Annotated in this window: 50 protein-coding genes and 1 pseudogene (2 of these 51 only partly in view); 26 read left to right on the top strand and 25 right to left on the bottom strand. The window is 59.0% G+C overall.

All coding sequences use genetic code 11. The annotated features are described in order from the left end of the window. The 4 genes in view from WJU23_RS11945 to ntrB are tightly spaced (at most 38 nt apart) and all read right to left on the bottom strand, a layout consistent with a single transcriptional unit that may run on beyond the window. Positions 1-35, bottom strand: partial view of an alginate export family protein gene (locus WJU23_RS11945; protein WP_346332802.1) — the start only. Its footprint begins 1,345 nt before the window's first position; only the first 35 of its 1,380 coding nucleotides appear in the window; the start codon lies at positions 33-35; its stop codon lies beyond the left edge, outside the window. A 38-nt stretch (positions 36-73) separates the two neighbouring features. After that, positions 74-961: an ABC transporter ATP-binding protein gene (locus WJU23_RS11940; protein WP_346332801.1), complete on the bottom strand. Its 888-nt coding sequence runs from the start codon at positions 959-961 to the stop codon at positions 74-76. Beyond that, the gene (locus WJU23_RS11935) at positions 958-1,878 is read right to left on the bottom strand and encodes an ABC transporter ATP-binding protein (RefSeq protein ID WP_346332800.1); all 921 of its coding nucleotides are present in this window, start codon (positions 1,876-1,878) and stop codon (positions 958-960) included. Before WJU23_RS11935 ends, WJU23_RS11940 begins: the two co-directional genes overlap by 4 nt. Before the next feature lie 20 nt (positions 1,879-1,898). After that, positions 1,899-2,783, bottom strand: a complete 885-nt coding sequence (ntrB, locus tag WJU23_RS11930) for a nitrate ABC transporter permease (protein ID WP_346332799.1) — start codon at positions 2,781-2,783, stop codon at positions 1,899-1,901. Between the two features lie 48 nt (positions 2,784-2,831). Here ntrB and WJU23_RS11925 point away from each other — a divergent pair, with 48 nt between their 5' ends. Continuing rightward, entirely contained in the window at positions 2,832-3,203 is a 372-nt protein-coding gene (locus WJU23_RS11925; protein ID WP_346332798.1) for a four helix bundle protein, read from the top strand. Between the two features lie 19 nt (positions 3,204-3,222). Here the strand turns inward: WJU23_RS11925 and WJU23_RS11920 are convergent, their stop codons facing one another. Together WJU23_RS11920 and WJU23_RS11915 are read right to left on the bottom strand one after the other, a co-directional pair. Beyond that, entirely contained in the window at positions 3,223-4,509 is a 1,287-nt protein-coding gene (locus tag WJU23_RS11920) for a CmpA/NrtA family ABC transporter substrate-binding protein (protein WP_346332797.1), read from the bottom strand. Then, on the bottom strand, positions 4,506-5,615 hold the full coding sequence (locus tag WJU23_RS11915) for a CmpA/NrtA family ABC transporter substrate-binding protein (RefSeq protein ID WP_346332796.1): 1,110 nt from the start codon (positions 5,613-5,615) through the stop codon (positions 4,506-4,508). Before WJU23_RS11915 ends, WJU23_RS11920 begins: the two co-directional genes overlap by 4 nt. 94 nt (positions 5,616-5,709) lie before the next feature. Here WJU23_RS11915 and WJU23_RS11910 point away from each other — a divergent pair, with 94 nt between their 5' ends. Genes WJU23_RS11910 through WJU23_RS11900 form a run of 3 tightly spaced genes read left to right on the top strand, consistent with a single transcriptional unit; the run spans position 5,710 to position 7,954 of the window. Beyond that, positions 5,710-6,612 carry a LysR family transcriptional regulator gene (locus WJU23_RS11910; protein WP_346332795.1) on the top strand — a complete coding sequence of 301 codons (903 nt, stop codon included), beginning with the start codon at positions 5,710-5,712 and terminating at the stop codon, positions 6,610-6,612. Positions 6,613-6,637: 25 nt separating this feature from the next. Next, entirely contained in the window at positions 6,638-7,177 is a 540-nt protein-coding gene (locus WJU23_RS11905) for an NUDIX domain-containing protein (RefSeq protein ID WP_346332794.1), read from the top strand. A 6-nt stretch (positions 7,178-7,183) separates the two neighbouring features. Next, complete coding sequence (locus WJU23_RS11900) at positions 7,184-7,954, top strand: SDR family oxidoreductase (protein ID WP_346332793.1); 771 nt, start codon at positions 7,184-7,186, stop codon at positions 7,952-7,954. 12 nt (positions 7,955-7,966) lie between these two features. On the opposite strand, the gene WJU23_RS11895 is transcribed toward WJU23_RS11900, so the two are convergent. The 7 genes from WJU23_RS11895 to argB all read right to left on the bottom strand — a co-directional run bounded on the left by WJU23_RS11895 (position 7,967) and on the right by argB (position 14,327). Then, positions 7,967-9,277 (bottom strand): CCA tRNA nucleotidyltransferase, encoded by a 1,311-nt coding sequence (locus WJU23_RS11895; RefSeq protein WP_346332792.1) that lies wholly within the window; start codon positions 9,275-9,277, stop codon positions 7,967-7,969. Between the two features lie 4 nt (positions 9,278-9,281). After that, the gene (locus WJU23_RS11890; RefSeq protein WP_346332791.1) at positions 9,282-9,830 is read right to left on the bottom strand and encodes a hypothetical protein; all 549 of its coding nucleotides are present in this window, start codon (positions 9,828-9,830) and stop codon (positions 9,282-9,284) included. Between the two features lie 108 nt (positions 9,831-9,938). Beyond that, the gene (locus WJU23_RS11885) at positions 9,939-10,562 is read right to left on the bottom strand and encodes a GYF domain-containing protein (protein ID WP_346332790.1); all 624 of its coding nucleotides are present in this window, start codon (positions 10,560-10,562) and stop codon (positions 9,939-9,941) included. Between the two features lie 127 nt (positions 10,563-10,689). Further along, positions 10,690-11,151: a thioesterase family protein gene (locus WJU23_RS11880; RefSeq protein ID WP_346332789.1), complete on the bottom strand. Its 462-nt coding sequence runs from the start codon at positions 11,149-11,151 to the stop codon at positions 10,690-10,692. A 36-nt stretch (positions 11,152-11,187) separates the two neighbouring features. Then, a complete protein-coding gene (argF, locus tag WJU23_RS11875; protein WP_346332788.1) occupies positions 11,188-12,087 on the bottom strand; it encodes an ornithine carbamoyltransferase in 900 nt (299 codons plus the stop codon). Between the two features lie 9 nt (positions 12,088-12,096). After that, entirely contained in the window at positions 12,097-13,389 is a 1,293-nt protein-coding gene (locus WJU23_RS11870; RefSeq protein WP_346332787.1) for an acetylornithine transaminase, read from the bottom strand. Positions 13,390-13,475: 86 nt separating this feature from the next. After that, on the bottom strand, positions 13,476-14,327 hold the full coding sequence (gene argB / locus WJU23_RS11865; protein ID WP_346332786.1) for an acetylglutamate kinase: 852 nt from the start codon (positions 14,325-14,327) through the stop codon (positions 13,476-13,478). Positions 14,328-14,535: 208 nt separating this feature from the next. Here argB and WJU23_RS11860 point away from each other — a divergent pair, with 208 nt between their 5' ends. Further along, positions 14,536-16,881, top strand: coding sequence for an FAD-dependent oxidoreductase (locus tag WJU23_RS11860; protein WP_346332785.1), 2,346 nt, complete (start codon positions 14,536-14,538; stop codon positions 16,879-16,881). 53 nt (positions 16,882-16,934) lie between these two features. Here the strand turns inward: WJU23_RS11860 and WJU23_RS11855 are convergent, their stop codons facing one another. Next, positions 16,935-17,675, bottom strand: coding sequence for a hypothetical protein (locus WJU23_RS11855; protein ID WP_346332784.1), 741 nt, complete (start codon positions 17,673-17,675; stop codon positions 16,935-16,937). A gap of 149 nt (positions 17,676-17,824) precedes the next feature. Beyond that, positions 17,825-19,876 carry a sodium-translocating pyrophosphatase gene (locus WJU23_RS11850; protein WP_346332783.1) on the bottom strand — a complete coding sequence of 684 codons (2,052 nt, stop codon included), beginning with the start codon at positions 19,874-19,876 and terminating at the stop codon, positions 17,825-17,827. A 186-nt stretch (positions 19,877-20,062) separates the two neighbouring features. Between WJU23_RS11850 and WJU23_RS11845 the strand changes: the two genes are divergently transcribed. Together WJU23_RS11845 and WJU23_RS11840 are read left to right on the top strand one after the other, a co-directional pair. Then, a complete protein-coding gene (locus WJU23_RS11845; RefSeq protein ID WP_346332782.1) occupies positions 20,063-22,078 on the top strand; it encodes an ATP-dependent helicase in 2,016 nt (671 codons plus the stop codon). A 103-nt stretch (positions 22,079-22,181) separates the two neighbouring features. Next, positions 22,182-22,334 (top strand): annotated as a pseudogene (locus tag WJU23_RS11840) (IS630 family transposase); the annotation flags it as partial. A gap of 55 nt (positions 22,335-22,389) precedes the next feature. Here the strand turns inward: WJU23_RS11840 and WJU23_RS11835 are convergent. The 4 genes from WJU23_RS11835 to WJU23_RS11820 form a co-directional block, all read right to left on the bottom strand. After that, complete coding sequence (locus WJU23_RS11835; protein WP_346332781.1) at positions 22,390-22,698, bottom strand: Dabb family protein; 309 nt, start codon at positions 22,696-22,698, stop codon at positions 22,390-22,392. An 83-nt stretch (positions 22,699-22,781) separates the two neighbouring features. Then, positions 22,782-22,949: a hypothetical protein gene (locus WJU23_RS11830; RefSeq protein WP_346332780.1), complete on the bottom strand. Its 168-nt coding sequence runs from the start codon at positions 22,947-22,949 to the stop codon at positions 22,782-22,784. Between the two features lie 165 nt (positions 22,950-23,114). Next, positions 23,115-24,806, bottom strand: coding sequence for an iron ABC transporter permease (locus WJU23_RS11825; protein ID WP_346332779.1), 1,692 nt, complete (start codon positions 24,804-24,806; stop codon positions 23,115-23,117). Between the two features lie 77 nt (positions 24,807-24,883). Continuing rightward, a complete protein-coding gene (locus tag WJU23_RS11820; protein ID WP_346332778.1) occupies positions 24,884-26,548 on the bottom strand; it encodes an extracellular solute-binding protein in 1,665 nt (554 codons plus the stop codon). A gap of 137 nt (positions 26,549-26,685) precedes the next feature. On the opposite strand from WJU23_RS11820, the gene WJU23_RS11815 reads away from it, so the two are divergent. From WJU23_RS11815 to WJU23_RS11800, 4 genes are all read left to right on the top strand, one after another. Continuing rightward, positions 26,686-27,066, top strand: a complete 381-nt coding sequence (locus WJU23_RS11815; protein WP_346332777.1) for a YkvA family protein — start codon at positions 26,686-26,688, stop codon at positions 27,064-27,066. A 116-nt stretch (positions 27,067-27,182) separates the two neighbouring features. Beyond that, positions 27,183-28,598, top strand: a complete 1,416-nt coding sequence (locus WJU23_RS11810) for a DUF1501 domain-containing protein (RefSeq protein ID WP_346332776.1) — start codon at positions 27,183-27,185, stop codon at positions 28,596-28,598. A 39-nt stretch (positions 28,599-28,637) separates the two neighbouring features. Then, positions 28,638-29,423, top strand: coding sequence for a hypothetical protein (locus tag WJU23_RS11805; protein ID WP_346332775.1), 786 nt, complete (start codon positions 28,638-28,640; stop codon positions 29,421-29,423). A gap of 49 nt (positions 29,424-29,472) precedes the next feature. Further along, a complete protein-coding gene (locus WJU23_RS11800; protein WP_346332774.1) occupies positions 29,473-30,558 on the top strand; it encodes a GNAT family N-acetyltransferase in 1,086 nt (361 codons plus the stop codon). Positions 30,559-30,708: 150 nt separating this feature from the next. Here WJU23_RS11800 and WJU23_RS11795 read toward each other — a convergent pair whose 3' ends face one another. After that, entirely contained in the window at positions 30,709-33,366 is a 2,658-nt protein-coding gene (locus tag WJU23_RS11795) for a DUF6797 domain-containing protein (RefSeq protein ID WP_346332773.1), read from the bottom strand. 165 nt (positions 33,367-33,531) lie between these two features. On the opposite strand from WJU23_RS11795, the gene WJU23_RS11790 reads away from it, so the two are divergent. Then, on the top strand, positions 33,532-34,917 hold the full coding sequence (locus tag WJU23_RS11790) for an N-acetylmuramoyl-L-alanine amidase (protein WP_346332772.1): 1,386 nt from the start codon (positions 33,532-33,534) through the stop codon (positions 34,915-34,917). A gap of 30 nt (positions 34,918-34,947) precedes the next feature. On the opposite strand, the gene WJU23_RS11785 is transcribed toward WJU23_RS11790, so the two are convergent. Together WJU23_RS11785 and WJU23_RS11780 are read right to left on the bottom strand one after the other, a co-directional pair. Then, positions 34,948-41,229, bottom strand: a complete 6,282-nt coding sequence (locus WJU23_RS11785) for an MG2 domain-containing protein (protein WP_346332771.1) — start codon at positions 41,227-41,229, stop codon at positions 34,948-34,950. Positions 41,230-41,403: 174 nt separating this feature from the next. Next, on the bottom strand, positions 41,404-41,790 hold the full coding sequence (locus WJU23_RS11780) for an ApaG domain (protein ID WP_346332770.1): 387 nt from the start codon (positions 41,788-41,790) through the stop codon (positions 41,404-41,406). Positions 41,791-41,922: 132 nt separating this feature from the next. Between WJU23_RS11780 and thiD the strand changes: the two genes are divergently transcribed. The 9 genes from thiD (at position 41,923) to WJU23_RS11735 (ending at position 48,818) form a co-directional block, all read left to right on the top strand. Next, positions 41,923-42,729 carry a bifunctional hydroxymethylpyrimidine kinase/phosphomethylpyrimidine kinase gene (thiD, locus tag WJU23_RS11775; RefSeq protein ID WP_346332769.1) on the top strand — a complete coding sequence of 269 codons (807 nt, stop codon included), beginning with the start codon at positions 41,923-41,925 and terminating at the stop codon, positions 42,727-42,729. After that, positions 42,726-43,856 carry a S41 family peptidase gene (locus WJU23_RS11770; protein ID WP_346332768.1) on the top strand — a complete coding sequence of 377 codons (1,131 nt, stop codon included), beginning with the start codon at positions 42,726-42,728 and terminating at the stop codon, positions 43,854-43,856. The genes thiD and WJU23_RS11770 overlap by 4 nt, the downstream gene beginning before the upstream one ends. Continuing rightward, complete coding sequence (locus WJU23_RS11765) at positions 43,853-44,053, top strand: hypothetical protein (protein ID WP_346332767.1); 201 nt, start codon at positions 43,853-43,855, stop codon at positions 44,051-44,053. The genes WJU23_RS11770 and WJU23_RS11765 overlap by 4 nt, the downstream gene beginning before the upstream one ends. Before the next feature lie 69 nt (positions 44,054-44,122). Next, entirely contained in the window at positions 44,123-45,079 is a 957-nt protein-coding gene (locus tag WJU23_RS11760) for a phosphoglycerate dehydrogenase (RefSeq protein ID WP_346332766.1), read from the top strand. A 99-nt stretch (positions 45,080-45,178) separates the two neighbouring features. Then, the gene (locus WJU23_RS11755) at positions 45,179-45,766 is read left to right on the top strand and encodes a type 1 glutamine amidotransferase domain-containing protein (protein WP_346332765.1); all 588 of its coding nucleotides are present in this window, start codon (positions 45,179-45,181) and stop codon (positions 45,764-45,766) included. A 100-nt stretch (positions 45,767-45,866) separates the two neighbouring features. Continuing rightward, positions 45,867-46,310 carry a response regulator transcription factor gene (locus WJU23_RS11750; RefSeq protein ID WP_346332764.1) on the top strand — a complete coding sequence of 148 codons (444 nt, stop codon included), beginning with the start codon at positions 45,867-45,869 and terminating at the stop codon, positions 46,308-46,310. A gap of 49 nt (positions 46,311-46,359) precedes the next feature. Beyond that, a complete protein-coding gene (locus WJU23_RS11745) occupies positions 46,360-46,773 on the top strand; it encodes a PGPGW domain-containing protein (RefSeq protein ID WP_346332763.1) in 414 nt (137 codons plus the stop codon). Positions 46,774-46,849: 76 nt separating this feature from the next. Beyond that, a complete protein-coding gene (locus tag WJU23_RS11740) occupies positions 46,850-47,722 on the top strand; it encodes an SDR family oxidoreductase (RefSeq protein ID WP_346332762.1) in 873 nt (290 codons plus the stop codon). After that, the gene (locus WJU23_RS11735; RefSeq protein WP_346332761.1) at positions 47,697-48,818 is read left to right on the top strand and encodes a DNA topoisomerase IB; all 1,122 of its coding nucleotides are present in this window, start codon (positions 47,697-47,699) and stop codon (positions 48,816-48,818) included. Before WJU23_RS11740 ends, WJU23_RS11735 begins: the two co-directional genes overlap by 26 nt. Positions 48,819-48,834: 16 nt before the next feature. Here the strand turns inward: WJU23_RS11735 and WJU23_RS11730 are convergent, their stop codons facing one another. Beyond that, positions 48,835-50,493, bottom strand: coding sequence for an AarF/UbiB family protein (locus WJU23_RS11730; RefSeq protein WP_346332760.1), 1,659 nt, complete (start codon positions 50,491-50,493; stop codon positions 48,835-48,837). 105 nt (positions 50,494-50,598) lie between these two features. On the opposite strand from WJU23_RS11730, the gene WJU23_RS11725 reads away from it, so the two are divergent. Together WJU23_RS11725 and WJU23_RS11720 are read left to right on the top strand one after the other, a co-directional pair. Further along, positions 50,599-50,925, top strand: coding sequence for a cupin domain-containing protein (locus tag WJU23_RS11725; RefSeq protein ID WP_346332758.1), 327 nt, complete (start codon positions 50,599-50,601; stop codon positions 50,923-50,925). Beyond that, entirely contained in the window at positions 50,888-52,240 is a 1,353-nt protein-coding gene (locus WJU23_RS11720) for a phospholipase D-like domain-containing protein (protein WP_346332757.1), read from the top strand. Before WJU23_RS11725 ends, WJU23_RS11720 begins: the two co-directional genes overlap by 38 nt. Positions 52,241-52,242: 2 nt before the next feature. On the opposite strand, the gene WJU23_RS11715 is transcribed toward WJU23_RS11720, so the two are convergent. Both WJU23_RS11715 and WJU23_RS11710 read right to left on the bottom strand, forming a co-directional pair. Next, positions 52,243-52,992 (bottom strand): endonuclease/exonuclease/phosphatase family protein, encoded by a 750-nt coding sequence (locus tag WJU23_RS11715; protein WP_346332756.1) that lies wholly within the window; start codon positions 52,990-52,992, stop codon positions 52,243-52,245. A 29-nt stretch (positions 52,993-53,021) separates the two neighbouring features. Next, on the bottom strand, positions 53,022-53,216 hold the full coding sequence (locus WJU23_RS11710; protein WP_346332755.1) for a hypothetical protein: 195 nt from the start codon (positions 53,214-53,216) through the stop codon (positions 53,022-53,024). 168 nt (positions 53,217-53,384) lie between these two features. Here WJU23_RS11710 and WJU23_RS11705 point away from each other — a divergent pair, with 168 nt between their 5' ends. The 3 genes from WJU23_RS11705 to WJU23_RS11695 all read left to right on the top strand — a co-directional run. Beyond that, complete coding sequence (locus WJU23_RS11705) at positions 53,385-53,921, top strand: DUF4142 domain-containing protein (protein ID WP_346332754.1); 537 nt, start codon at positions 53,385-53,387, stop codon at positions 53,919-53,921. 125 nt (positions 53,922-54,046) lie between these two features. Then, positions 54,047-55,753: a 4-alpha-glucanotransferase gene (locus WJU23_RS11700; RefSeq protein ID WP_346332753.1), complete on the top strand. Its 1,707-nt coding sequence runs from the start codon at positions 54,047-54,049 to the stop codon at positions 55,751-55,753. A gap of 231 nt (positions 55,754-55,984) precedes the next feature. Then, positions 55,985-56,838, top strand: partial view of a response regulator gene (locus WJU23_RS11695; protein ID WP_346332752.1) — the 5' portion only. Its footprint extends 403 nt past the window's final position; 854 of the gene's 1,257 nt are visible here — the first part of the coding sequence; its start codon is at positions 55,985-55,987; its stop codon lies off the right edge, out of view.

Raw genomic sequence — 56,838 nt, 5'->3', positions numbered from 1 at the left:
GAGACCGTTGCCAGGAGGAGTGCTAGCCTTTTCATTCAGTGTATGGGAGTATGGATGCGTTGTTTTTTCTCGGCTAAGCGGCGGCTGTCGGGAAAGGGTAGGTGTGGGCATGGGCGGCCATTTCGGCAGCCATGTCCGGGGATGGCTGGAACTCCGGCTCACGGCTGGGGCGGATGTGTGAGCGGTCGTTGAGGAAGGTGATGAGACGCTCGCGCAGCTCGTAGTAGCGCGGGTCTTCCATGATCTCCTTGCGGTTGCGTGGACGCTCGAAGGGGATGTTTAAAATGTCCCCCACTTCGGCCTCGGGGCCGTCGGTCATCATGACGACACGGTCCGAAAGGAAGATGGCCTCATCCACATCATGGGTGACCATGAGCGTGGTGATGCTGTTGCGCCGCCACAGGTCCAGGAGCACCTCTTGAAGCTCGTAACGGGTGAGGGAATCCAGCATGCCGAAGGGCTCGTCCAGCAGCAGCATCTTGGGCTGCAGGGCAAAGGCGCGGGCAATGCCGACGCGCTGTCTCATGCCCTGGGAAAGCTCAGACGGAAGCTTGTGCATGGCCTCGGCGAGACCGACGATGCTGAGATAATACTCGGCCACCTGGCGGCGCTCGGCCTTGCTGGCGGTGAAATACACCTGGTTCACGCCAAGCATGACGTTTTCAAAGGCGGTCATCCAGGGAAGCAGGCAAGGGGACTGGAAAACGATGCCTCGATCCGGGCCAGGGCCGACGGCTTCTTTGCCTGCGAGAATCATGTTGCCTTTGCTGACGTCACTGAGACCGGCGACCATCATGAGTACGGTGCTTTTACCGCAGCCGCTATGCCCGATGAGGGTGGCGAAATCGCCTTCCTTGAGCTTCAGATTGAAGTTCTTGACGATGGTGGCCGGACCTTTGGGGGTGTCGTAGATCTTCCACAGACGGTCCAGTTCCAGCATTTTTGGGTTCATCACACTCATGCGGTCACCTCCACTTCTTCGTGTTTGATTTCGTTGCGGCGCTTCGGTCCCCGGCGATTCAGGAATTGGAAGCTGTTTGCCTGGGTCAGGTCTTCGGGCAGGATGTCCGGCAGGGTCAGCTTGCGGCTGGACTTCACTTTGTTTTTTCCTTTGGCATCCAGCAGGGTGGTGATCAGATGGGCGCGCAATTTCTTGAATTTTGGGTCGTGATTGATGGCCTTGCGGTCGCGTGGCCGCTCGATGTCCACGGTGATGGATTCACCCAGCGTGGCAGGGGAGGTAGGCAGGAGGGGGATGACGCGGTCGGCCACCAGGATGGCTTCATCGGGGTCATTGGTGATCCAGATGACGGTGGTCTTGTTGTTCAGCCAGATCTCAGCGATCTCGTCCTGAAGCTGGGCGCGGGTAAGTGCATCCAGGGCGCTCAGGGGTTCGTCCATGAGCAGCACTTTGGGGTTCATGGCCAGGGTGCGGGCGACGGAAACGCGCTGCCTCATGCCACCGGAGAGCTCCTTGGGCAGCTTGTGGGCTGCAGGGGTGAGCTTCACCATGCCGATGTATTTGGCGACGTGGGCAGCACGCTGTTCTTTGCTCCAGTCCTTGAAGACTTCATCCACGGCGAGGGAGATGTTTTCCGCCACGGTCAGCCAGGGAAGAAGGGAGTAGTTTTGGAACACCAGACCACGGTCGGGTCCGGGCTCGGTGATGGGCTTGCCTTCAATCATGGCCACGCCGGTGTCCGGTTTGACCAGGCCTGAGATGAGGTTGATCAAGGTGCTTTTTCCTGACCCGGAATAACCAACAATGACGACAAACTCGCCTTCCTCGACGGACAGGTTGATGTCCTTGAGGACCTCGCTGCGGTCCCCTGGGGAACCGAAGCCTTTGGAAGCGTTTTTAATTTCGATGAGCGGCATATCGAATGAAGTTCCTCCGGTTAAGCGGTTTTGAAGCGGCCCTCGATCATGCTCATGAGGCGGTCCAGCACGTAGCCGATGACGCCGATGGTGAGGATGCAGAGGATGATGTGGGCGAAGCTGTTGGCATTGTATTGCTGCCAAAGGAAGCCGCCGATGCCGGGGCGCCCGGTGAGCATTTCCACAGCAACGATGACCAGCCAGGCGATGCCGAGGCTGAGCCGGAAGCCGGTAAACATGTAGGGCAGGGTGGATGGCACGAGGACCTTCCAGAGTGTCTTGTTTTTGGAGAGCTTCAGCACCTTGGCCACATTCAGATAATCCTGCGGCACAGCACGCACGCCAACGGCGGTGTTCATGACCGTGGGCCACATGGCGCAGATGGCGATGGTGAAGAGCGCGGCGGCATCCGAGGCTCCGAACGTGGTGCGGCCACCTGCGTCCACGATCTGTACCCCGCTGAAGAGGATCATTCCCAATGGCAGCCAGGCCAGCGGCGAGACGGGTCGCAAGACCTGAATGATCGGGTCAAACGCGATGGTGAACTTCTTGGACAGACCCAGGAAGAACCCAATGGGCGTGCCAATGATGAGCGCCAGGAAGTAACCCTGGGCGACCAGTTTGAGCGACAGCCAGGTGAACCTCAAGATGCCCTGATCCAGCTCGCCACGCTTGGCGAAGGGCTCCACGACATAAAGCTTGCTGGCGGTCCAGGTCTCCGCCGGAGTGGGCAGATCTTTGGAGACGCCGAAGCGTTTGGTTTCTTTGACCATGTCACCCCAGTCATCTTTCTTGACGGTGGTGACCGATTTGCCTGCAATGCTGTACCAAAGGAGGCAGCAGACCAGGATGGCTGCCAGAGGCAGGAGCACGGTGTCGAGTTTGTAGCGAGTTATAAAGTGCATGAATTTATGATTTACGATTTATGACTTATGATTTGAAATCAGTGTCCTATGACGAACCAAGAGATGAAGGATCGGACGATGGAATTTGCGGTGCGAATTTTGAAACTGGTGGACTCGTTACCGCAGACCACGGCGGGCAAGACGGTGGGAGGCCAGATCGCCAGAAGCGGAACTTCAGTGGCTGCGAACTACAGATCGGCTCTTCGAGCAAAGTCCGATGCGGACTTCATCAACAAGATCACGATCGTTCTTGAAGAGGCTGACGAAAGCGGGTTCTGGATAGAACTGGCTGAGCGGGCTAAACTGCTTCCTGGCAAGCGTTTGAAAGCTTTGCAGCAAGAAGCGGAAGAACTCACGAAGATCTTCAATGCCACCCGCAGCACGACCAAGCGCCGTGCACGGCCAAATCATAAATCGTAAATCATCAATCATAAATGACTCAGGCTTTGAGGCTTTTGATGGCGAAGCTGGCGGCGTAGGCTTCCATGTCGCCTTTGGGGTCGAAGACGCTGCCGTCGAAGAGGGATTCGGGCTTGTCATCAGCACCGCCGTGGGCGTAGCCGATCTCCTTCATGGCCTCTTCGTAGATGTCAGCACGCATGACTTTTTTGGTCACTGCTTCGTAGTCAGGTGCGCCTTCGGTAAAGCCCCAGCGACGGAGCTGCGTGAGCCACCACTGGCAGTATTTGGCCTGCGGGTAGTTGCAGTTGCGATCACTGAAGATCATGTAATCCGGGTCGCGGAAGCGGCGTCCGTCGCCCATGTCATACTTGCCCTGCAGACGGCCGAGGATGGTCTCGGGGGGGCAGTTGATGTAAGTTGGTGCGCTGACGATGTTGGCCTGCTCTTCGCGGTTTTCCATTTTGTCCAGCCAGATGCTGGACTCATGCAGGGCCTTGAGCACGGCCTTGACGGTCTTCGGGTTTTTATCGGCAAACTCCTCGGTAAAGGCGCAGACTTTTTCAGGGTGATCCTTCCACATGGCCTGGGTGGTGATGGAGGTGAAACCGATGTCGTCTGTGATGGAGCGGGCGTTCCAGGGCTCGCCCACGCAGAAGCCGTCCATCTGGCCCACCTTCATGTTGGCCACCATCTGTGGAGGCGGGATGGTGATGAGGGAGATATCGGCATCGGCTCCATTGGCATCTCCTGGATGGATGCCGCCAGCGGCCAGGTAATAACGCATCCACATGGCATGCGTGCCGGGCGGGAAGGTCATGGCGAAGGTCATCGGTCTGCCGGCAGCTTTGGCTTCGTCCACAAAGGGCTTCAGCGCTTTAGGATCATCGGCTACTTTGCCTTTGAGTTCCTTTTTCAGTGTAATGGCCTGACCATTGCGGTTGATCAGCCAAGGGATGACCATCGGTTTTTTCGGAGCGCCTCCCAGGCCCATGGTGCTGGCGATGGGCATGCCGATGAGCATGTGCGTGGCCTGGAGGTCGTTGTTGCTCAGGGAGTCGCGAATGGCAGCCCAGCTGGCACCTTTGGTGACGGTGGACTTGATGCCATACTTGTTAAATAGACCCTTCTCATGAGCGATTACGATGCTGGAACAATCGGTCAGGGCGATCATGCCAAAGTTGAGGTCGGACCGTTCCGGAGAATCATCGGCGTAGGCACTGCCGACCCAGCCCTGGGGCAGGCCGGAGAGAAGTGTGCCGAGACCGGCAGCGGTGGAACGTTGAAGAAGGCTGCGGCGTGAGATGGTGGAGGTGTGGGATTTCATGCTTGGACGGGGGTGGCGCGTTTGCTGGATTTGCGTGGTTTTGGGGAGATGGTTTGAGGGGCGGTAAAAAGGAGGGAATCGGAGGTCCAGCAGGCACGCATGGCCTCCGAGGCTTCGGCGCGCTGGGATGGCAGGAGGAGGCCGTGGGTGATGAACTCCTCCAGCAGCCAGCGGCCACGTTCGCTGGTGGGAATGTTGGCTTCGCGGCGGTGAAAAATGTGGAAGCTGGCGGCATCCGCCGACTTGCCGGTGCCCAGGTCAAAGGGGCCGACGAGGGATTTGCGCATGATTGCTTCGCCATTGCTGAAGAAGCCGCTGTCGGCCAGGATGCGGGCCACCTCCGGACGGTTGTCCATTTCGTCGCAGAACTTGCAGGCTTCCTGTAGGGCGGCGGTGATGGCCTGCGCCTGGTCCAGGTGCTGCTCAATGAAGGTCTCGTTCATCAGCAGTACTTTCTCTGGATGATTGGGAGCGAGGTCTTCGCTGGTGGCTGCGACCCAGCCGATGCCTTTTTCAACGGCGACGGAGTTCCATGGTTCGCCGACGCAATAGCCGTCAATGAGCCCGGCGGCCATGTTGGCGGCCATCTGGGTGGGAGGCAGGGCCACGATGCGGACGTCCTGGTCAGGATTGATGCCGCCTGTTGCCAGCCAGCGACGGAGCAGGAAGTGATGAGAGGCATAGCGAGAGACCATGCCAAAGGTGAGGCGGCGAGAGGTGGTGCTGCGGATCAGCTTCTTCAAGGTGAATGCATCACGCACACCACGGTTCCAAAGATCGCGGCTGAGGGTGATGGCATCGCCGTGCAGATTGAAGACGAATGGGGCCACCATCCTTGACGGGGGAGTGCTCAGTCCCAGACGCATCGCAAGCGCCAGCCCGGCGATGGCGTGTGCGGCGTCCACCTGGCCATAGAGCAGCTTTTCCCGGATGGTGGCCCACCCGACCTCACAACTGAGTTCGACCCTGACTCCTTGTTTGCGAAACAGCTCCTTCTCCCGTGCCACCAGCAGCGGGGCGCAGTCCGCCAGCGGAATAAATCCGATGCGGACCGGCTGGATAACACCGGTGAGGGTGGGGGTGGAGATGAGTGCTGACTTCGGCATGGCAGCCATTCACATCAGCAGCCGTGGTGCCAGCGTGCCAGGTTCATGCAGAAACCACGCGCAATCCTTTTCACATGTTGTATGAATGGAATTCATGGACCAACCGCTCGATACCCGGCAGCTTCGCGCCTTCCTTTCACTTGCCCGCAGCGGCAGCTTTACCCAGGCAGGGCGGGAGCTGCATCTCACGCAGTCTGCGATCAGCCACGGCATCAAGGCCCTGGAGACGGATCTCGCCTGCCAGCTTTTCCATCGCCAGGGAAAGAGCGTACACCTCACGCACCATGGCCGTGAGCTGCTGCCTCATGCGGAAACGATCATGCAGGCGATGAACCAGGCGCGTGCGTCATTAGGTGCCCTGGACAAGACGCCACGGGGGCGCCTAACCATAGGTTGTACACCGGCTGCCTCGCAGTTTATCCTGCCGACCGTGTTCCGCGAGTTTAAGGAAAGCTTTCCGCAATATGAAATCCGTGTGCTGCCGGGGGAGACGCCGCAGACCATCGAGCGGCTGCTGAACAATGAAGTGGATCTGGCGGTGACGCTGCGCCCACCGGATGTGACACGGCTGGAGTGTCACGGCATCTTTGAAGATGAGCTGGAGTTTCTCGTATCGCCCCTGCACGCCTGGGCCACCAAGGCACCGAAGGTCAAAGATGCCACGGCGGAGACGTTCATTGTCTCCAGCCGCAGCAGCCTTAACTTTTCCATGATCCAGGAGTTCTTCTTGAAGCAGGGCGTGCGGCTCAATCACTTCATCGAACTGGGCAGCAGCGAGGCGATCAAGGAGCTGGCCAAGCTGGGACTGGGCATTGCCATTGCGGCACGCTGGATCGCCCGTGCGGAGATTGAGGCCGGCCAGCTTGTGCCGGTCCCCCTGCCCAAGGCGAAACTGAAGAGGCGATGGGTAACATCATCTTTAAAAGGGCGTCCCTTAAATCTGGCAGAAAGAACCTTTGTGGGCTTATGTGAGGAAGTGGGACGGCGGATGAACTGAACTCAATCCCTGTCCTGTTCAATTCATGATCACCGGTTCCCCTTATCAATACTGTTCCCGTTGCGGCAGCGAATCCATGGTGCCTGCCAGCGGGCGGGAGTTTGTTTGCGATGAGTGCGGCTACCGTCATTTTGTGACCCCCTTTCCCGCAGCCTGTGCCTTGATCATGGATTCGCAAAAGCGTCTCCTGGTGACACGGCGCGCGCATGAGCCAGGGCTGGGCAAGCTGGGATTGCCGGGCGGTGTGATTGAGCCGGGTGAGACTGGTGAAGAGGCTGCTGCCCGTGAAACACATGAGGAGGTGGGGCTGAGCATCCCGGTGGCCGATTTCAAATATTTCGCCTCTTTGCCTAACCTGTACCTGTTTCAGGATTATCTGTGGCCGACGATTGACCTTTTTTATATCGTCAAGGTTCCCGACTTTTCAGCGGTTGAGGTCAGCCTTGATGAGGTGTCAGAGACCTTCACGCTATCCCTGAACGACATCAATTTGGATGAATTTGCCTTCGAATCGAATGTGGAAGCTGTGCGGAGGTTGCAAGAAGTGCAGGCCCGGCTTGGTTGAGGTCTCATGATGCATCCACTTTTTGATCTCACCGGCAAATCAGCACTCGTCACAGGCGGCAGCAAAGGATTGGGCAAGGCAATGGCGCGCGGCTTTGCTGAAGCCGGAGCCAATGTCATGATTTCCAGCCGGAGCGAAGCTGAACTCAAAGCCGCCGCTGCTGAAATCGGCGAAGGTTTAAATGTCAAAGTGGAGTGGATGGTGGCGGACATGATTGACCGTGCGCAGGTGAAGACACTGGCGGATGAAGCGGTGAAACGCCTGGGAAAGGTGGACATCCTCATTAACAATGCCGGGTCCAACCAGCCGCAGGCCATTGACGAGATCACGGATGAAGCCTGGGACCGCATCGTGGAGCTGGACCTGACCTCCTGCATGGCGATGACGCGCTATCTGGTGCCAGGGATGAAGGAGCGGCAATGGGGTCGGGTGATCCACATTTCCTCCGTGCTGGGTGTGGGTTCGAAGGAAAAGCGCAATGTTTATTCCGCCTGCAAAGCGGGCCTGATCGGCATGGCCAAGGCCAGCGCCATTGACCTGGGCACTTACAACATCACCGTCAATTGCCTGTGCCCGGGACCTTTCCTGACGGACCTGCCAATGAGCCTGCTGAGTGATCCTGAAAAGGAAGCCTTTGCCAACCGCACCGCCTTGAAGCGCTGGGGGCTGCCGCGTGAGCTGGTGGGCCCGGCCCTCATGCTTGCGAGCGAAGCCGGCAGCTACATCACCGGCGAGGCTCTGCTGGTGGATGGCGGCGCGTATGCACGGGCGCTGTGATACGATCAGTCGTTAGGCCTGGCAGTTCACCCGCACCCATTCCAGGGCTTCTTCGCGGGTGCTGACCAGGCCTTCGAGCTGCGCGTTCTGCACTGCTGTCAGCGCTGCGCCCATCTGTTTGCCAGGCTCCCAGCCCAGCTCCATCAAGTCCCGGCCATTGATCAGCGGCTGGGGGATCAGCGGAGTGTGGGAAAACTCCTCCGCCTTTTCCTTCATAAATTCATAGTTGTCCAGCAGCCCGTTGGAGCCCAGGCAGTCCACGCGATGAAGTGCCAGTTCATCGTCCCAGGTGGGGCGTGCCATCATGCGCTTCAGCGTGCTGTTGCGCATTTTTTTCACATCCTTAAAAACCATGTGATGCTCCACGGCCACCTGGGTCGGCTCAATGACATCGTTGGGGAATTTCAACCTGCGCAAAATGTCGCCGGTCATCTCCGCGCCGAGCTTGTCGTGGCCGTTGAAACGGATGCGGCCCGTGTCCTCATCCACGGTGAATGTGGCCGGTTTGGCGATGTCATGCAGCAGCACACTCAGCACCAGGGGCAGGGAAACCTGCTCCGGCAGCAGACTAAGCATGAGGCGTGTGTGAACGAATACATCACCCTCCGGGTGCCACTGTGGCGGTTGCTCCACACCTTTTAGCACGAGGATTTCCGGCAGCACCTGGGCCATGAGGCCGCTGTCCACCAGCAGGTCAAATCCGCGCAGGCGGTTGGGATGCAGAAAGATTTTGATCAGTTCATCACGGATGCGCTCCGCACTCACCGTGCTGATGGCATCTGCATGCTCGCACAGGGCGGCCCAGGTCCCGATTTCGATCTCAAAGTCCAGCACGGTGGCAAAGCGCACCGCACGCAGCATGCGCAGGCGGTCCTCGGCAAACCTTTGAGAGGCATCGCCAATGGCCCGCAGAATTTTGGCTTCCAGGTCCTGCTGGCCGTTCACATAGTCAATGATGCGATCTTCCACCGGATCGCGAAACAGACCGTTCACGGTGAAATCACGACGTTGGGCATCTTCCTCAGCGGTGGCAAAAGTCACGCTTTCAGGCCGTCGGCCATCCTTGTAACTGCCGTCAGTGCGGAAGGTGGCCACTTCAATGTGATGGCCGTTCAGTCTGACGATCACCACGCCGAAATGCGCACCCACGGTTTGTGCGCCGGGGAACAGGGCCACGACCTGGGCCGGGGTGGCATTGGTGGCCACATCATAGTCCTTTGGCTCCTTGCCCAGCACATAGTCACGCACACAGCCGCCGGCCAGCAGCGCCTGATGACCCTGCTCACGCAGCGTCAGGATGACCTGGGTGGCGGCATGGAGCATCCGTTCAGTGCTTGGCGGCCACACCTGCCGGCTTGGCCGCAGGCCGGTTGGTCGGGGCAAACTTGGCCACCATGAAGGCCCCGCAGGCGGCCAGCACAATGCCGACGACAAACTGCCACGGCAGCGACTTCACCCCGCCCGCTGGCGGATGCAGCAGCATGGCCACCACGGTATTTACCACCGGAGCACCGGCGAAAACGATGGGCATCACAGCCGCCGGTGCCGCCCCTTTATAAATGGCCGCCGCAGCGCCGAGCGCCAGTACCAGGGTGAAGGCACCCAGGGCACCCGCCACGCCAGCGATGAAGCTCCAGGTCATGCCGCTGCCGGTGAAGCTCCAGTTCGTGCCCCGCTGCCAGAGCACCAGAACCGGACCCAGCACGGCCACGACAAAGTAGGCGATGCCGACAAACAGGAAGGCTTTCAGACTGGCATTGGCCGTCTCAGGTCCCGGCAGGGTGCCGTCCGGCATCAGCCCGCGGCCCTTGTGAAGAATGATGCCATAAACGCCCCAGGAGAGCACGGTGAGCAGGGCAAAGGTGAGCCAGGTCATGTTGGATTTTTGGGTTGGAGGATTCACGCCGTAGAAAAACGTTGGAAACCCCTTATGTGGATCAAAAACCTGCCAGGACAAAGCTTTTGTTCGTTTTCGCTGCCTGGATCATTTGGCCGCCACCAGAGTGACACCGATGGCGAATACCATCAGCAGGAGCAGAAGCCCAAAGATCCAGGCGATGATTTTCCCCGCAGTGTCCAGCCGTCCGATATTCGCATATCCCTCCTGGCAGGCCAGGCAGCGGAATCCGATAAAAAGGTTGGCGATGGGTATAAACATCAGCAGACACCACCAGGGATTCATGCCTATGTTTTTGAGGCGTTGAAAAACGGTCACCACTGAGGCTACAACGACTAAAATGAGAATCACAAATCCCGCCATGGCATCTTGATTCTGAGTCATGGTGGCCAGAAATGCATTCGCAATGCCGAGCACGAAACTGATGCCAAAATAGGCCAGCCTGCCGATGCCTCCATAATAATTACGCACTCCACGCGAAGCCGCCGTCTCCCAGGGGCTCGTTGGCGGTGCATAGGGATTGAGGGGATCGGAATTGGCAGTGACCAGCAAAGAGGGAATGGCTGTGGAAATGCTCTGCCAGTCTCTCATGCCTTCACGCCAGCACAGGTCAGAATCTTTGATGTGGCCGGACCGCATCATGTCCTCGAGCTGCTTCAAACTGTAAGGCCCTTGCTGCTGGCCATTGGGAGCGACGAAGTATGGATTCATGAGACAGATTCAGGAGACGGAAAAGACAGCGGTTAAAAAGAACGCGCCCATCCAAATGAACAAGGTACGATGCTTGTCAATGCCTAGTCGAAAATCCAAGGAAGTTCGCTGCTTCGATTGCCCCCTGCTATCCAATCTGTGGCAGTGCCAGCAGCTCCGCAGGAGCCACCGTGATGCGGTCGCGGATTCTCTCCGGGATGTTGACCGCCTTCATTTTTCCAGTCACGGGATCTCTCCGCACACTCGCGGCCACTAGTTTTCCTTCGGCACAAAGCTCCCCATTGTTTTTCCAAAAGCGGATCACATAACGGATGGTTTTGGCGCGGATCTCCTCCACCAGCAGTTCCATGGTGAATTCCTCCTCAAACACCAGCGGTGCCTTGAAATCGCAGGAAATGTGGACCCGTGGCCAGCCCACCCGTTCCTCAACCGGAATCTCATTCGACTTGTCCCAAATGGACATACCCAGTGCCCGGAAGAAATCATGCTCCACCCGTTCCATATAGCGGAAAAAATTGGAGAAGTGGACGATGCCCGCCATGTCCGTATCGGCAAACTGGACGCGGTCGGAGAGGGTGTGGCGGTACATGGCGGGGAAAGGGAAGGAGTGCTCAGTTCGCAGTGCTCAGTTTTTGACCAGTTCGACGAGCACGGCTTTTTGGGCGTGGAGGCGGTTTTCTGCCTGGTCAAAGATGACGTCAGCCTGGGCTTCGAGAACTTCTTCGGTGATTTCCTTGCCACGATAGGCGGGCAGGCAGTGCATGATAATGGCCTCGGGCTTGGCGTGCTTGAGGAGGGCGGCATTGATCTGCCAGGGGCGCAGGGTTTCGATGCGACCGGTAGCCTCTTCTTCCTTGCCCATGCTCACCCAGACATCCGTGTAAATGGCATCAATGCCTTCGACGGCGGACTTGGGGTCATCGGTGACGGTGACGGTTTTGCCGGGAATCTGCGCCATGAAGTCCGCTGCGGGCTGAAATTCCTTCGGTGCACCGATGACCAGTTCAAAACCGAGCCGCGCACTCGCCCAGATCCAGGAGCGGGCAACGTTGCAATCGCCATCGCCGAGGAAGGCGACGCGGCGGCCTTTCCAGCTGCCGAAGCGCTCATTGATGGTTTGCAGGTCCGCCAGGATCTGGCAGGGATGCTCGTCATCGGTGAGGGCATTGATGGTGGGGATGCCGCTGTATTCGGCAAAGTCCACCACATCCTGCTGGGCAAAGGTGCGGATGATGGCACCGTCAATCATGCGGCCCATGACGCGGGCGGTGTCCTTGATGGGTTCGCCCCGGCCTAACTGGATGTCTGCTGAGGAAAGGAACATCACCTGGCCGCCGAGTTCGCGCACGCCCACCTCAAAACTGACTCGTGTGCGGGTGGAAGACTTGCTGAAAATGAGCGCCCAGTTCTGGCCCGCCAGCACCTGGGGGCAGCTCTTGCGGTTCTTTTTCAGCACAGCCGCCTGCTCAATCAGGTTTTCGATTTCGGCGGCGCTGAGCTGCTTGATGGAAAGGAGATGTTTCATGGGAGAAAATTATTCAAGATTCGCCATCGCGGCGAGGGTAGTTTTAAAGATGTCCAGCGCCTCCGCAGCCTGGGTCTCGGTGAGATTCATCGGCGGCAGCCAGCGTACCACTTTTGGCCCGGCAGGGACGACGAGCAGACCCGCGTCGAGCATGGCTTTGGCCACATAAATGGAGGCAATTTTGCCTGAAGCCTTCACAGCTTCTTTGGAGGCCAGAGTGGCCTCATCAAGTTCAAATCCGATCATCATGCCAAAGGCGCGGATATCCGTGATCAACGGCTGTTTCCATGAGGCTACTTCTCCGGCGATCTTGCGGCCCAGGCTGGCGGAGTGCGCGGGCAGGTTGTCACGCAGGATGACGTTCAGTGTGGAAAGCCCGGCGGCGCAGGCCAGGGGGCTGCCGCCATAGGTGGTGCCGTGGGTGCCGGGGCCGAGGAGATCGCAAAGCTTCGTTTCGTTGGCATCGCTAAGCGGCCGTTCCTTGATCCAGAAGGAGCCCAGGGGAAAGCCGCTGCCGATGGACTTGGCCCAGCTGATGGCATCGGGCTGGATTTCATCGCCCGGCAGGATGGAGCGCCAGCCACAGGTTTCGCCGGTCCGGCCCAGGCCGCATTGTACTTCATCCAGCAGCATGAGCAGGTCGTGCTGCTGGCACAGGGACTGCACGGTGCGCAGGAAATCCGGTGTAGCGGGGTTGACGCCACTTTCCCCCTGCATGGGTTCAAAAAGAATGGCCACGGTCTTTTCCGTGATGGCGTTTTTCAGTGCCGCCGGGTCATTGAAAGGAACATAAACAAAACCGGGCACGATGGGACCAAAACCGCCATGGATCTTCTCCTGCGCGGTTGCGCTCATGGCTCCAAAGGTCCGGCCATGGAAGCTGCCGGCAAAGGTGATGATCTCATAACGGGGACTGCCGTCCGGCAGGGGCTTGGTCACGCCGTATTTGCGGGCCAGTTTGATCATGCCTTCATTGGCCTCCGCACCGCTGTTGCAAAAGAAGCATTTGCCGGGAATTTTGACAATCTCCTCCACCAGGATGCGGGCGAGCTGTGCCTGACCCTGGATGCAGTACCAGTTGGACACATGCATCAGTTTGTGCGCCTGCGCTGCGATGGCATCTGCCACCTCCGGGTGGGCATGGCCCAGCGGGCACACGGCGACGCCACCGGCAAAGTCGAGATATTTTTTCCCCTCGTTGTCCCATAGGTAGGGACCTTCGCCGCGTTGCGGCCAGATCTGAAAACGCCCGTAATTGGGCATCACATACTGGTCCATCCACGCCGGGTCGAAGTCGTTCATTCTGTCCATTTTGTTAAATCCTGAAATCTGTTGGTCTTTAAAATCCGCTTTCCGTTTTCATCCATACTCCGCTCGCGCTCGGAGGGTCACAGATGAATCTCCGTGCCGATCCCCACATCGGTGAAAATCTCCAAAATCAGTGCGTGGGGGATGCGCCCGTCAATGAGGTGCACCTTGCCCACGCCTCCTCGCAGCGATTCCAGGCTGGAGTCCACCTTGGGGATCATGCCGCCGCTGATGATGCCTTCCTTTTTCAGCTCTTCGATGGCCGCCGGATTCAGGCTGGGAATTAGCGTGCTTTCGTCTTTGAAGTCACGCATGACGCCGCGCACATCGCTCAGGAAAATGAGCTTCGTCGCCTTCAGCCGCGTGGCCAATGCACAGGCGGCCAGGTCGGCATTCACATTCAGGGTCTTGCCGCTTTCGTTCTCGCGCGCGACAGGGGAGACGACTGGTACAAATTCCCCCGCCACTGCCGCCTGGATGAGCCCCAGCTTGCAGTCATTCACCTCGCCCACCCAGCCGAGGTCGCCCTTCATCTTTTCTCCGGTGAAGACTTCCGTGCCGGGCACGCCAACAGCCTTGCCTCCAAAGGCATTGATTTTGTTGACGATGTCCGGATTGATCACGCGGGCCAGGGTTTGCTCCACGATTTTGATGGTCTCCTCATCGGTCACGCGCATGCCGTTGATGAACTTAGCCTCCAGGCCGCTGTCTTTCATCGCCTTGGATATGGCCTTGCCGCCGCCATGGACGATGACGGGATTGATGCCCACGGCTTCCAGAAAGACCACGTCTTTAAGAAAGGTGTCCACCACCGCCGGGTCTTCCATGGCACTGCCGCCCACCTTGATCAGAAAGGTGCAGCCTCGGAATCCTTGCATGTAGGGCAGGGCTTCCAAAAGGACATCGGCTTTCTTGATCTGGTTTTCGTTCATTGGCAAAGGGGGAAAGGTGGGAAGGATAGGCACCCACACGCAGCGTCAAGCAATTCGACGGAAATTTTCTGAAAAAAATGAGCCATGTCTTTCCAATCAGGTCTCACAAAATTGCCTCCTGCGCAATGTTACTGTAACAGTCATCAAATGATTGTAATAGATCATTACCGGCGTTTATGAGAGGCTCGAAAGAACCAACCCTGTCTAAATGAAGTTACCTCGTACATTGCTTGCCGCGCTTGCGGCCACCGCACTCTCCAGTCACGCCCAGCAGGTCTGGGTGGAGGCCGAATCCTTTGCCAACCATGGAGGCTGGATGCTGGACACCCAGTTTATTGACATCATGGGCTCGCCCTACCTCCTGGCCCATGGCATGGGCTCGCCAGTGAAGGATGCGGAGACCGAAATCACCATTGCCGAACCTGGGAACTACAAGGTCTGGGTGCGCACGAAAAACTGGGTCGGACCTTGGGATGCCCCGGGGGCTCCTGGTAAATTCCAGGTCAGTGTCAATGGCAAGGTTCTGGACAAAGTGCTCGGCACTGAAGGCAAAGACTGGCTTTGGGAAGAAGCCGGCACGGTGGAGCTTTCCGGCAAGGCCACTCTGGGCCTGGTGGACAAAACCGGCTTCGACGGCCGGGTGGACGCCATCGTCCTCAGCAAAGACGCTTCCTTTACCCCTCCCGCAGATTTGGCAGCCACGAATATGCTGCGCAAAAAACTCCTGGGCCTGCCTGAAGTGGCTCCTGAAACGGAAGAATATGATCTGGTCGTCGTCGGTGGCGGTTATGCCGGTATGGGCTCCGCCATCTCTGGCGCACGTCAGGGCCTGAAAGTGGCCTTCATCCAGAACCGTCCGGTCCTGGGTGGCAACGGCTCCAGCGAAGTGCAGGTCTGGGCCATGGGCGGCACCCGTCGCGGCCTGTATCCGCATCTTGGTGAAATCGTCGAGGAATTCGCCGACCGCGCCAGCAACAGCCCGGCACCTTCCCCAGAGGAATACAACGACAAGCTGAAGGAGGAAGTCGTGAAGGCCGAAGTGAACATTGACCTCTTCCTCAACACCCACGTGTATGCCGTGGAAATGGAAAAGGCGGATGACAAGAAGATCCGCAGCGTGACCGGCTTGGACACCCGCACGGGCAAAGAGACCCGCTTTCGTGGCAAATTCTTCAGTGACTGCACAGGGCACGGCAGTGTCGGTTATCTGGCCGGAGCCACCATCCTGCAGGAAGAAAAAGGCCGCATGGGCATGAGCAACATGTGGGTGCTGAAAAAGACCGCCCATCCCAAACCATGGCCGCCAACCCCTTGGGCGCTGGACCTCACCCTTGAAGACTTCCCTCTGCCCCGTCCGATGGATCCAGTGGGTGTGAAGAACAAACCCAACATGATTGGTTATGACCTGGGTTATACCCCGGCTGAAAATTATGAAGACTACCTCCACGGCCCTTGGTTTTGGGAGAGCGGCTTCGACCAGGACCCCATCAATGGCCTGGAGCGCATCCGTGACTGGAACTTCCGCGCCGTCTATGGTGCCGTCAGCGCCATGAAAAAGTACGCGCCTGATGAATACGGCAACTACGACATGACCTGGCTGGCTTTTGTCGGCGGCACCCGTGAGTCCCGCCGCATCGTCGGTGACCTCATCCTCCCTGGTGAAGATATGGTCAATGGCGTCATCCATCCTGATGCCTGCGTGCCAACCACCTGGGACCAGGACCTGCATTACCCGAAAGAGCAGTATGCGGTGAAGTTCCCTGAAAACCCGTTCATCTCTCGCGCCCAGTTTGGTAAGCATACGGACCGTAAAAACGGCTATCCCGTGCCTTACCGCTGCCTGTATTCCAAGGACATCAGCAACCTGTTCATGGCCGGCCGCAACATCAGCGTGGACCGTTACGCCCTGGGCAGCACCCGTGTGATGCGCACCTGCGGCATGTTTGGCGAAGTGGTTGGCAAGGCCGCCTGGATCAGCGTCCGTCACCACACCACTCCGCGCGGTGTTTATGAGCAGTATCTGGACATCCTGAAGGACCTCATGAGCCAGCCCGGTGCCATGCGCCGCGACAGCCTGGAAGGCCCTCTTTACATGCCTGCCAATGCCAAGAAACTGCCTGAGGTGGTCAGTGATTCGCTTGATCCCAAGAAGCTCGAAGGCATCGTCATTGATGATACGGATGCCGAACTCGTCGGTAACTGGACCACCGGCGAAGGCCTCAAACCTTTCGTGGGCGAGCATTACAGCTACGGCCGGGGTGAGGGTGCCAGTGCCCGCTTCTCCTTTGCTGTCAAAGAGAGCGGCGAATACGATGTGCGCGTCTATTGGCAGCCACATGAAAACCGTGCCAAAAAAGCCCCGGTGACCGTGCTCAGCGCCGATGGCGAAAAGACTGTCCGGGTGGACCAGACCAAACCTGCGGCAGAGGCCAACGGTGCTCACAGCATCGGCACTTATAAATTCAATGCAGGCGAGGAAGCTGCCGTCATCTTCCGCACCGATGGTTCCGAGGGCAACGTGCACCTGGATGCCGTGCAGGTGATCAAAAAGTAAGTCTCAAGGCGATCTAAATGAGTGGCCGGTTCCTTCGCGGGAACCGGCCCTTTTCATAGGGTGCCTGGACCCGCCGGTTTGGCTAGGTGCAGATCTTCCTCACGAATGGCCATGGGCACACTGGGCAGGTGATAAATGTCGGTCACCCCGGTGCTGCGCAGCACGGTCCAGACGGGGTCCTGCTCAGAGATGACCGTCTTCAGGCTGAAGATATGCGGCCCCAGCACCATGAAACCAAAACCCAGCGAGCCGAGTTGCATTCGGTTGCGAATGTCCATGCCGATGGGCCGCGCCATGCTGATGCCCATCTCCTTGGAGCTTGCTTGCAGCGTCCGGATGAAGGTGGTCATCATCGTGGTAAATCCATGGCCAAACTTACCATCAAAAGCGGGCTCATACGGATACTCCTGAGACTCATGACCGCGCGTGGAAGGATATCCAAAATAAGCGATGCCGGATTCATGGCGGCCGCCTTCCTTGGCCCGCATGTAAGGGCAGGGGATAAACAGCCCTGCAAAGCCGCATTGCCGGTAGCTGCCCAGACTGTGGGCGATGAGCATCGAATGCGCCTGGTAGGAAACGCGGCTTTGGGCTTCATCACAGTCCACCGGCTGTTGTTTCACCCCACGAAGTTCCGCCTCACCGCACTGCATCACCAGTCCATAGTCCGCCCCCTTTTGCGTGCTGGCATAGCGCACCGCTCCAAACGGCAGGAATTCCCGAACCGCCCGCAGCAGTTCCAAAGTCGGCTCGTGTAGGTAAACGTCGCCCTGGGGTGTTTGCACAGTCTTCATGGGATAAAGAATAGGAGCAGCGGTCAGTGTGTATAAAATCGGCGATCCGGGGCTATACGCCACCGCTTTGTCGTAGCAGATCCCCTCACCAGGCATAAAAAAACGGGCTGCCCTCGCGGACAGCCCGTTTTGAATTTCTAAACGCAGGCTTACTTGAAGAACAGCGGGATCACCAGGATCGCCAGCACGTTCACCACCTTTATCATCGGGTTCACCGCAGGACCGGAGGTGTCTTTATAGGGGTCGCCTACGGTATCACCCGTGACCGCTGCGGCGTGTGCGAAGCTGCCCTTGCCGCCATGGTGGCCTTCTTCGACATACTTCTTGGCATTGTCCCAGGCACCGCCGGAGCTTGTCATGGCAATGCCGACAAACAGGCCTGTCACGATCGTTCCGATCAGCAAGCCGCCGAGGGCTTCTTTACCCAGGAAGGCGACGCCGACCACAAAAACGATGGGCAGCAGCGCCGGGACGATCATCTGGCGCAGGGCGGCTTTCGTCACGATGTCCACGCACTGGCCGTACTCGGGCACGTCCTGGCCGGTCAGAATTCCCGGCTTAAGCTGAATCTGACGGCGGACTTCGCGAACAACAGCGCCGGCCGCATTGCCCACGGCATCCATGCCAAAGGCGGTGAACAAGTAAGGCAGCAGTCCGCCGATGAACATGCCGATGATGACCTGCGGGTTCATGAGGTCAAAGGCGATGGTGTCCAGCTTCAAGAAGGCTTTGAGTTCCTCCACATAAGAGCCAAACAGCACCATGGCGGCCAGACCGGCGGAGGCGATGGCGTAACCTTTGGTCACGGCCTTCATCGTGTTGCCTACTGCGTCCAGATCGTCCGTGATCTTGCGCACTTCATCCGGCAGGCCGGACATCACCGCGATGCCACCGGCATTGTCGGTGATGGGTCCGAAAGCGTCCAGGGAGATGATGATGCCGCTCAGGCTGAGCATGGAGACCACGGCGATGGCGATGCCATACAGCCCGCCCAGTTCCCAGCAACCCCAGATGGATGCGGCGATGGCCAGCACCGGCAGGAGCGTGGCGTGATGGCCGACGCTGATGCCGGCGATGATGTTAGTGGCGTGACCTGTTTCAGATGCCTTGGCAATCCGGCGCACAGGCGCATGGGCGGTGCTGGTGAAGTAGTTGGTGATCCAGACGACGACAAATGTCAGCACGATGCCGATCAGAGCGCAGTAAAACAACTCGTTGGAAGAGACTGTCTTGCCTGCCATGACAATGGCCTCGGGGAACATGGCATCCGTGGCCCATTTAAAGAGGCCTGCGGAAACGATACCTGCGACGGCCACACCGCTCACCAGGGAGGCGGTGGCCTTCTGCTTCACAAAGTTCACCCAGCCAATGCCGAGCAGGGAGGAAAGGATGGAAAGACCGCATAGAACGAAAGGATAGGTCAGCACGGCATGATTCCCTTCGGGACCAGTGAGGTGGCCCACCAAAATGCCGCCAATTAGGCTCACGGCGTAGGTTTCAAACACGTCCGCCGCCATGCCGGCGCAGTCGCCCACATTGTCACCCACGTTGTCGGCAATGGTGGCCGGATTGCGGGGATCATCTTCGTTCAAGTTCTGCTCGATCTTGCCCACCAGATCCGCGCCGACATCGGCCGCCTTGGTGTAGATACCGCCACCCAGACGGGCGAACACAGAGATGAGGGAACTGCCGAGAGCCAGGCCGATGAGGGCATCGATGGCGGCTTTGGCACCGGCCATTTTTTCCACCGCGATGTAGAAAACGCCGACGGAAAGCAGTCCCAGGGCCACCACCAGCAGGCCTGTCACCGCCCCGCCGTTAAAGGCCACCTTCAACGCCGGGTGGGAACCAATGCTGGCCGCCCAGGCGGTGCGAACGTTAGCCCGCACGGCGATCATCATGCCGATATATCCGGCCACCATGGAGCAGACAGCACCGACGACAAAACCTGCGCTGGCCAGGCTACCCCGGGTGAACCAGACGACGACGAGGACCACGATGGCGATGAGACTGACGGCGCGGATCTGCCGATTTAGGTAGGCTTTTGCTCCCTGCTGGATGGCATCGCCAATCACGGCCATCCTGTCGTTGCCCGGAGAACAGGCCAGGATTTGACGGATGAGCAGGACGGCAAATGCCAGTCCTAGCACGGCGAGCGCGATGGACAACAGGATGCCTTGGTCGAGAAGGAACGAGTTCATGGGAGTATGTCTAAAAAACCGGTGGTTGGGCCGGGGGATAAAGCGCGCGAGTCTAGCGGTTGCCTTTTGTATGGCAACAGCCTTTTCACGCAACTGTTGTTGATCCATGCTGAAGCACCCAATCCTCCAGGCAAGTTCCTGGTTGACTCCGCACTCCCGCCTGACCACTGAGCACGTTCCTTTTCCATGCCCCGCGAATACACCCTGCACACTGCCGCCCCCCATGCTGCTTCCCGCATTGATTATCAGGCGGAGCTGAATGAGCAGCAGTATGCCGCCGTCACCGCCCCTCCGGGACAGACACTGGTCATCGCCGGAGCTGGTTCTGGAAAAACCCGCACGCTGACCTATCGCGTAGCCTGGCTGCTGGACAATGGCGTCCTGCCGGAGCAGATCCTCCTGCTGACCTTCACCAACAAAGCCGCGCGGGAGATGCTGGAGCGCGTCACCTCCCTGGTTCCGCTGGACACGCAACGGCTCTGGAGCGGCACCTTCCACAGCATCGGCAACAAACTGCTGCGCTGGAATGCTGAGCGCCTGGGCTATCGCAAAGGCTTCTCCATCATGGATCGTGAGGACCAGAAGGACCTCATGGAGACCGTGATCGGCAGCAGCGGCATTGACACTACCGGTTTCCGTTTCCCCAAAGCGGAGGTCGTGGGAGACATCTTTTCCATGGCTGACAATACCAGCACCCGGCTGGAGGAAATCATCCTGACCCGTTATCCATACTTCGAAAAAATCACCGAGCAGCTCCTCCTCATCCGCAAGCTCTACCAGCAAAAGAAGGTCGAAACCAACTGCATGGATTTCGACGACCTGCTCACCCAGTCCGTCCGGCTCTTGCAGGAAAACGAGGATCTTCAAGAACGCTACCGTAGCCAGTTTGAATTCGTCCTGGTGGATGAATACCAGGACACCAACAGCCTCCAATGCAATTTCATTGAGCTGCTCACCGGCCGTGATGGCAACCTGATGGTCGTAGGGGATGATGCGCAGTCCATTTACTCCTGGCGCGGGGCGGATGTGAAAAATATCCTGGAATTCCACGAATACTGGCCCCGGGCCACGGTGCATAAAGTGGAGGTCAACTATCGCAGCGTGCCAGAGGTCTTGGAGCTGGCCAATGCCTCCATCGCCAATAACCACACCCAGATCCGCAAAAACCTCCAGCCCGCCCGCCCGCTCAAGAACCAGCTTCCGGCACTCGTGCCTCTGGACAATGGCAGCGCCCAGGCCTCCTTCATCGCCCAGCGCATCCTTGAGCTTCAGGACGAGGGCGTTGAGCTCAATGAGGTCGCCGTCATCTATCGCGCCCATTTCCACAGCATGGAAATCCAGATGGAGCTGACCAACCGAGGTATCCCGTTCCAGATCACCAGCGGCCTGCGCTTCTTTGAGCAGGCCCATGTCAAAGACGTGGCTGCGTTCATGAAATTCGCCGTCAACCGCCGGGATGAGGTAAGCTTCATGCGCATGGTGAAGCTCATCCCCGGCATCGGCGGAGCCAGCGCCACCAAGGTCTGGAACGAATGGCTGAAAAGCGATGCCGCCCAGGCCGAGGTGATGACCGGCAAGTTCTCCGATCTGCTGATACCCATGTCCGTCCCGAAGAAGTCCCGCGAGACCTGGGACCAGTTCGCCTATACCCTGGATGAGCTCATCGTGGACGGCAAGGTCGCCACTCCGCCGGAGATGATCCGCAGCATCTATGACGGCGTGTATGAGGAATACATGAAGTCCAAATTTAAAAATGCCGAGCAGCGCCAGCAGGACCTGGAGCAGCTCAGCAACTACAGCGTGCGGTTTACGGATCCGCTGGAATTCCTCAGCCAGCTCTCCCTGCTCAGCGGCGTGGATACGGACAACAAGCCGGACCAGCAGACCCAGGACCGTGATGCCGTCACCCTCACCACCGCCCACCAGGCCAAAGGGCTGGAGTGGCACACGGTCTTCGCCGTCTGGATGGCCGACGGCATGTTCCCCCATGCCCGCGCCGTTGAGGAAAGCGACGCCGGCCTGGAGGAAGAACGCCGCCTGTTTTATGTCACCGTCACCCGCGCCAAGGATGAGCTCTACCTCACCTATCCGCTCATCAACCACCAAGCCCGCGATGGCGACATCCTCATGAAACCCAGCCGCTTCATCACCGAGCTGCCCATGGAGCTGATGGAAAAATGGAACGTGCGCAGCGGCTGGTAAAAGCGCACGCTGAGCCGGCGCTGACATCCCCTGGGCCCCATCGGACCTCAGCCAGCAGCCCTCACCGCTTGCATCTCCGCTCTCGCCTCTTCCTGCACGCTCCGCCATAGTGGAGGTGGCCACTGGCAAAGTCATCGGCCAATGTCACAGGCAGCACCGTCATCAGGAGTTTTTGCACTTCCTCAAAAAGATAGACGCCTCCGTTCCCGCCGGCATGGAGATCCATCTGGTGATGGACAACTACGCGAAGCACAAATCCCCAAAGTGGAAAAGTGGTTCAAATCGCGCCCGCGCTATCTTCTGCACTTACGTCAATGAATGGGGGACGTATCGTACACGATGACACGCTCGAAGAAGGGTTTGCAGATGTCCACGAAGCGTTTGTGCTTGGGGCATTCGGCCTGGTAGAAGTTGTGGTCTTCGAGGTTCTTGAAGTGGAGGGTCAGGGAGTAGCTGAAGGTGTGATCGGTGACAGGGCGCTCGTCGGTGGGGGCGGGCTTGCCGACAAAGCCATGCTCGAGGTAATCAATGGTTTTGAGGGCGATGAGCTCGTTCTCAAAGGTTTCGACCTGTCCGGCGCTGAGGTCCTGTTTCAGCCAGAAATAAACGTTGTGAATCATGGTGGCGGCATGATGGCACGGAGTGGATGGGGGCGTCAATCAGCAAGGGACTTTATCCACCGGTGAGGAGACGCGGGAAAGGATTATTTGGGGGCGGTTTTGGGAGCGGGCTCCAGGGGTCTTTTTTCAAAGGTGGTGAACCGGGCCAGGCCGTAAAAATAACCGGCGACGCTGCCTAGGAGGAGCAGGAAGGCCACCATGGGCCAGAAGCCTGGAAGCCAGGGCGGGGAAAGGCGGCGGCGGCGGGACATGGTGGGTATGATGGCGAGGATGCGAAAAGGGAAAGTGAAAAGGTGGAGGGAGGATGGCGGGTGGGTGAGGGGTGAGGTCGGGGAGGAGGATGGCGGCTGCGCCGCGAGGAGGAGGGCAGCGCGGGCAGGTGCGAAGCCGCGAAGCGAATGCCCGTGGTACTTTTTTTAGCGGAAGAGGGTGCCGAGTTTTTTGCCGAGGAGGAGGGCGGCGCCGGTGAGGGTGATGGTGAGGAAGAGCATGGCCCAGACGCCGAGGGCGGAGGCGAGGCTGGGGCCGTTCCCGAGGGCCATGACGAGGAAGTAGATGGCTTTTGTGATGGGGAAGTGGGCGGACTGCTGGGCGAGGATCATGGAATCGCTGACCTCCAGCATGGCGAAGGCGAAGGCGAGGAGGCTGCCGGCGAGGAGATGCGGGGTGATGAGCGGGAGGGTGATGCGCCAGAGGGCGCGCTCAGGAGTGGCACCGAGGTTGCGGGCGGCTTCTTCCAGGGCGGGATTCACCTGCTGGAAGCCGGCGGTGGCGGAGCGGACGATGAAGGGGAGGCGGCGGACGGCGTAGGCGATGACGAGGATGAGGAAGGGATTTTCACCGAGGATGAGCCAGTCGAACGGCTGGCCGGGGCGGGTCATGGCCAGGTAGCCGAAGGCGAGGACGACGCCGGGGACGGCGAGCGGCAGCATGGCCATAGCATCCAAAATCTGGCGGCCGAAGAGGCGGGTGCGGACATTGACGTAGGCGACGCCGACGCCCAGGACGAGGGCGAAGGCGATGGCGAGGACGGAGTATTTGAGGCTGTTGGCGATGGAGCTGAGGGTGAGCTCGTGGCCGAGCGCCTCGCTGTAATGGTCCAGGGTGTAGGCCTGGGGGAGGACGGTGGCGTACCAGTCGTCCGCGAAGCTGAGGAGGACGACGCCGAGGTGGGGGATGATGGCGAGGAAGGTGACGGCGAGGAAGGCGAGGGAGCAGAGCAGGCCGAGGCCGTAAGGGAGGCGGGTGGTGGTGCGGGCGGTGGTGGCGCGGCCGCCGCCGGTGGCATCGGCCCGGCCGAAGAGGAGCTTGCCAAAGGTGTAAAAAAGGGTGCTGAAAAAGAGCAGGACGACCACGAGGGCATAGGGGAAGGGATTGTCACTGAGGTCATTCAGGGAGCGGAAGATCTGCACGGAGGTGACGCGGTCGAAGTCAAAGACGAGGGGGACGCCCAGCTCGGTGAAGGCCCAGACGAAAACGAGGGTGCCGCCGGCAAAGATGCCGGGCATGATGAGGGGCAGGGTGATGCGCCAGAAACGCTGGAAGGGCGGGCAGCCGAGGCTGGCGGCGGCCTCCTCCATGGCGGGGTCCAGATTGGCCAGGGCGGCGGCGACGTTCAGATACAGGATGGGATAAAGATGCAGCACCTGAATGATGATGATGCCGGACATCTGCCCCTGGCCGAGCCAGTCGGTGGGGTGCAGGGGGTCCATGAAATCGAGGTCTATGAGCAGGGCATTCAGGGCGCCGGACTGGCCGAGGATGGCCTTGATGCCGATGGCGCCGACGAAGGGCGGCAGGACGAGGGGGGTGAGGGCGAGGCTGTTGAGCAGCGTTTTCCCAGGAAAGGCATACCTAACAAAAAAGATGGCAAGCGGCAGGGAGATGAGCAGGCAGCCGAGGGTGGTCCAGAGGGCGATGAGGAAGGAATTGAAAAGGCCCTCGCGATACAAAGGATTCATGAAGACCTCGAAGACGAACTCCATCGTGAAATGGTGGTCGGGCGTCATGAAGGCCAGCTCCACGGTGGTCCAGATGGGCCAGGCGAAGAAGCAGCCGAAGAAGACGGCCATGATGCCGAACATGAAGATGGCGACGGTGCGTGACATGGCGTGGGAGGGAGCGCGGGCGGAAGCGGATGCGGGTGCGGGAAACTGAAAGTGAAGCTGAAGCTGGGGTGTGCGTTTTATTCGCCTTTTTTGGCCAGGTGGAGGGAGAGCTCGTAATTGTGGCGGAAGTCTTCGCCCAGGGTGCGGGCCAGGCGGGTCTCGGCCACTTTGTCACGGGCGCGGACGGTTTTGGTGATGCTGCCGAGGGCGGTCTCGTAACGGACGCTGTTGAGCTCATCAAAGGCCTCGGTGGCGCGGGGCGGCTGGCCGGTCTGGATGAGGGTTTTCCAGGCGGTTTTCTGCTCGCTGTGGGTATCCACACACATGACGCGGATGAGGAAACGCAGGGTGCTGAAGGCGGCGGCGGTCCACTCCGGATGATAGGTGAAGGCTTTGGCCTTTTCATACGGCAGCTCATCGGGGTCGCTCATGTGGGCGAGGTGCTCCGGGGTGTAAAAATCCTGGCGCGCGGCGAGGCGGCGCAGGGCGCTGCGGGCGGGTCCGCCGGGTGTGCCGGTGCGGTAGGACCAGATCTTCTGCCCGGCATCGCTGAGCACAAACTCGATGAAGGCGGTGGCCAGCTCGGAATCCGGTGCGCCACGGAACAGGCCGATGGGATCCACGCTGACGGAACTGCCACCGACGGGCATGATGAAACGGACACGGGAGCTGCCATCGGCGCGGCGGGTTTCCTCCTCAGTGGAGCGGCCGTAGTAGTCTATGCACATGCCGGCGGCGGCATCGCCACGGGCGACGTCCAGGGGGATCTTGCTGGAGCTGTCGCTGAAGTAGCGGGCATTGGCGCTGATGCGCTGGATGAGATTGAGCCCGCTGCGCCAGCCGGTGCGGATGGCGGCGGCTTCGATCTCAGCGGGTGTTTTGAGCTGGCCGGGATTTGCGGTGAGGCGCTGGAGGGCCTCCTGCATCTCCTGCTGGATGAGCATTTCAAAGGCCTTGGTGGCGGTGGCGCTGCGGCCGGGATCAGCGAGGGCGAGCTGGCCGAAGAGGCGCGGATCGGCCAGGTCGCGCCATTGGGTGGGCTCTTTTTCAATGCCGAGACGCTTCAGGACATCGCGGTTGTACACGATGCCGAAGCTGGACAGGCAGCAGGCCACCCAGCGGTCCTTGGAGTCGCGAAAGGGCTCGCCGCTGACCATTTCGGGAATGCCTTTATCGCTGAACCAGGACGGGTGTTTTTGCCTGAGCGCGGCGATGCCGGTGCCAGACTGGTTTTGAGCCACGAGGGTGCCGGCCTCGGCCTGCATCTGGAGGTCATAGGCCCCGCCTCCAAAGAAGATGTCCACGCCGATGCCGACGCTGGAATCGAGGAAGGCTTTCCGGGCGGGATCGGCTGCCGGTGTCTTGGGGCTCATGAAATTCTGCGCGATGGCCGAGGTCCATGGCTGACCGGTCTGACGGGTCCAATGCTGCTGAAAGGCGGCACTGTATTCGGACTTCAGCATGACGGCGATTTCGGAGGTGCCGCCGGGCACGCGCCAGTCCATGGCGACGGTCTGGCCGGTTTTTTCCTTCCAGTGGCGGACGAAGGCCTGGCCGAATTCGGAACGCAGGCGCTCCGGGTGCGGGGTGAGGATGACGAGGCGGCGGTCGGCCCCGGAGGAAGAGGTGGACTGGGCGGGCTTCAGCAGGAAGGGCGTGAGCAGAGTGATGAGCAGCGCCCCGACGATGACGAGCTCCTTGCGCCAGCGTTTGTGAAAGTGAGGAGCGGCGTCTTTTGACATCTGGCTATCCAAGCGGATGGCGGGGCAGAGGGCAATCTGGCTTTTGGCACGACGGGCATATTTTTTGCTGGGCAGGATTCTAAAATAGACTTTTTTTCGTCATCGCCAGCGATGCACTTTTGACCCATTTTACCATCATGCCAACGCCAGACAATCAGCATGACATTGACATCGCCAAGGTGAGCCAACGGTCCCGTGACATTGAGGACAAGCTGCCGAAGCTGCGTCACTGGGCCGAGCAGGGGAAGCTGATCCTGGAACTGGTGAAGGATTACTGGGCCGGGCGGTACCGGGAGGTACCATACTGGGTCATCAGCACGGCGGCGCTGGCGCTGCTATATGTGCTGAATCCGGCGGATATCATTCCGGATGTGCTGCTGGGCGTGGGCTATCTGGATGATGCGGCGATCCTGGCTTTTTGTCTGAAGCTGATCGAGCGGGAACTGCAGAAGTACAAGGACTGGAAGGCGGCGAATTCTGGCGGCAAGGGCAACGGGGTGATCATTGATGTGCCTTGAGCTGGAGGGGGAGGGGTGCGAACAAAAGCACGCGACGGAATCCTCCATGGCTGAAAGCTGGCCATACGGGGCAAGTCTGTGGTATTTCAGCCGTATTGTTTATTGTTATCTGACCCATGAAACCGATGGACCCCACTGCCCATGCCCTGAGTGTGAACCGGCGCGCGTTTTTGACGCAGTCGGCCTATGGTCTGGGGGGCATGGCGCTGGCCGGGCTGGCTCAGCAGGCGCAAGGCGACGTGGCGGGAGCGATGTTGCGACCGCATCTGCCGGTGAAGGCGAAGCGGGTGATCTTTCTCTGCATGGCTGGCGGGCCGTCGCATCTGGAGACCTTTGACTGGAAGCCGAAGCTGAAGGAGTTGGATGGCAAGCCCTTCCCGGCCTCCTTTACCCAGGGGCAGCAACTGGCGCAGCTGCAGGGGGCGGAGCTGACGGCGCGGGGGGCGTTTTGCGGCTTCAAGAAATGGGGGCAGAGCGGGCAGGAGATTTCGGAGTTGTTCCCGCACATCGGCAGCGTGGCGGATGATCTGTGCATCGTCCGCTCCATGCAGACGGAGCAGATCAATCATGACACGGCGCATGCCTTTATGAACACGGGCAGCATCATCAAGGGGCGACCCAGCATGGGCTCATGGCTGCTGTATGGGCTGGGCTGTGAGACGAGTGATCTGCCGGGATTTGTGGTGCTGACCTCGGCGGGGAAAACCGGGCAGCAGCCGGTGTCGGCGCGGCAGTGGTCGGCGGGCATCCTGCCCAGCAAGTACCAGGGCATCCAGTTTCAGGCCAAGGGCCAGCCGGTGCATTACCTGGGCAGCCCGGAGGGCGTTTGCCAGAGCACGCAGCGGCAGGTGGTCGAGGAGGTGAAACGGCTGAACGGGATGCTGGCAGAGGAGAAGCTGGACCCGGAGATCCAGACGCGCATCGCCCAGTATGAGATGGCTTTTAAGATGCAGGCCAGCGTACCTGAGCTGACGGATCTGAAGAGCGAGCCGCAACATATCCTGGACCTCTATGGGGTCAAGGAGCCGGGGGACGGGAGCTTCGCCTCCAACTGCCTGCTGGCCCGCCGCATGGCGGAGCGCGGGGTGCGGATGATCCAGCTCTACCACCGCGCCTGGGACCACCATGGCGGCATTGAGGCGGGCATGACGACTTCCGCTTTGGATGTGGACCGGGCGACGGCGGGGCTGATCAAGGACCTGAAACAACGCGGCATGCTGGAGGACACGCTGATCCTGTGGGGCGGTGAATTTGGCCGTACGCCGATGGGCCAGGGCACGGGGCGGGACCATCACATCCTGGCCTTCAATGTCTTCATGGCCGGTGGCGGGGTGAAGCCGGGCTTCAGCTACGGGGCCACGGATGAGCTTGGCTACCGGGCGGTGGAGGATGTGGTGCATGTGCATGACCTGCACACGACGATGCTGCACCTGCTGGGCATTGATCACAAACGGCTGACGGTGAAATTCCAGGGCCTGGATGTGCGGCTGACGGGAGTGGCGGGAAATTTAGTGAAGAAGCTGATCGCCTGATCTTTACATCCGTAGCGGTTCGGCGTCAGTATCCTGTTCATGCTGTGGCGCATTCTATCGGCGGTCATTGTGCTCTTTTGGGCGGTGATGACCGGGCTCATTATCCGGGACACGTATTTCCCGGACCATTCGCGCTTTGCGGTGGTGCCGCCGAGGTTTGTGTTTGACCTCTTTTTGACGGAGGCGGCGGCGTTTAACAACACGCTGCACCTTTACCGGGAGAAGGAGAAGATCGGCCACACGACTTTTACGATCCGGCGGGACGGGGACGAGGCCGCGCCGCCGGTGTATGCGGTCCTGGCCTCCGGCGTGGTGGATCTGCAGGCGGGAAAAAAGGCGGGTCATGACCTCAGCTTCCGCTTGAACGGAGAACTGGCGGACGCGGAGCGCTGGACCAGCCTCGACCTGGAGGTGAAATCCATCTCTGCCGACACGCTGGCCACGATCAGTTGGAAAGAGGGGAACAAATTACCGGCCATTGAGGTTAAGAAGGGCGGGCAACTGGTGATGAACACACAGTTTATCCAGACGATGATGGCCATGAAAGGGGCCTTTGACGGCGGGGAGACGGACTGGCTGGCCCAGCTATCCCAAGTGCAGCAGCAGGCCAAAAGTGTGCCGCTCACCGCGCGGGAAGGTCTGATGGATCTGGCTGGCAAGCAGCGTCGTTGTTATATTGTCACCCTGGAGATCATGCAGATGGAGGAAATCCGGCTGTATTTTACGGAGGCGGGGGAGCTGGCACGCATCGAGCTGCCCCAGGGATACCGGTTCATCGAACCAATGATGCACGGACTGGAACGGGGGATGAATACCCTGGAGTGAACTGCCGCAGACTTGCGCGGGAGGGAAGAATGCGGCTTAACTTGGGTCCATGCCCGCCCTGCCGTTCATCAATGAACCTCATCCTCTGCTGCCGCCAATTGACCGCCTGTATCGGGCGGAGGAGATCAATGCGTTTGGCAAGGACCGGGGAGCGGCATTTTATGAAACCTGCCACCTGTATGCGCAGAGCTTGTGGAGGATCGGTTTTCCGGCCAAGTGCATCCTGCTGCTGAACCGGGCGCTGTCTTCCCCCATGCCGGGCACGGAACCGGTTTTTCAAAAGCTGCCGTTGCCTTATCAGGCAATGGCCTGGCTGCTGATTCACCGGCCGGAGGGGCAGTTCATCGGCAATCCGCGCCGCCACTGGCAGCACCTGGCCACGCGCATGGTGGAGCCGCATAAGGAGCTGCGAACCTGGCGAGCCTGGGCCTGCTGGTATCTGGCCAAGGAGATCCTGCCGGAGGCGGAGTATCCGGCGGACCTTGAGCAGATCCGTGAGGAGGGTGTGGTGGAGCCGATGCATGCGGACATTGTGGCCAATCTGACCCGCCTGTCCCCGGCAGATGACCTGGCGCGGTGGCAGGCGGCGCTGGCGTGGACACATCATCAGTTAGGCCATGCTGCACGGCAGACGTTGCCGGTGCGGGTGCGCCGCATTGGCGAGGATGAACTGCCGGTGGTGCAGAAGCTGGGGCATCAAATTTGGAGGAAGTATTACCCGGCCATCATCTCTGAGGCTCAGATCGAGTACATGCTGAGCGTGTGGTATCAGCCGGCTGCGATGGCCCGGGAGATGCAGTCGCGCGACACCTGGTTTGCCTTGATCGAGGTGGAATCTCACGGGCCGGTTGGCTACCTTTCCTTTGAGAAGTATCCGGGGGAGGTGCTGTTCATCAACAAGCTGTATGTGCAGCCGGACATGCATGGTCATGGCGTGGGCGCGGCGGCTTTGAAATGGACGTATGATCGGGCTGCGGAGCTGGGCTGCCGCAGTGTGCAACTGCGCGTGAACAAGCGCAATGCGACGGCCATCCGTGCCTATCAGCGGGCGGGATTCCGTTTTGTGGAGGACGTATGCTCAGACATCGGGAACGGTTTTGTGATGGATGATTTCCGGATGGAGAAGATGCTGTGAAGCCAGATTCCGCGATTGATCACGGCATCGGCTGTAAATCCCGCCCGCATGCGGATCGGCATCTCCGAGGCTGAGGGCACCTACCCAGACCGCATGAATGCGGTCCTCTGAAGGCAGCGTTCCGGCGTTCGGAGGTCATTTTCTCAATCTCTACTTCAAACTCTTGATGTACAGCACCAGGCTCTCGATCTGGGATTCATTGAGGATGCCGGCGTAGATGGGCATGCCGGTGTCGAATTTTTCAAAGCCCTTCACCACCTTGGCATTCGGGTCCGTGATGGATTCGCGGAGGTAGGCTTCATCGGCGAGGGCGGACTTGCCGCCTTTGCCGAGAATGCGCTCAGTGCCGCAGATGCCTTTCCAACTGGGGCCGACTTTGCCGACGGTGCTGCCGTCAATGCTGTGGCAGGCCATGCAGCCGATCATCTGGTAGAGCTTGGCCCCTTCTTCGATGGTGGGCTTGACCGTCGTGACCATCTCGGCCTGGCGCGGGGTGAGGTCCACGGTGATATCGCCGAAGCCTTCTTTGGCCGGATCGAATTTGAGAAGCTCCCACGGGCTGAAGTAGGCGGTGTTGGCGGCCTCCAGGCCATCGGCACTTTCAAGGCCCCAGCCGATGCGCATCTGGTGCACGCCAGCCTGCATATCGGGAATCCCGACGAAGACGCTCATGCCGTCCTTGCTAAGATAAGCGCTGCTGGCGGTCATCCACTCCTGGCCGGTGGCACCGTCCAGCTTCAGGTGCGGCGAGCCGTATTTGGCGGTGCGCTGGTAGTTCCACCGCTCGGCGCTGTAGCTGGCAGGGTCGGTGGCCAGCTTCTCATTAAGCTTGGCGTTAAAGCGCAGCAGCAGGCCCTTGTCCATCGGCGTCATCTCCTTCAGTAGAACGCGCGGCTGGTCGGTGTAGCGCAGGCGGATGAGGCCGCTAAGCTTCTTCGCCGTCGTGCCCCAGACCTGGAAACCGACGACGTAAAGCTGGCCGTCCGCCGGGTTCACCTGGGCATTGAGCGGACCGAAATCGAAGTCGCGTTCAAAGCTCATGACGGTGGCTTGGGGGCGCTGAAAGCGGTCGTTCATCAGCACGCGGAAAAGCTCAGGCCGGTTGTAGCCCACGTGGATGAGTTCGTCATTGAGCGGGCCCATTTTGGCCCCGATGAGCCAGGTCTGCGTGGCCCCGCTGGGGTTCACCGGATGCGGCAGCCATACCATCGGCTCCGCAATCGTGGCAGGATAAACCTCTTCCGGTGCGATGGTGGGCAGGTGACCGTAAAATTGATTATCCCGGATGATCTGGATGGGCGTGGAGGGGACGTAATTGCCCTGCTGGTCGCTGGCCGTGACGAGGCCGGTTTTGGGGTTCACGCCGATGAAGGGCTGGCGTAGGCCGTAGCCGATGACCGCGAAGGATTTGCCATCGGGGGCTACCTTGATGACGGTGCCGTTGTGCTTGCCACGGGTGGTGCCTTCCTGGCCGCCTTTGGAGATATACAGGGAGCCGTCGGGGCCGAGTTTCATGGAGTTGGGGAACTCGCGGGTCTCGGCTGTCTGGGCGAAGAGGTTGCAGAACATTTCATAACGGTCGGCCTCCTGGTCGCCATTGGTATCCACCAGTTTCCAGATGCCGCTGCGGTCATAGACAAACAGTTCGTCCTTTCGGGACACGATGCTCATCGGCTCATGCAGGCCGGAAGCGAAGCGCTTCCAGGTAACTTTTTCCAGGTCGCCCTTGAGGCCGGAGATGAGCCAAACGTCGCCGTCAAAGGTCACGCCGGCGGCATCGCCCTGGTCATTGAGAAAGGCGATGTCGGCGAGGCGGACATTGCGCTTCCAGGGATTCGGTACGGGCAGGGGAATTTCATCCAGGACATAGGCGTCAGGGGACTTGGAGAGGACGGCTTGGGTGGAGACGGTTTTAGGCCAGTGATCTGCCAAACCCTCTTTTCGGGCAATGATCGTTTCACCTTCATTATTTACCGGAAGAGGAAAAAAGCTGACTCCAAAACTATATGGAGTGGAAGCTGGTTTGAGCGAAATAGTGCGGTCATCCTTGTCGCCAGTTTTAACATTTAAATCGGCTTGGGTGTCGAAAGTGATGTTTTTAAGTGCAATTTTACCGAGAACTAGAGTCAATGTTTCGGTGTGTGCGGGCATCTCAAACCAACGGGTCATGCCGCTACCGTCGTAGCCGCCACGACCGCACCATTCGGTGATCTCAATGGTACTAATGCGATATTTCAATGAGACCCCTTCTTCGTGAGGTTCAACGCTGATCAGTTGTGCATTTGGCAAAGCCCCACGGCCCACCTCCTCCGGGCTCATCCCAGGCTCCCGTGGATCGGTGAAAATCGGTTTGTCACCCACCTGCCAGCCAGGGTAGATGCCGTTGGTCAGCCAGACCTTGCCCACTGGTTTCGGCAGGTATTCCTGGCCGTCTTTGGTCTTCTGACCGGCCACATGATAGGAGCCGGGGGCGAGGGCATCGGGGGTGAGGGGGGGCTTGCCCTTTTCGCCTTCCCAGATGGCGGAGATGCGGAGGAGGTCGGTATCGAAGCAGGCCCAGAGATTATGGCCAAGATTGAGAATCAGACCGCGGGGGGTGAGGTTGTCTTTGGGGAAAACTTCGCCTAGATGGCGGCAGTCGAGGACGCTGCTAAAAAAAGGGAAATCTTTTTCCACAAAATCGCCCCAGGGGGTATCGGCGGGGATCTCCGGCGGCTTGGGCGGAGAGGAGGGCTTTTTGGCCTTCTGCTGGGGGAATGCAGAGGTGGTGAAGCAGAATAATAGGCACGCGAGAGTGGAAAAACGCATCGTCAAAGAACACACTGAAGGAGACGAGTCTGTCAATTCTCATGAATCAAGATCCCATACTCCGATGACATCCGTGACATCGGGATTGCCAATTCGCAAAATATGCCTAATCTGAATGATCGTTTGGCGGCCCAGCCGCGTTTATTTCACGCTGTTTTGCTACCCATGAGTTTTGTCTTGCCCGCTCCACACCGAACTGTCCGGCCCCTGATTTTGGCCCTGACGGCCTTCGCTTTTGCCGCAGCCCACGCGGATGTCGCACAGCCTGAGGAAGACAAACCGGGGTTCATCGGGCGGGTATTCAGTTTTGGCAAAAAGAAGGAGGCCCCGCCCCCGCCGCCCGCGCCTGTGGTGGAGGAAAAACCGAAACCCGCCACCCCCGGTCCGAAACCCAAGGTGACGACCACCAAGCCGAAGACTTCAAGCTCCACCCCGGCGAAAAAGCCTGCTACCTCCACCAGCAGCACCGCCAAAAAGACAGAACCCGCCAAGCCTGCTGCCACCCCCACCGCCCCTAAGTCTGGAGATGGCGAGTTCGGACATTCCAAGGATGATGACAAGCCTGCAAAGACGGCCACGGTTTCTGCTCCTTCATTATCCGAAGCCTCCGCCAGACTGCCCGCCAATGCAGGCTGGAAAATCGTCAAGATCAACGGGCGCGACTACATCACCGGGGAGAGCATGCATCAGTTTTACCGTTTCAGCTCTTACAAGGTGGAGGGCAAGCATGTGTGGTTCCGCTCCAACAACCTGATTTTGAAGGGCACCATCGGCAGCCAGGAACTGCTGATCAACAACATCAAATTCATCCTCAGTTATCCCGTTCAGGAATCAGGCGGCGGGGCGGTTTTTTCCCGCATTGACCTATGCAAGCTCATTGATCCAGTGCTGCGCCCCACCTACATCACTGATGCCGTGCCTTTTGACACAGTTGTCATTGATGCCGGTCACGGCGGACATGATGCGGGCGCACGCGGCGTTTACGGTTATGAAAAGGACTTCGCGCTGAAGATGGCGCACGTCATGAAGGCCGAGCTCACCAAACGCGGGTTTAAGGTCATCATGACGCGTACCACGGACACCTTCATCTCCCTGAGCGGGCGTGTGGCTATCGCCAATAACACGCCGAACTGCATCTTCCTCAGCCTGCATTTTAACTCCGGCTCCAGCAGTGCGGCCAGCGGCATTGAAACCTTCGCCCTCACACCCCAGGGCAGTTCCGCCAGCCTGGAGCGTGGCGGAGGTTACAACGCCACTGGTGTGACGGGCAATTCCCATGACTCCGCCAACATTGCCCTGGCCACCGCAGTGCACGCGATGGTCATCAGCAAATTCAAGTTTGTGGATCGCGGCATCAAGCGCGCCCAGTGGAGTGTGCTTACAGGCTGCAAGCGCCCCGGCATTCTTTTTGAAGGCGGCTTCGTCACCAACGGCAACGAGTGCCGCCTGATCGCTTCTGATACCTACCGCCAGTCCGTCTCCAGTGCCATCGCTGACGCCGTTGTGAACTATCGCACCGCCCTGCGCGGAGCGATGACGCGGACGCGGTAAGAGGGGAAGGCAAGGGAAGTTTCGCGGCGGTCACTCCCCAATCCGCGCTTTCCATTCGGCGGAGTTGCCTTTGAGTTCCGGCGCATACATGGCCTCTACTTTGGTGGGCAGGGCGCTGAAGCGGCCGGGGATTTCGGCTTTCACGCGGTAGCTCAGGTTGTGGGTGCCACGGGGGAGGCGCTCGGCAAAGAAGGCCACCTTTTCATCTCGGAATTCCTGGTAGGCGGGCAGGCCTTCATAGACCCAGCCGCTCTGCACTTTCACCGGCTCGAATCCGGCGGGTTTCATGTCCTCAATGAGCACGTATTCATAGTCGTTTTTGCTGTCAATGGAGAGCTCGATTTCGATGAGGTCGCCACTCTTGATTGGCGCATCGCTGGCAATCTCCTCGCGGCGGTATTTCAGGCCGCGCTGGGTGACCACCTGGCCGCGTGATCCGGCGACCTGCTGCTCGGGTTTCTCCTCAATGAGTTTGTAAAACTTGCGTCGGGCTTTCACTTCCAGACCGGCGGCGGGGATCATGTCTTCCTGGGAAAAGACGGTCAGGTAGGCATTCGCATACAGCGGGGAGGCACCCAGCTTGCGCAGCTCCACGGTGTGCTCGCCGGTGGTGAGATTGGCACCTTCGATGACCAGGCTGCCGTCAAAGGTGAAGAGGTTCTCTTTGGTGATCTCCACCTTCTTCACCGACTTGCCATCCACCAGGACTTCCACGGTCTGGTTAGGATTCGATTCGCCGCTGGCTTTGGCAAAAACGGCCAGAGCCTCAATGACGGCGGCGGTGTCCTTGGTGCTGTTCCAGTAGGTGCCGTTGCGTCGGTTGTTGAGCAGGTATTTGGCGATGCGGGCGGCCGTTTCGCCCTTGGGTTCTGCAGCGACGAGCAGGCGCAGGAAGGCGGCCTGGGTTTCGATCTGGTCTTCATACCAGTACCACCACCAACCGCCCTGAGGCAGTTCCAGGTAGGCAGTCTGGTTTTCGTCGTCCTGCTTGAGGAACTGTTTCAAATTCCGCAGGCACATGTCGCGCCGGTCTTTCTCTTCGACCGCATGACAGGTTAGGCCAAGCAGGGCCAGGTTGTAGCGGGAGAGGCGGTCGCGTTTTTCATAAAGCTGGTCGCGCATGGACTTGTTACCCGCCTGGTATTCCACGAGCACGCTGTGGATCAGCGCATCCAGGTTGTCCGGGGCGGATTTGTGCTGCTTGTCCTTTTCCGGCAGGGCCAGGCGGCGGAGTTGCTCCGTCTCATGCTGGGCGAGCCAGTTGGCACCATTGCGGAGGAGGCCGTCATTGATATCAAAGCCGGTGCGCTCCGCTGCTTTCAGACCATGCATGACAATGGCCGTGATGTGCGGTGAGGACTGGCGACCACCAGGGAACCAGCCCCAGCCATCATCGCTGCCACGCATGGCCTCCAGCCGGGCCATGCCAGTCTTGGCCATCTTTTTGACTTCGTCTTCATCAAAGACGGGCACCTTTTTCTGATTCCTGTTTTGCCAGCGTTTGGCGCGGTCTTCAGGTTTGCCGATCTCCTGGGCATTCAGATTGGTCAGCTTGTCGCGCACGTCCTTCAAATCGACGCCAAGGTCCTTGATGACGCCCAGGGTGATGATGGTAGGGACAAAGCGATTTAGCGTCTGCTCCGTGCAGCCATAGGGGTAGTCCACCAGATAGGGCAGCGCATCCACCAGGGCCATGGCCAGGGTGGGGGAGTAGCGCACTTCCAGGCGGGATTGCTCCGGCTTGCGCTCGGCTGGCACTTTGAAGGTGATCTTGCCGCTGGCCTGATCCGGCCGCAGGGCCAGGCTCCAGGCATCGGTTTTCAACATGCCGTGGATGTAGGCCGGAAAGGTCATCTCCATGGCGTCGCTGTCCTTTTGTGCCAGAGCTTTGACGCGGATCTTTGCCTCGCCTTCGCCCGTCACCTTGACCCGCCAGTCGAAACTTTTTTCGCCATGCGCAGCGATGGTCACCGAAGTGCGGACGCCCTCGTCCGCGTTCACAAACTCCAGCACCCCGCCTTCGAATTCCAGCACCGCTTTCACGCTCTGCTTCACATCCATTTCGTTATGCACATTGGCGGAGATGACCACCTCATCCTTCTCCACAAAGAAACGCGGGGCCTGAAGCCTAACCATCAAGTTCTTCCGCGTGATGACTTCCACACCTGCCTCGCCGACCTGAGTAGATGGCCCCATGACCCAGGCGCGCAGCTTCCAGGTGGTGAGGTTATCCGGCAGGTTAAAGCTGAACTCGCCTTCGCCTTTCTCATCCGTGGTGAAGTCCGCGATCCACACCGCACTGTCCGCGAGGTTGCTGCGGATCATTGGTTGGGGGCCATCGGTTTCACCTCCAGCGGCATTGTCCTTTGAAAACATATCGGCAGGGGGCATTGCCGAGTCCGGTGCAGGCGCGGCTGAGGCCATCGGGGCTGATAATTCTTCATGCAAACCACCTTCTAATAACTTCATTCCACCGCGCCGCATGCTGCTCTGGGAGCGACCATTATAAACATTGCCCACTCCGCCCAATAAAATCCCATCATCCGCGACACTGCCGCCAAACACCCCCAGCGGTGCCATCCAAGGCTCATCGCCTTTGCGCAGTCCATTCTGCAAGGCATGCAGCGAATCGCTGACCTGCGGATAGTGGCTGCGCTTCCAGCCCCAGAAGAAGGGGCGGATGTCTTCCTGATTGCTGCCGCCGGAGATGTATTCCAGGGCCTTATCATAGGCGGTCAGGACGACCTTTCCCACAAAGGGTTTTCCGTCCTGGTCTTTGACCAGAACCTTCACTTTGGAGCCCTGGCCGGGCAGGTAAGTTTCACTGTCCGGCGTTAGCTCCACCGTGGCGATGCGTTTCTTCGGCGGGATGATGATCTGGCGGGTGACCTGATGCACACGGGCTTGGCTGACGGTGTAGGCATCCAGGAAAATATTGGGCTGGTCGGCCTCGCTTAACTTGAAACGGTGGGTGGTGCTTTTGCCCTCGAGCTTGATCCACACGGGATCAGGATAGACGCCGTTTTGCGTGCGCAAAAACAAGGCCACAGTACTGCCGGGCTGGTCCGTGTTTAGCGTGATCTCCACCTCTTCACCTGGCTCGTATTCGTCCTTTTGAGTGATGAGTTCCAGGTCATCAAAACGGAAGTCTTTGCCCTCATCGAATCCTTCGCCCCGGACGGTGATAAAGCTGATGCCTTCGATCTCATGACCTGCTTCGTCTTTAAGTTTCGCAGAGACGCGATACTGGCCGCTGCGGGCGAAGGTGATAGTAGTCCAGTTGGGCCCCAACTGGGGTTTGGCCTCCTCGCCCCCAAGCTTCAATTCCGCCGTATGAACCGCCTCCTCACTCGGCTTGCCATCCTTGTCATAAGTGATGCGGAAGAGCGTCAATTCACCGCTGGCCTTGACCTCACGCCCATCCAGGGTGCGGGCATGGACAGTGACTTTTCCTTCTTCCCCAGCCTGATAATAACCCCGGTCCAGGGAGACATAAACTTCAAACGGACGCCGGGCGGCGAGCACGCTGCCGCTGCCAAAAATGGTGCGGCGGCTTTCATCCGTGACTTCGGCCTCGATGGCATAACGGTGGTCTTCATTGCCATGGAGCTCCTTGGCCAGCGCGGTGTCAACCTTCACCGTGAAAATACCGTCCGCATTCAGCGGCGATTCCCCTTCAGCCACGAGTTCCGGCGGCTCGGACTGCCACTGGACCCACGGATAACGCGGAATGCAGAAGCACCACTTTTCCGATCCCGGATACCAAGAGTAATAATTGGCCCGCCAGCCGTATCCGGCCCCGAAAAGCCAGTCCCAGCGGCCCATGGGAAACCAGCGGTCCGTGTGCGGGCTGCGCTGCACTTTGTACTTCACCTTCCCCTGTTTCACCGGACCGCCGAAGTAGTAGTCCGCCTTGATCTTCATCTCGAAGCTGTCGCCCAGCGCCACGGGGGTGGTGGGAGCATCCACCTTCACCTCAAACTCCGGTTTTTTATACTCTTCGACGCGGAAGGAATGGCTGCCCAGATACTCGCTGCCGCGCAGCATGCGCTTCGCTTCCATCCGCACCTGATACTGGCCCAGCGTGGCTTCATCTCCCAGCGTCAGTACATCGTCAATGGCCCCGGAGTCATCGGACCTGTAGATTTTTTTTAAAAGCTCTTCACCACGCGGATCGGTGATGACGACCTCAATGCTGGCACCTGCATACTTGTTGGTATCCACCTTCGGATCATAGCCCACACGGCGTGCCCAGGCCTTCCACTTCACCTCCTGGCCGGGCCGGTAAACGGGCCTGTCCGTGATGGTGTAGAGCCGCGTTTGTTCATCGAACCGGTCACGCCCGCCGCCAAAGTAAAGATGCTCAAAACCCAGGTAGGCCAGCCGGCCCTCAGCACTCTTCGCCTGGATAAGCCACTGGTATTCATTCACCTGGCTGTCCTTCGCCTTGACTTGCCCGTTATCATCGGACGTCACTTGGAAGTCTTTGAAGCTGTATTTTAATATTGGCCTATTATCGCGGCGGCGGTCCGTCCATTCCCGTTTATAGCCAAAAAACCGCACCGTTGCTCCGGCCACGGGTGCTCCGGTGACGGCATCGGCGATGTAATAATGACCCGCACCTTCCTGTTTCGTGTGTGCGATGACCAGGCTCTCCAGCCACAGCAGCGCGCGCGTTTTGTGCCCGCCTTCAAAGCTGCCCTCCACCAGCCAAGCGCCAGTTTCTTTCAGTGGTGTGGGCACGCTCACCCGGCGGTCCCAGTGATTCTCACGTGGTTCCAGCTTATGCTTCCAGGTTACTGCTTCACCGATGAGATACTTGTCTCCACCTTCTTGTAAAAGACGCTGGCCAATATTGGCTACGTTGGCTTTCTGCCAGTCCTGCTGCTGCGGAGAGGAGCGCAGGTAAGCTTCCGTATCTGCCAACAGCTTGACGACATCCACTCTCCTTGCGATCATTTGAATCTGCGTGGCATTACGAAAGGTGAGGGTCAACTTCGCTTCGCTTCCAGCGGCCTGGGGAGGGAGAGGATCGAAGTCGCCTTGCGGAGCGGTGATTTGATGAATAGCCTCAGACAGGGTTGCTACCAGGGAGGACTCTAATGAGTTGAATGAGTCCGGGTCCACCAAAGGCGGAAGTAGGCTTGGCTGAGCCCCCTTGAGCCGCGCATCCAGCAGCTTTTGGTCTTTTTCATTTAGTCTTGGAAGAACTGAGATGCCGTTCTTCAGGGCCTCCACTGCCTTGGGGTATTGACGGCGGTCGGTCCACTCGTCCGCCAATGTCTGCCAGGCCTCTGCTCTTTTAATTTGCTTTTCATTTGGATCACTCGCCAGGCCTTTGAAAAGCTTCATAAAATTCCACTCCGGCGGCAGCGTCAGCCGCTTCGGTCCGGTTGCTAACTTCACTACCGTTTCATCATCATTCAAAGTCTGCAGCGCCGCGATGCCATCGCGCCGGGAAGGTTCTTCCTCATCGTTGCTGAACCGGAAGCCCATTTCGGCAATGCTGCGTACGGAAAACCAGCTCTTGGCCAGGGCGGCGCGTTCAGCGATCCCGGCATGGGGATCGCCTGAAATCCGTGCCTGCTCTTCCATGACCCAAAACAGGCGCTCACCATCACTCTGCGCGGTGGCCCAGGATTCAGCCGCTTTGAAGTAAACGGGATTCCCTTCGGCATCCACCGGGTAACCGCTGGCTGGACTGTCCAGGCCGCTTTGGTCATCATAATCCGGCAGGGTGGTCAAGTCAGTCAGATGTTGCAGCGTCCACGCCTGGGGAGTGCCATATTGATTCTGGCTTAGGGCCGAAGAAAGGTCCATCAGCACGGTGGTTTTGGCTGAAGAATCCGCATCCGCAGGCAGTGCCTTCCACGCTGCTTCAAAGAGCTGCAGGGTCCGCACCCGGTCGCGTAGCTGCGTCTGCACAAAGCTGCCGCCGCCCCGGACCCACCGATGATGTCCGCGCTCAAATTTGCCATCCACCAGCATCCCTCCATGCGGCAGACCCCTGTAACTTTGGCCTGCTGCAAGTAGCATCTGCCAGCTTTGAGAATGCGTTTTGACGGCACCTTCAATCACTTCCTCTTGCTCTGGGAATGCCTGCAAATCCCGCAGGGCTTGGGTGGTAAGCTCAAGTAGGCGAGGAGTCCCTGCTGGTGAAAGCAGCGTCTTTTTCCCCAGGTCCGCTGCTTCGCGATGATTGCCCTCTTGGATGAGCGCCTCCATCCGCTTTTCAGTCTCTTGGACCGTCTGGGCTTGGCTGAGGGTGGGCATGAGAAGGACGACGAGGGGGAGCCAGAGAAAATGTTTCATACCGCAGGGTGGGTTCTACCAAAGCGCATGACGGGAGACAAGCCGATCTCTTGGGGTGTTCAGTGATCTTTTATTCACGGAGAAGCTGTGGCCTGGGCGTCAGCCAAAGATTGGAGCAGATCCCCTTGGCCGTCATGGCCGTCTTCTATGCTGGCTGTAACTACCAGGCCTGTGTCAGGCGAGCAAAGGCGGATGCATGTCAAACCCGGGGATACGGGCGCAGACCGGGCGGCCCTGTGTGGTGGTACCAAAGAAGGAGCCGGAGGCGGTGCTTTCCGCCTTGATCACATGGTAGGAATTGTAGCTGAAAGTCTGGCCGGGCTCCAGCTTGGGGAACTGACCGACAACGCCGTCGCCTTCGACAACGAGGGTATCACCATCCGTGTCGCGGACGATCCATTTGCGGCCAAAGATGTTCACGGTCTCCTGGGAGGCGTTGTGGATGGAGACGTGATAGACGAAGGGATGGGGCCGGTCCGGCGGGGCGGGCCGCGTCGGGTCATACTGCACCTCATCCACAGTCACGGAGAGGCCGGTCAGATGCTCGAAGCGGACATTCATAGTGAATACAGAGTAAGGGTAGGCGGGAAAAGGTCAAGAGGGGGTCTGGGGGCCGTGTGAGCGGATGAAAGGCTGGGACGCTGGATCAAGGTGGGCTTGACGTGGAGAGGTGCCCATCGTTGACTGCTCCCCATGTCTCCCCCTCCTATCCTGACCATTGCCGGTTCCGACTCTTGTTGCGGGGCCGGTGTACAAGCGGATTTGAAGGCAATTTCTGCCCTTGGGGGCTACGCGCTGAATGCCCTGACGAGCGTGGTTTCAGAGACGCCTGGCAGAGTTTCCCTGGTGAGGCTGCTGGAAGCGGAACTGGTGTCGGACCAGATCCGCGTGCTTTTTGAGGGCTATCCCATCGCGGCGGCGAAAACCGGCATGCTGGGCGGGCGGGCGCAGGTGGAGGCGGTGGTGGAAAGCTGGTCCGCCCTGGCCGCTGCGGGGTTGCCTTTGGTCGTGGATCCGGTCATGGTGGCCACGGGCGGGGGCAAGCTGCTGCAGGATGATGCCATTGAGGCCGTGCGGCTAAGGCTGCTGCCGCTGGCCACGGTCATCACGCCCAACATGGATGAGGCAGGAGTGCTTTGGGGGCGGGCGGTGCGCACGCTGGAGGACATGCTGGTGTGTGTGAAGGAGCTGGCGGCAGAGTATGGCACGGCGGTGCTGCTGAAAGGCGGGCACCTGGAGGGGGAAGCGGCGGATGTCCTCTGTACAAAGGGGGAGCTAAACTGGTTCACCTCACCACGCATCACCGGGGTGCAGACGCACGGCACGGGTTGCACGTATTCGGCTGCCATCGCCACCGGGCTGGGCAGGGGACTGCCGCTGGAGGAAGCCGTGGCCTCGGCGAAAAAGTATGTCAGCGCGGCAATCGCAGATTATTATGTGTGGGATGGCGGCCATGGCAGCGTACATGCTTTGAACCATCTGAAGAATTCCAGCCTATGAAACTGATGCTCACATGGCCCTTCCTGGCCAGCTTTGCCCTGGCGAGTGAGGCCGTGCCAACGGCAGAAGTGGCCCTGCCGGAAAAGGTGGAAGCGGTGTCGCAAACCGCTGTGCAGACCGCCTTTCAGATCTTGCGGAGCGAATACATCCGGGGCAGCGAACTGACCTTTGATGAACTTAACCGGGCCGCTTTTCAGGGTCTGCTCGAGCGGCTGGACCTGGGGGCGGAGCTCGTCAGCAAAGTGGAGTCGGAACGTCCGCTGATGAAACGCACCCTGCTGGCGGAGATGCTGACGCCGCAGATCGCCTATCTGCGACCTTTGAACTTTGTGGAGGGCGAGGTGGCGCAGATGGAGACGCATTTGAAGAAGTTCCAAGCCGAGAAAGTGCCCTATCTGATCCTGGACCTTCGCAGCGCCGCACCGGCAGGGAATTTCGCCACCGCATCGGCCATGCTAGACCTTTTCATTCCGCGTGGCGAACTGCTGTTCAAGCTGAAGCAGGTGGGCAGGGAGGACGCTCAGCTTTTCATCGCCAGCCGTGAGCCGGTCTGGACGCAGCCGTTGGTTTTGCTGGTGGATGAGGAAACCTGCAATCTGGGAGAAACCATAGCTGCGGTGCTTCAGGATCGGAAGCAGGCGCTGCTGGTGGGCAGCAAGACCAAGGGCGGCACTGTCAGCTATGAGACCCTGCCTTTGGACAGCCAGTGGCTGCTGAGATTTGCCCGTGCGGAGATGCTGCTGGGAGATGATCGGTCGCTATTCCGGGTGGGGGTGACTCCGGACTTTCCCCTGCAACTGCCTGCGGGCGTCAAGAGGCAGATTTTCGATGCCGCCGGTCCGGTCAAAGACAGCCTGTTTGACCACAGCCGCCTGCGCTACAACGAAGCGGCCCTCATCGCCCGGAAAAATCCCGAGCTCGATTCCTACATCCGTCGCAGTGCCGGAGAGGTGCTTGAAGATGACCGCCCGGCCCTGCGGGACACCGTCCTGCAACGCGCGGTGGACATGCTCGGCGCACGGACGCACCTGGAGAGCAGCGCCTTGAAATGGCCTGCCAAGAAGAAACGTCCGTCCGGTGGTACCCAGCCCTCCGTGAAAAAAGCCGAACCCATAACGCCTCCATGATCCCTGAAACTGTCGAGACGACCGTGACCATCCAGAGCCAGCACTGCCCGCGCACTTGGCACGCCGCCCTGCCCAATGGCTGTGTGGTCATGGCCTTCCGCTCCGAGGATGTTCCTGAAATCCAGTTGGAACCCGGAAGCAAGGTGCCCGTGCGCCTGACGGTGGCAGATTTCTCCCGCGCCGAGCTGCTGGTTTAAAAAGCGGAGGAGAGGGAGCAGAAAGCCCCTTGCCGAAGTGTGCAATCCGCCCATGCTGAGGCTCTTATCATGCGCGTTCTGCTCACCACCACCAGCTACCAAGACACCCCCGGGGACCACCACGCTCTGCTCGAATCGCAGGGTTATGAGATTCATCGTGAACGCGGCCCCCTGCCGGAGAGCAAGATGCTGGAACTGGCCGGAGATTTTGATGCCTTTCTGTGCGGCGATGACGAGATCACCACCGCCGTTCTGGACAAGTCGGCCCCTCGCCTGAAAGTCATCAGCAAATACGGCATCGGCCTGGACAAAATCAATGTGGAAGAATGCACCGCCCGCAAGCTGCCGGTCCTCTTCACTCCCGGGGTCAATCACACCACCGTGGCCGAGCACACCTTCTGCCTGCTGCTGGCCCTCGTCCGCAACCTGGTGGACAGCGCCAATTCCGTCCGCGCCGGCCAGTGGAAGCGCGTCACGGGCAATGAGATCTGGAACAAAAAAATCGGCATCGTCGGCCTGGGCCGCATCGGTCAGGAAGTGGCCAAACGCGCCATCGCCTTCGGCATGGAGGTCCACGGCATGGACATCTACTGGCCGGAAGCCTTTGCCACGGAAAACAATGTCTCCCGGCATGAGACCATCGAAAGCCTGATTGCCCAGGTGGACGTCCTGAGCCTGCACGCCAACCTCAGCGAGAGCACCCGCCATTTGGTGCGGGCAGACCGCATCGCCCTGGCCAAACCCGGCCTCCTGGTCGTCAACACCTCCCGTGCCGAACTGGTGCACATGCCCGACATGATCGCCGCGCTGGATGCCGGTTCAGTCGGCGGATATGGAACGGACGTACTGGATGAGGAGCCACCACCGGCGGACCACCCCCTGCTGAAGCACCCCAAAGCCCTCATCACCCCGCACATCGGCTCCCGCACCTATGAAAGCGTGCCCCGCCAGGCCATGCGGTCCACGCTGAACCTGGTGAACTTCCTCAAGGGTGAAAAAGACGTCATCCAGGCGAACAAGTTCTAAGCCGTGCCACCCCTGTGCTTGGCCGGGTGATAAACTCGGCTTCATTGCGGATCCATTTTGACCCGGCCAACAAAAGGGCTGCGTCCGAATGGTACTGCAATGAAAACCCCCCTTCACAGCAAACATGTCGCGATTCTGGCCACGGATGGCTTTGAGCAGTCAGAATTGGAAAAACCCATGCGCGCCCTTGAGCTGGCCGGCGCCAAGGTCAGCATCGTCTCGCCTGAAGCCGGTGAAATCCAGGGCATGCATCACGATGAAAAGGGCGACCTTTTTGACTCCGACATCCGCCTGGATCTCGCGGACCCGGAAGATTTTGACGCCCTGCTGCTCCCCGGCGGCCTGGCCAATCCGGACACTCTCCGCTCTCTCCCGGCGGCGGTGGAGTTTGTGCGTGATTTCGGTCTCCAAGGAAAACCCATCGCCGCCATCTGCCACGGACCCTGGCTGCTCATCGAAGCCGGCCTGGTGACCGGCCGGCGGCTCACCTCCTGGCCCGCCATCCAGACAGATGTTCGCAATGCAGGTGGAGAGTGGGTGGATGAAGAAGTCGTGGAAGACAACGGTCTGGTGACCAGCCGCAACCCCGATGACATCCCCGCCTTCAATGCCAAAATGATTGAAGTCTTTGCCGCAGGCTCACTCACGCCAAAGGGCATCGCAGCGGTCCCCCCCTCGGAGAGTTAAGCGGTTCCTGGCTGGATAAAGACGCCACCTATTCTGAGTTCGGCCCGTTTTTTCGCTTCAATCATAAACGCGCTTCCATAAGATTTACCGAATCCATCCGATGTCCCTTTTCAATTCCAACCTCACTGATTCCACCCCCAAAACGATCCGCATTGCCGTCGTGGATGACCACTCCATCATGCGGGCTGTTTACCGCAGCCTGGTGGATGATTCACCTGAACTTGAGATGGCCTGGAGTGCGGCCTCCATCAAGGAAGCCCGCCTCCACATTGAGCGCGATGACGAGCCCGATGTCATGATCATGGACGTCACATTGCCGGATGGAACAGGCTATGAAATGGTGAAAGAGGTGCTGCAAAAATATCCCAAAGTGCCCATCCTCATGGTTTCTGCCCACGAAGAGAGGTCCTTTGTGGAGCAGGCGGTGGAGTGTGGAGCCCGGGGTTATCTGGTGAAGGATTCATCCCCGGCCGAGCTCATGGACGCCCTGGAAACCGTGCTCAGCGGGGAAAGGTACTTCAAGCCCGGCCTGGAGCTGAGCTAACATTGACCCACGCAGAGAATGGGTTTGCTCCGTTGATAAAGAGCGTCCTATGCCACTCATCACGACCATTAAATCCTTCTGGAATGAATTCAAAGACAGTGAGCCTGGCCGCCGCTTTGAAGAGTTTTATGAAAAGCGGCAGGAGGAGCGGAAAGGCAGCGGGATCTGGCAGAGAATTCTATATCTGGGCATCGGCCTTGCGTTGGTGGCTGCCGGAGTGGCTTTTCTTGCTTTGCCCGGGCCGGGCCTTTTGGTGATGGCTCTTGGACTGGCGCTCATGGCAGGTGAATTTCGCACAATGGCTCGGGGGCTGGACCAGGTTGAAGTTGGCCTGCGGGCTGCCGGGCAAAAGTTACGTGAATGGTGGCAGCGGCTGAAGCCATATCAGAGGGTTTTGTCCATGGCTGCCGGAGCCGTCATGGTAATGGCAGCAGCGGACTTGTTGTATCAATGGGTCATGTGAGCCGCCTGTGAACGCTTCCATCCGGCCATCAAGGCGAGACGGCGCGATGTGAAGGAGTAACAACCTCCTCATCATCATGGCCCAATTACAGCAAAAGAAAAAACCCCTGCGTCCCCGTCAAAAACAGGCCCGGCAACCCGGCCTGGAATATCTGATGGACCCCCAGCCAGAATCTGGCGTGATCCACACCGTTCACCAGCCCCGGCTGGCTGGCAGGGTGGCCATGATCTCCGGTGGCGACAGCGGCATCGGGCGTGCCGTGGCCTTGGCCTTTGCCGCTCAGGGGGCACAGGTGGCCGTCCTGCACCTGAATGAAAAACGCGACGCTGATGAAACCGTGCGCTTGGTGAAGGAAGCTGGTGCCGATGCCCTGGCCATCGCTGGAGACATCGGCAGCGAGGCTTTTTGCAAACGCGCCATCGCCAAAGTCATCCAGCAATGGGGGCGGCTCGACATCGTGGTGAACAATGCGGCCGCGCAACATCCACAAGAGAGCCTGGAAGACATCACGGAAAAGCAGCTTGAGCGCACCTTCAGGACCAATGTTTACGGCTGCTTTTTTCTGACCAAGGCGGCGCTGCCGCATCTCAAGCAGGGCAGCTCTGTCATCAACACCACTTCAGTCACCGCCTATCGCGGCAGTGCCTCGCTGATTGATTATTCAGCCACCAAGGGGGCCATTGTGTCATTCACCCGCGCGCTGGCCCATTCGGTGGTGAAAAAGGGCATTCGTGTCAATGCAGTGGCTCCCGGCCCTATCTGGACACCTTTGATCCCTGCCACCTTTCCTGAGGAAAAGGTGGAGACCTTTGGCTCCGACGTTCCCATGGGCCGTGCTGGCCAGCCAAACGAGGTAGCATCTTGCTTTGTTTTCCTGGCCTCAGCCGAAGCCTCTTACATGACCGGACAGGTGCTGCATCCCAATGGAGGCGAAATCATCAACGGCTGATCAAAAGGCGCTGTCCGCAGAAAAGGCAGATGCCAGGGAGGCGGGCCTCAGCTACACCACCGACCGTCGGCCGGGGCTGACCCGCCGCAAATTGGGCGACTCGTTTGTATATCTGGATGCCGGTGGCAAACGCATTACCGACGAGGGGGTGCTGAGCCGCATCAGGGCCCTGGTTCTCCCCCCAGCGTGGACGGACGTGTGGATATGCCCCTCAGAAAAAGGCCACTTGCAGGCCACAGGCCGGGACGCGCGCGGAAGGAAGCAGTATCACTATCATCCCAAGTGGCGTGAGCACCGGGATGGAAACAAGTTTCAGCACATGGTGGATTTTGCCCGAGCATTGCCAAAGATCCGCCGCCAGATAAAAAAAGATCTGGAAAAGCCCGGCCTCCCACGGGTAAAGGTGCTGGCCACGGTGCTGAAACTGCTGGAGACGACACTGATCCGTGTCGGCAATGATGAGTATGCCCGCACCAACAAGTCCTACGGCCTGACCACGATGCACAACAAGCATGTGAAAATTTCGCGGGAGGGAATCAGGTTTCAGTTCCGTGGCAAAAGCGGCAAGGAGCATGAGATCAGCCTGCGTGACCGCCAGCTTGCCCGCATTGTGAAACACTGCCAGGACCTGCCTGGACAGGAACTGTTTGGCTATCAGGATGAGGACGGCCAGACCCGGGATGTGGGATCTGAGGATGTGAACCGCTATCTGCGGGAGATCACCGGTCAGGACTTCACGGCAAAGGATTATCGCACCTGGGCCGGCACGGTGCTGGCCGCTATCGCCCTGCGCGAGTTTGAGGAAGTGACCTCAGAAAAAGAGGCCAAAAAGAACGTGGTCATAGCCGTGGAAGCCGTATCCAGAATGCTGGGCAACACACCCGCGGTGTGCCGCAAGTGCTATGTCCATCCCGCCATTTTGGATTCCTATTTCGAAGGCCAGACCATCGCCACGCTAACCAAAAGCATTGCGGTGAAGATTGACCGCTCCCTTTCACGGCTGAAACCGGAGGAGGCATCAGTCCTCGTACTTCTGCAACGAAGGTTGAAAGGCAGCCGGCGGAAACTTTCCGCCAGCGGCCGGACAGGCAGATGAGCAAAAGAAAAGGCCCCTACTTCGTTCTGAAATCGCTGCGCATGATCTGCCAGGCCAGGGCCAGGCCACCCCCGCATGCCAGGGAGAAAAGCACCATCGCAAAGCCTGGATAACCCAAGATGCGGAAACTGGTCTCAATCCGCATGAGCAGGGAGGCTCCCATGATCATGGAGGCGAGAATCAGGCCAAGCGTGATGCGGTTGGCCACCTTTTGCAGACCGGTCATGACGACCTTTTCATCAATGGTATCCAGGTGGATTTTGAGCTTGTTGGAGGCCACCACTTCCAGGAACTGGTTGAGCCGGCCCGGCAGCTTCTCAATGAGCTCTTTCGCATCCAGCAGCGAGTTGATCAGATTGCCAGGGGAAAGGCTCTTGAAGGTCTTTTCCTGCATGAGCTTGGCCGCATTCCGGCGGATGGATTCATTCGGGTCAAATTCAGGATCTAGGGTGCGGCCCACAAGGTCCAGATTCAGCAGCGTCTTGCCCAGCATGGTCAGTTCCTCTGGCATGCTCAGGCCTGTGTCCGCTGCGACCTGGGTGACGCGCATGACGATCTTGCCCACCTGCATCTCCTGCACCGTGGCCCCCTGCTGCTGACTGATGATCTCTGCGATGTCGCGGCGAAATTTCACCTCGTCAAAACCGTCTCTTTCTGTTCCCATGCTCTGGGCCACGGCCGCGGCGCGGTCGCTCTGCCCATCGCTGATGGCAATGAGCAGCTTCAGCAGGCTGTCCTGCATGTCCGGTCCGATGCGGGCGACCATGCCAAAATCCAGCAGCGCCACACGGTTGTCCACCGTCAGGAAGACATTGCCTGGATGCGGATCAGCATGGAAAACGCCCATGACCAGGATTTGATGGAGGTAGGATTTGAAGACTTCCTCCGCCAGGCCCGCACCGTCAATTTCCATCCGGCCCAGAGGATGGAGTTTGGTCACCTTGGACCCGTCCACATACTCCATGGTCAGCACCCGGCCGCTGGAGTAATCATCAATCGGCGCGGGGATGACCAGACGGGTAAATTCAGAGAGCTTTTCCCGCATCATCCGCATGGTCTGCGCTTCGAGGCGGTAATCCAGCTCGCGCAGGAGGGCTTTGCGCAGTTCGTTGACGATTTTGGTAAATTCAAACCGGCGTCCGGCATCTGTATGCTTGTCTAAAAACTCGGCGATCTCGGCCAGCGCGGCCAAGTCCGTGGCCACATGCTCACGGACGTCCGGACGTTGCACCTTCACGGCCACTTCCTGCCCGCTCCGCAAGACCGCGTAGTGCACCTGGCCCAGGGAGGCTGCCGCCATGGGCGTTTCATCAAAAGATTTGAACGCCTTGGAAATACGGGCACCGATTTCAACCGCAACGATCGCCTCCACCTTTTCATAAGGAAACGGTTTGATATGGTCCTGAAGCATGCTCAGACCCTCCATGTAAGCAGGCGGAATGAAGTCTGAGCGGGTGGAAAGAAGCTGGCCGAGTTTGATGAACGTGGGGCCCAGGGCTTCAAGGTCCTTGGCCAGTTCCTTAGCCCCTGGCGGCACGGGAGGCGGCGGAGCAAACTCCAGCGGATCATCCACAATGGGGGCATTCTTGACCAGATCCCCATGCCCATACTTGATGAGCAAAGCGACCACCTGCTTGTATCGTTTCAAATGTTCGGGATTCAGGGAGAGTGTCATACATGATTGAAATCGGCGGTGAATTGTCCGGCGCGTGCATTCTGCAATCGGGAAACCTCAATTATTTTTACGCGCACTTCCCGGGTTCAACGCGAATCAGGAAATATGAAGCCGCAGAGCGTCACCAACTTCCAGCAGTGGTTTGAAGCCCTCCATACCACGGACCAGACCCAGGTGGCCATGATGCGTCTGGAACCGGGGCGGGATACTGGTGTCGAGGCTGAGGACCACCCTGAAAGCGACCAGGTGCTGCTCGTTATCGAGGGCCGGGTGAGCGGGGAGATAGGTGACGAAAAAATAACTCTGCAGAAAGGCGAGTTTGTCGTCATTCCTGCACGTACACCGCACCGCTTTTATAACAACTTTGACGAATCTGTACTGACCTTCAATGTCTATGCGCCTCCCGCCTACCCTGCAAACTCTAAAGGATGAAGCCGTGGCCGCATGGCCGTTTTCGCAGTCCGGGAATGAGGCCGAATCCGCCCACGGATGGATGCGGTTTGCCGCCACGGCAATCCTCAGCGGAGGCGCGGCGGTCATCTTCAGCAAGAATTTTTTAGAGACGGAGAAGAGAATTACCCATGACATTGACACGGATTACGCGGTGGCCGATCCGGCGTTCGAACGGGTGATGAGCCAGCTCATGGGGCCGCCGCTCGTGGACGGAAACAAAATCACCGTGCTGGAAAATGGGGCGGAATTCTTCCCTTGCATGCTCGATTCCATCCGCAGTGCTCAGCACAGCATTACCTTTGAGAGTTTTGTCTTCACCAAAGGGGAGGTTTCCAAGGCTTTTGCCGATGCCCTTTGCGAACGTGCCGGTGCCGGAGTGAAGGTGCATTTCCTTCAGGATGCGATGGGCTGCAACTGCATAGACAGCGCCTTTGTGAAACGCATGGCCAAGTGCGGTGTGGAACTGGAGATTTTTCGCCGGTTTAATCTGGCCCACTTTAATCATCGCACGCACCGCAAGCTTCTGATCATTGACGGACGCATTGGTTATACAGGAGGAGCCGGCATCTCTGACCTTTGGGACGGAAATGCAGACCGGCCTGACCACTGGCGGGACACCCAGTACGAGATCCAGGGGCCGGTCGTGGCGCAGATGCAGCAGGCCTTTCTGGACAACTGGATGCAAACACGCTCGCAGGTGCTCCACGGGGATCTTTACTTTCCTGAGCTGAAAGCCTGTGGTGACAAGAAGTGCCAGATGTTGAAAAGCTCGGTCAGCGAAGGTGCGGACAGCGCCCGGCTGATGTTCCTGCTTTCCATTGCCGCCGCGCGGCATTCCATCCGGATTGTAAATCCGTATTTTGTGCCTGACATGCTGGTCATCAACCTGCTGAAAAAGGCTCTCGCACGCGGCGTGAGTGTGGAAATCATAGCTCCGAGCGAGCGCATTGACCAGCGGGTGGTCAGGTATGTGGGCCGCGCACGTTGGGGCGGGCTCATGAAGTCTGGAGCAAAGTTTTATGAATATCAGCCCGCGTTGCTGCACAGCAAGTATTTCATTGTGGATGAGCAATGGGTTTCCGTTGGCTCCTGCAATCTTGATGACCGTTCCCTGTGCCTCAACGAGGAGGCAAATCTGAACGTTCTGGATCATGGCTTTGCCTGGCAGCACCTGGACATCTTTGAGCGGGACAAAGCGGAATCCAGGGAGATTACCTGGGCTGCATGGCGCAAGCGGCCTCTCAGTGAAAAAATCATCGGCCATGCGGCCGGCGTGCTGCGCTCCCAGATGTGAAATCAGGCCAGCACAAGGTCCGCAATCAGCGGGAGGTGGTCAGAGGCGTTGCGGGTCAGCATGTTGTTCGGCACCTGCACATCTTGCACAGCCAGCCCTTCATTGATAAAAATATAGTCCAGCCTGACCAGGGGCATGCGGGAGGGAAAGGTGGCACGGGGTCGCGTCAGGAATGTCCAGGACTGCACATCCTGGAGACGGCTCTTGAAAGTGCGATGAACGAGAGAACCGGGGATGGCATTGAGGTCGCCGCAAAGGATGAAGCGGGCCTGGCCGCCAGGTCTGCCCATCCATTCAGGACCCAGCAGCGCTTCTGTCTGGGCCAGCCTTTCATCCCAGCTAAGGCCAAGATGGGTGTTCAGCAGGAAGACCGGCTGCCCGTCCACTTCCAGCCTGACCAGCAGTGCGCCCCGCGGTTCAAAGGCAAGCCGCGATGTGGTGGTCGGCAGAATGCCTTTTTTAACCAGCGTCATCGGCAGCCGGCTCAGAATGGCATCTCCATAATGCTCAGACAGGTGGCTCAGCGCCGGGTGGAAGTAGAAATTCATTTTCAGCCGGTCCGCCAGGATGCGCGCCTGGTCCACCCCGCGGCTCCGCGAACGCGCTACATCCAGTTCCTGCAGCGCCACAACATCCGGCTGGAAGGTGGCGATAACGTCCGCGATACGCTTTTCATCCTGCTGGGCATCCATGCCCACGCAGCCATGAACATTGTAAGTCATGACTCGCAGGTGGGGGGGGGAAGTCAGCATGGGAAGGCTGGGGGCTGACTGGCCGGGACTCAGTCTTGATTGATCTTCGGTGGCGGGGCAGGGGACCTTTCGACCATCTGCTCCACCGCCTTCTTGCGGTCCTCGTCAGTCACTTGGGTGTGGTCTTCTTCATGGGCAATGTCGGCAGCAAGCTGCTCGATCTGGTCGGTGCCCCCAAGCTGGGAGTCCTGGTCTTCATCGTTGGATTGGGTTGGCTTTTTCATAGATGCGTCCATGGATTCGCAAGGCGGCGGGCATTTGGCTTTGCCTCATTTCCGTGCACGCGAATGTCAGCAATCCCATACGTCCATTGAATCAGAGCGTGGCGAATTAGGGGTGTCTGCCTGACTCGCTGAGGGCAGGCTAAACAACCTTGTAACAATCAAATAATTATGAAAAACTATTCCGTTCCTGCTCTGGCCGCAGCCTTGCTCTGCGCCTTTGCCAGCCTCACCATCATGGCCACCCCCGGCCATTCCGCAGATCCCAAAAGCATCCTCAATGCCTCTGATGAAAAGTTTGTGAAGGCAGCCTCACAAATGGGGCTGGGAGAGGCTCAAATCGCCGCTTTGGGTGTGAAGAAATCGGCACGTGAAGACGTCAGGGCCATCGCTGAAAAAATGGTGGCTGACCATGGCGCTGCCAACACCGAGCTTGCTGCTCTGGCCAAGTCCAAAGGCGTCATGATTTCGGTCGTGACGGATCCTCAGGACACTGAAGAAATGAAGGACCTGGAAAATGAGCCAACAGGTGACGGCTTTGACAAAGCCTTCCTGGCCCAGCTTGAAGATGATCATAAGGAGTCCATTGCTCTGTTTGAAGACGCAGCCGAGGACTCCGAGGACGCGGAAGTCAAAGCCTGGGCCGCCAAGATGCTGCCCACCTTGCGTGCCCACCTGAACCAGGTTCAGGAAGCCCAGAAGAAGTAAACCTCCTTTTGAGCCGGCCTGTTCTGCTCAATACCAGCCTGGCGGTAACGGAGGACATTCAAAATGTCCGCTGTTTACCGCCAGCGCCGTTTTTGGAACTCCGTTTAACCGCATTGTTTTACAATATGCCACCTCCCCCTCCACTTCCCAAAAGACTTGCCGGCCTGCTTGTGCCTGTGTTTGCCATGCGCCGTACGGGTGACATGGGCATCGGCGATACGCGTGCTGTGATGGAAACCCTGGACTTCTGTGCAGACCACCATTTTGCAGTGCTGCAAATCCTGCCCATCCATGAAACGATCGGGGATCACAGCCCCTACAATCCCATCAGTTCTCGGGCGCTTTCCCCCGCCTTGCTGACGCTTGAACCGGACCGCGTGCCCGGCCTGAAGCAAGAGACTCTGCAACGCCTGGCCTCAGATGCCTGGCTCATCCAGCTGCGTGAAGGGGCCGTAAAACACCTGTCCGTGCATGCCCTGAAACTGCAGGTCCTGATGGAGGCGGCCGTTGATTTTGATGCCGCAGAAGACATGCCGGCAGAGCTGGCCGGGGAGTTTCAGCAGTTCCAACAAAAAGAGTCAGACTGGCTGCCGGGATTCACCCTGTTTCGCACCTTGGTGCATGAATATGAAAACAATGCCCACTGGGAGCAATGGCGGCCGGAGCATCATAAGGTCGCGAGCGCGGAGTCCTGGATTGCAGCGCATCCGGAGAGAGCGCGGCTGGAGCGGCTGAGACGTTCGTTCGCCTACATCCAGTGGGTGGCCCAGCGGCAATGGAGCGAGGTGCGCGCCTATGCGGATGCCAAGGGTGTGCGACTCATGGGGGAGATGTCCTTTGGGGTCTCTCGCAGCAGCGCGGACGTGTGGTGCCATCCCGACCTATTCGATACCGAGTGGAGCATGGGCACACGGCCCGTTTCGTATTTTGATACCAACAAGGATTCTGAGCGCTGGGGCCAGAACTGGGGGCTGCCACCCTACCGGTGGGAGAATCACCGGTCCGAGAATTTTGCCTGGCTGCGCGGCCGGCTACGTTCCGAGTCCAGATTTTTTCACATCTGCCGGCTGGATCATCTGCGGGGCTACTTCCGCGCCTACATGTTCCCATGGCAGGGCGGCTCGCAACACGCGGAGTTTGCCACCCTCAGTGAGGAGGAGGCGTTGCTGAAAACAAACGGGCGGCTCCCTCGCTTTGTCCCCGGACCGGATGAGGAGGAGACAACGGCAGCCATGAACGAACTCCAGGGGCGTGAGCTGATCACCGTCATGCAGGAGGCTGCGGGGGAAATGGGGCTGATGGCGGAGCTGATGGGAATGATGCCTGACTACATGCGACGAACCCTGGATGACCTGCAAATGCCGAACCTGACCTTCCCTCTGCTGGAAAAAGATGACGAAGGCCGCCTGCTTAACGAATCGTCATTCCGGGAACTGAGTCTGGTATCCTATGGAAACCATGATCACGCGCCCGTCGCAGCCGTCTATGCGCGTCTGAGAGAGGGACTGGAGACTGCCGGGGCAGAAATGCCGGGGGATCTGCGAAACCTGCTGGCTTTTGCCGGATGGAATGAGGAGCCGCCCGAAACGCTGTCCAGTGACCTGCTGGTGAAGCTGCAAAGAGCCCTTTTCGACACCCCCTGCCTGCTGGCAGTGCTGATGTGCACGGACCTCATCGGAACCGACCAGCGCTTTAACCTGCCAGGCAGCTATGGCAGCCTGACATGGTGTGAGCGTTTGGAGCTGACCTGGGAAGAATTTGTCCGCCATCCGGTGTATGGGGCCCGCATCCAAAATGCGGTGAACCAGATTCTGGAGTCCGGGCGGGCGTGAAGCCAGGCAGGGACAAATTTGCTCCCCAGCACGGGGTGTAAATCGCTCTTTCAAACTCTTATACATCCATGACCGGCCAAATGCACGATAACCCATAAGCCGGGGTGTTTGTCGCCTTGGATCAGATGCCCGGAACTTCTCACTTCCACTCGCTTGAAAAAGCCGCATGCCATGTTAAAAAGCAGACAGCCTCCTGATTTAACCGCTTCTAAAACCCTGGAGAACAAGATCGTGAGCACTCCCCAGACAGCGACCCGCAGCAAAAATGCAACATCCGAAGCGCCCTCCTCCAAAACCGCGACGGAACCGGCTCTGATCCTGGTAGTGGATGATCAGGTGCGAAATCTGCAAATCGTCAAAAAGGTGCTCACCTTTGACGGTTTCCAAGTGTCAACAGCGGAGAGTGGCCGGGAGGCATTAAAATCACTGAAAGCCAGGCGTCCGGATCTGATCTTGCTTGATGTAGTGATGCCTGAAATGGACGGTTTCCAGGTGTGTGAGCAGATCAAGGAAAATCCGGAGACCCAAAACATCCCTATCGTTTTCCTGTCAGCAGACACAGAGCACCAGTCCATCATGAAGGCCTTTGCCAAAGGCGGCATTGACTATGTACCGAAACCTTTTAACAAGGCGGAACTCCTGGCCCGGGTTCGTACCCATGTGGACCTGCACCGCAGCCAGCTCCGCCATCTCCGGCAGGTGGAGGAGCGCCAGCGGACACTTCATATCATCGCCAATGAGTGGCACAAGCCGTTGCAGCGCATTTACCTGTTTCTCTCCAAAATTCAGGATCTCTCGGATGCCAAAGCGCCGGAAACCCGGATCGCCCTGAGCAAGGAGGCCTCCAAGGATACGGAGCGCATGCTGGCCTCCATCGAAGACTTTTTGCACCAGCAGACTGGAGATTATGAAAGCGGCTCAGAAGTCACCTCGGGACTGACGACAGATGATCTGAAGTCTATGGCCGGGAAGTGGTATGTCACGGCCAAGCGCAAGCTGGTGGAGTTGGTGCTGTCCGCGCCCGCCCTGCCGCTCGCCGTGCCTGTGGCACTGCCTTTTGCCATCCACCAGATCGTGGATGCCGT

The sequence above is a fragment of the Prosthecobacter sp. SYSU 5D2 genome, from assembly GCF_039655865.1.
Lineage (GTDB): Bacteria > Verrucomicrobiota > Verrucomicrobiia > Verrucomicrobiales > Verrucomicrobiaceae > Prosthecobacter.
Note: the sequence above shows the minus strand (reverse complement) of the source record. Positions and strands in the feature narration are given on the sequence as shown.

Coding starts and splice junctions, on each gene's coding strand:
- WJU23_RS11940 (WP_346332801.1), bottom strand. CDS start 961: ATGAGTGTGATGAACCCAAAAATGCTGGAACTGGACCGTCTGTGGAAG.
- WJU23_RS11935 (WP_346332800.1), bottom strand. CDS start 1,878: ATGCCGCTCATCGAAATTAAAAACGCTTCCAAAGGCTTCGGTTCCCCA.
- ntrB (WP_346332799.1), bottom strand. CDS start 2,783: ATGCACTTTATAACTCGCTACAAACTCGACACCGTGCTCCTGCCTCTG.
- WJU23_RS11925 (WP_346332798.1), top strand. CDS start 2,832: ATGACGAACCAAGAGATGAAGGATCGGACGATGGAATTTGCGGTGCGA.
- WJU23_RS11920 (WP_346332797.1), bottom strand. CDS start 4,509: ATGAAATCCCACACCTCCACCATCTCACGCCGCAGCCTTCTTCAACGT.
- WJU23_RS11915 (WP_346332796.1), bottom strand. CDS start 5,615: ATGCCGAAGTCAGCACTCATCTCCACCCCCACCCTCACCGGTGTTATC.
- WJU23_RS11910 (WP_346332795.1), top strand. CDS start 5,710: ATGGACCAACCGCTCGATACCCGGCAGCTTCGCGCCTTCCTTTCACTT.
- WJU23_RS11905 (WP_346332794.1), top strand. CDS start 6,638: ATGATCACCGGTTCCCCTTATCAATACTGTTCCCGTTGCGGCAGCGAA.
- WJU23_RS11900 (WP_346332793.1), top strand. CDS start 7,184: ATGATGCATCCACTTTTTGATCTCACCGGCAAATCAGCACTCGTCACA.
- WJU23_RS11895 (WP_346332792.1), bottom strand. CDS start 9,277: ATGCTCCATGCCGCCACCCAGGTCATCCTGACGCTGCGTGAGCAGGGT.
- WJU23_RS11890 (WP_346332791.1), bottom strand. CDS start 9,830: ATGACCTGGCTCACCTTTGCCCTGCTCACCGTGCTCTCCTGGGGCGTT.
- WJU23_RS11885 (WP_346332790.1), bottom strand. CDS start 10,562: ATGAATCCATACTTCGTCGCTCCCAATGGCCAGCAGCAAGGGCCTTAC.
- WJU23_RS11880 (WP_346332789.1), bottom strand. CDS start 11,151: ATGTACCGCCACACCCTCTCCGACCGCGTCCAGTTTGCCGATACGGAC.
- argF (WP_346332788.1), bottom strand. CDS start 12,087: ATGAAACATCTCCTTTCCATCAAGCAGCTCAGCGCCGCCGAAATCGAA.
- WJU23_RS11870 (WP_346332787.1), bottom strand. CDS start 13,389: ATGAACGACTTCGACCCGGCGTGGATGGACCAGTATGTGATGCCCAAT.
- argB (WP_346332786.1), bottom strand. CDS start 14,327: ATGAACGAAAACCAGATCAAGAAAGCCGATGTCCTTTTGGAAGCCCTG.
- WJU23_RS11860 (WP_346332785.1), top strand. CDS start 14,536: ATGAAGTTACCTCGTACATTGCTTGCCGCGCTTGCGGCCACCGCACTC.
- WJU23_RS11855 (WP_346332784.1), bottom strand. CDS start 17,675: ATGAAGACTGTGCAAACACCCCAGGGCGACGTTTACCTACACGAGCCG.
- WJU23_RS11850 (WP_346332783.1), bottom strand. CDS start 19,876: ATGAACTCGTTCCTTCTCGACCAAGGCATCCTGTTGTCCATCGCGCTC.
- WJU23_RS11845 (WP_346332782.1), top strand. CDS start 20,063: ATGCCCCGCGAATACACCCTGCACACTGCCGCCCCCCATGCTGCTTCC.
- WJU23_RS11835 (WP_346332781.1), bottom strand. CDS start 22,698: ATGATTCACAACGTTTATTTCTGGCTGAAACAGGACCTCAGCGCCGGA.
- WJU23_RS11830 (WP_346332780.1), bottom strand. CDS start 22,949: ATGTCCCGCCGCCGCCGCCTTTCCCCGCCCTGGCTTCCAGGCTTCTGG.
- WJU23_RS11825 (WP_346332779.1), bottom strand. CDS start 24,806: ATGTCACGCACCGTCGCCATCTTCATGTTCGGCATCATGGCCGTCTTC.
- WJU23_RS11820 (WP_346332778.1), bottom strand. CDS start 26,548: ATGTCAAAAGACGCCGCTCCTCACTTTCACAAACGCTGGCGCAAGGAG.
- WJU23_RS11815 (WP_346332777.1), top strand. CDS start 26,686: ATGCCAACGCCAGACAATCAGCATGACATTGACATCGCCAAGGTGAGC.
- WJU23_RS11810 (WP_346332776.1), top strand. CDS start 27,183: ATGAAACCGATGGACCCCACTGCCCATGCCCTGAGTGTGAACCGGCGC.
- WJU23_RS11805 (WP_346332775.1), top strand. CDS start 28,638: ATGCTGTGGCGCATTCTATCGGCGGTCATTGTGCTCTTTTGGGCGGTG.
- WJU23_RS11800 (WP_346332774.1), top strand. CDS start 29,473: ATGCCCGCCCTGCCGTTCATCAATGAACCTCATCCTCTGCTGCCGCCA.
- WJU23_RS11795 (WP_346332773.1), bottom strand. CDS start 33,366: ATGCGTTTTTCCACTCTCGCGTGCCTATTATTCTGCTTCACCACCTCT.
- WJU23_RS11790 (WP_346332772.1), top strand. CDS start 33,532: ATGAGTTTTGTCTTGCCCGCTCCACACCGAACTGTCCGGCCCCTGATT.
- WJU23_RS11785 (WP_346332771.1), bottom strand. CDS start 41,229: ATGAAACATTTTCTCTGGCTCCCCCTCGTCGTCCTTCTCATGCCCACC.
- WJU23_RS11780 (WP_346332770.1), bottom strand. CDS start 41,790: ATGAATGTCCGCTTCGAGCATCTGACCGGCCTCTCCGTGACTGTGGAT.
- thiD (WP_346332769.1), top strand. CDS start 41,923: ATGTCTCCCCCTCCTATCCTGACCATTGCCGGTTCCGACTCTTGTTGC.
- WJU23_RS11770 (WP_346332768.1), top strand. CDS start 42,726: ATGAAACTGATGCTCACATGGCCCTTCCTGGCCAGCTTTGCCCTGGCG.
- WJU23_RS11765 (WP_346332767.1), top strand. CDS start 43,853: ATGATCCCTGAAACTGTCGAGACGACCGTGACCATCCAGAGCCAGCAC.
- WJU23_RS11760 (WP_346332766.1), top strand. CDS start 44,123: ATGCGCGTTCTGCTCACCACCACCAGCTACCAAGACACCCCCGGGGAC.
- WJU23_RS11755 (WP_346332765.1), top strand. CDS start 45,179: ATGAAAACCCCCCTTCACAGCAAACATGTCGCGATTCTGGCCACGGAT.
- WJU23_RS11750 (WP_346332764.1), top strand. CDS start 45,867: ATGTCCCTTTTCAATTCCAACCTCACTGATTCCACCCCCAAAACGATC.
- WJU23_RS11745 (WP_346332763.1), top strand. CDS start 46,360: ATGCCACTCATCACGACCATTAAATCCTTCTGGAATGAATTCAAAGAC.
- WJU23_RS11740 (WP_346332762.1), top strand. CDS start 46,850: ATGGCCCAATTACAGCAAAAGAAAAAACCCCTGCGTCCCCGTCAAAAA.
- WJU23_RS11735 (WP_346332761.1), top strand. CDS start 47,697: ATGGAGGCGAAATCATCAACGGCTGATCAAAAGGCGCTGTCCGCAGAA.
- WJU23_RS11730 (WP_346332760.1), bottom strand. CDS start 50,493: ATGACACTCTCCCTGAATCCCGAACATTTGAAACGATACAAGCAGGTG.
- WJU23_RS11725 (WP_346332758.1), top strand. CDS start 50,599: ATGAAGCCGCAGAGCGTCACCAACTTCCAGCAGTGGTTTGAAGCCCTC.
- WJU23_RS11720 (WP_346332757.1), top strand. CDS start 50,888: ATGCGCCTCCCGCCTACCCTGCAAACTCTAAAGGATGAAGCCGTGGCC.
- WJU23_RS11715 (WP_346332756.1), bottom strand. CDS start 52,992: ATGCTGACTTCCCCCCCCCACCTGCGAGTCATGACTTACAATGTTCAT.
- WJU23_RS11710 (WP_346332755.1), bottom strand. CDS start 53,216: ATGAAAAAGCCAACCCAATCCAACGATGAAGACCAGGACTCCCAGCTT.
- WJU23_RS11705 (WP_346332754.1), top strand. CDS start 53,385: ATGAAAAACTATTCCGTTCCTGCTCTGGCCGCAGCCTTGCTCTGCGCC.
- WJU23_RS11700 (WP_346332753.1), top strand. CDS start 54,047: ATGCCACCTCCCCCTCCACTTCCCAAAAGACTTGCCGGCCTGCTTGTG.